The sequence below is a fragment of the Sporosarcina ureae DSM 2281 genome (genome assembly GCF_000425545.1).
GTDB classification, from domain to species: Bacteria; Bacillota; Bacilli; order Bacillales_A; family Planococcaceae; genus Sporosarcina; species Sporosarcina ureae.
The window spans coordinates 55,958-113,628 of record NZ_AUDQ01000004.1 but is presented as its reverse complement, the minus strand read 5'-3'; the positions used below and the strand labels follow the sequence as shown (position 1 = coordinate 113,628).

The following is a 57,671-nucleotide window of genomic DNA, read 5'->3' as shown; positions in this document are numbered from 1 at the left end:
GGATCGGCTCTAGGTCCGCATCCATTCCCACAAATTGTCCGTGATTTTCAGCGAGTGATCGGTGATGAAACACGTAAGCAAATCGTGGAACATGAAGGACGACTCCCTGATGCAGTCGTAGCTTGTATTGGTGGCGGTAGTAACGCGATTGGTATGTTCCACCCATTCGTCGATGATCAAGATGTAAAGTTGTACGGTGTAGAAGCGGCAGGTAGCGGCATTTCAACAGGCAAACATGCGGCAGCCATTGCGGGTAAACAAGAAGGCGTTTTGCACGGTGCGTACATGTACGTATTGCAAGACGATGATGGATTTATTCAAGAGGCGCACTCCATTTCCGCCGGTCTCGATTATCCTGCGGTAGGACCTGAGCATTGCCATTTAGCTGATATCAAGCGTGTACAGTATGACTCCGTTACGGATCAACAAGCGCTTGAAGCGGTGCAAGTACTTTCACGTGTAGAAGGGATTATTCCGGCTCTTGAAAGTGCGCACGCTGTTTATTATGCAGTGCAGTTAGCGAAAGAAATGAAAGAAGATGAGCTACTCGTGATCTGTTTATCGGGGCGCGGCGACAAAGACATGCAAACAGTACGTGATGCGCTGGGAGGTCAATCCGTATGACGAAAAAACTAGTGACACAAGCGATTATGCAGTGTAATGAACAGGGAAACAAAGCGTTTGTACCTTATATCATGGCGGGTGACGGCGGATTACAAACGTTGAAGAAGACGATACTATTCCTGCAAGAAGCGGGTGCAACCGCTATTGAAGTAGGTATACCATTTTCCGATCCGGTAGCGGACGGTGATGTAATCCAGCAAGCCGGTGAGCGAGCGTTAGCTGAAGGCATTACATTACGAAAGATTATGAAAGAACTTGCTTCATTCAGAGAAGAAGTCAAGATTCCCTTAGTAATCATGACGTACTTGAATCCTGTTCTTAGCTATGGCTTACAGTCAATAGCGGCAGATTGTGAAGCAAGTGGTGTCTACGGTTTAATCGTTCCAGATCTTCCGCTCGAGGAAAGCGGCTTACTCAAAGAAGCGCTGAAAAATAGCGATGTGGCATTAATTCAATTAGTTTCTCTAACCAGTCCAGCTGAGCGTATTGAAGCCATTGCGAAAGCAGCAGAAGGTTTCATTTACGCAGTGACAGTAAACGGCATCACGGGTGTCCGTTCATCATTTACAGAAGGACTAGAAGGTCACTTAGAGCGTCTAAAGGCTGCAAGTTCCGTTCCGGTTCTTGCGGGATTCGGTATTTCTACTCCTGAGCATGTACGCACACTTGGCGGACTTGCTGACGGCGTCATCGTAGGAAGTGCGATCGTAACGGCTCTTCATGAAGGAGATTACGAAAAGGTTCGGACGTTAATTAACGCATCCAAAAATCAACTAACCAATAGCTAATAATTTTGCGGATAACTGATATATTTCAGTTATCCGTTTTTTATTGTAAATAAAACTATCCACAATAGAGAAAGTGTGAATAACTTTTTCTGTTATTTAAGTAATTTAATATAAAGTATGCACAATATCTGGGGATTAGCTGTTCATAAAGGGGATAACTTAAAGATTACCCACAATCTACTTTAAATGTCTTAGAAATCTCGTGATGACGATGGAGTTTCATGAATATGATAAAGTAGGACGTAGAAAGGGTGATGAGTAGAATGATTCGTCCAGCACATTTAGTACAAGGTGATGTAATTGGGATTGTGGCACCTGCCAGCCCTGTAGAACGTGAAGTATTGGAGCGTTCATTTCAATTTTTGGAGCAATTGGGTCTGCGCTATAAAGTAGGCCAGTCCGTGTATAAGAAAAATGGTTATTTGGCAGGGACTGATGAGGAACGGCTTGCTGACTTGCATGAGATGTTTAAAGATCCCGAAGTGAAGGGAATTCTCTGTGCGGGTGGTGGTTACGGCTCGGCACGCTACGCAGAACAACTGGATCTCGATTTGATCCACGACCATCCGAAAGTGTTTTGGGGGTTCAGTGATATTACGTATCTACATACCGCGATTCGTCAGGGAGCAGGACTCGTTACATTCCACGGACCGATGCTTGCATCATGTGTCGCACAAGACGAGTTTCATGAAATGTCGGGCAAAATGTTTGGGCAATTATTTACGCCTGTAGAAGTTCATTATTCTGAAGCCATCTCGCCACTCGAAACTATTGTAGGCGGTGTTGCAGAAGGCGAAGTGGTCGGTGGTAACTTGACGCAACTAGTCAACAGTCTAGGCAGTGAATTTGAGATTAAGACGAATAATCGATTACTTGTACTTGAGGATGTGGGTGAAGAGCCTTATAAAGTGGATCGTCTACTTAATCAATTACGTCTCGCAGGTAAGCTTCGCGAAGCAGCAGGTATCGTGATTGGTGATTTCGCGAAAGCGACACCAACGAAGCCGAATGCTTCACTCGCATTGGATGACGTGTTTGAACATTATTTTGGCAAACTAAATCAGCCTGTCGTAAAGGGATTCCGTATCGGTCATTGCGAACCGAATATTGCGATTCCATTTGGTGTGAAAGGACGTTTGGATGCAAATAGTAAGACGCTGACTATCTTACCGGGAGTGGAGTAATTGCAAATTCGCACGGTGGAAACATTCCTCGTGTCATCCTCATTGCGTAAACCGTTTATCACGGCGCTGCGTACTGTTCATACTGTGCAATCAGTCATCATCAAACTAACAACTGACGACGGTCTGATTGGCTGGGGGGAAGCGGTGCCCACGCATGTCATAACAGGTGATTCCATCGGTGGCATTCGTTATGTCATCCATGATGTTCTTGCACCTATATTGATTGACGGAAATATCATACAGCGAGAAGTAATAATGGAAAGAATACAACGGGCAATTATGGGGAATACGAGTGCAAAAGCCGCAGTTGACATGGCAGTGAATGATTTGTTCGGACAGCTTTGCGGTTTACCTTTAGTCCAAGTGTTAGGCGGCTACCATCAAAGCTTGAAAACAGATTTGACAGTCAGTGTCGGGAAGCCTGCTGAAATGGCCAAGGAAGCGGCAGAACATATTGCCAAAGGCTTTGATACGCTCAAAGTGAAAGTAGGAACAGGTAGCTTTCAACTAGAAAGAGAAAGGATTCACGCTATTCGTCGAATCGTTGGACAAGATATCACGATTCGCCTCGACGCCAACCAAGGTTGGAAACCCAAAGAAGCCATTCGCCTAATTCGCCAGTTGGAAGATGACGGAGTTGATTTGGAATTAATAGAACAGCCAGTTGCCGCATATGATGTAGAAGGCTTGAGAGACGTGACAAGACAGACAAGCACGCTGATCATGGCAGATGAATCATTATTTTCAGCGAGAGATGCAAAAAGATTGCTGGAGATGCGCGCAGTGGATGTACTGAATATCAAATTGATGAAGTCGGGGGGGATCCGCGAAGCCTTGAAAATCAATGCATTGGCTGAAGTACATGGCATAGAGTGTATGGTCGGAAGTATGATGGAGACAGCAGTTGGGGTGACGGCAGCTGCCCATATAGCAGCAAGTCAACCGAATATAACGCGAGTAGATTTAGATGCACCACTATTATTAGCAGATGAATTATCTGCAGGGGGCGTACACTATTACGGATCGCGTATGGAATTAAGTAAGGAGTCAGGACTAGGATTTGATTCGAAACGGATGATGCAATGGGTGAAGGAGCATGCATGTGAATGAGAAATGGATGTGCGCGGTAAGCGTTGCGACAGTGTGGACGGATCCTGATTCTCCTCGTGTGGCTGATCTTCCTGCCTTGGATCATCCTGTGCAAATCAACAGATGGCTTTCCCAGTTATCCTATGAGGAACGTCTAGCGCTAAGTGAAAAAAATTACATTCAGACGCAATTATTATACGGTGAATCTGTGATTGTCGAAGAAGTGGTTGGCGACTGGGCGCGTATAATTGCGAACTCCCAGCCAACTCGCAAAGATCCGCGAGGCTATCCTGGCTGGGTGCCCCTTGTCCAACTTTCCATGAAGAAACGAATACAGACAGAAGAGTTTGTCAGAGTGACTTCTCCAAAGGCAGCTTTGTTTGATGAATCAGGTACATTTTTTTTACGTGTTTCTTTCAATACAATCTTTCCATCCGCAGAACGACGCGGCAAGAAGATACGTGTATGGACACCGCATGGCTGGAAACTGCTAAATGTATCTGATGTCGAGCGTGTGGGAGAAGAATCAATTCACCGTCCGCTAACAGTGGGAAGACGCTTCATTGGCTTGCCGTATTTATGGGGGGGCATGTCCGCCTGGGGCTTTGATTGCTCAGGATTCACCCGAGCTATATGGAAAGCGTGTGGAATTTGCTTGCCGCGTGATGCAGTGGATCAGGCAGAAGAGGGCAGATCCATCTCGCTCGACTCTGCAGATTGGCAAAAAGGTGATTTGATCTTTTTCAAGAATGAAGAGCAACGTATTCATCATGTGGCGATGTATGTGGGCAACGGAAAGATTCTTCACGCACCTTCAACTGGGAAATTAATTGAACAAATCGAGCTGAAGAAGTCTGCTTATGCTGAAAATGTCTGTAGTGTGCGAAGAATTATCTAATCGAATATGCAATACATCAAGAAAGAATTGGCGCTGACTCCCTTCTTTTATGTATACTTGAAAGAACGTACTAAAAAGGGAGTTGTCGTAATGTCTGAACAAAAGCCGATGAGTGAGTCGAGAACCATCCAAAGTAAGCTGGTCTTACCGCCGGACACGAACCATATTGAATCAATCTTTGGAGGAAAAGTTCTCTCCTATATCGATGAAATCGCAGCTATTTCAGCTATGAAGCACGCGGGTACTAGAGCAGCAATCACCGCTTCAATAGACTCTGTCGATTTCGTTTCTCCAGCCTTGCTGGGCGATGTCATTGAACTTGAAGCGGTAGTCACTTCCGTTGGTCGCACATCTATGGAAGTTTTTATTTCGGTTCATTCCAAAAACTTGGTGACAGGTGAAGTGAGGTTGACGACAGAATCATTCTGTACGATGGTTGCAGTAGATGACACAAATCGTCCGATCCCAGTGGCGGAAGTGTATCCTGAAACGGAATTAGAAAAACGTCTATTCGATACCGCACCTGCACGACGTGAACTTCGTAAGCAGCGGAGATTGATGAAGCATTAATAGTAGCGCAAGGAAGAGACGGATTTCTCGTTTCTACCTTGCGCTTTTTATTTAAAGTTATCACCTTGTCAATACTTTTTGCATAGTGTACTATATAACTAATACACTAGAATGGAGGGAGATGGCTTTATGAGGAATACGGTATTTGGTGGGTTATTGCATAAAGAGTGGATTGTGTTGAAATGGTTGCTGGCTTTGATCATACTGTTGGACGTAGTGGTGATTACCTTAGCACCTCTTTTGACTAAAAATTTTGCAGGGATTCCGGATACACTTTACGACACTACACATATCATTGTCGGCACTTGGTTTGCTCTGCATATATTTAGCGGTGTTTTTATGTTATTCGTCAGTTTAAAGAAAGAAATGAAGAATTTGGAGATGTGGTTGCACTCCCCGCATCCTATGGTTCAACTAGTCGGAGCTAAAGTAGTGTTTGCTATTTTGGCAGCACTTGCTAGCTTGTTCTTTAGTAGTCTTCTTGCAAGTATTGTTCTTTACGTCATAGGAGATTGGACAATGGAATTAGCTTGGAGTGGGGTATTGGCATTGATTAGCGTAGTACTAGCGATATCCATAAAATTAGTTTTTATGACGATGGTCGGTTGGTTCTTCTGGAGTGTGTATAAAGTAGTTAATTCAAGAACCCAATTCTTTTCTGTGCCGCTCATTTTTATATTCTTTATAATCACGTTCGTTTTTTGGGAACAGCTAAGAGTAAGTGGATTGTTTGATTGGCTTCGTACTATAGTGCCTGTGCGATTGACAAATGAGTCATTTTACAATGAACATACAAGCTACTTCTTCATGGGTTTTGTGCCAAATGGTATTGCTTTTTCATTAGGGAATTTAGTGTTTTATCTGATCATCAGTTTTGTATTATTAATGATAGGATCTGCGTTTTTTGAGAAGAAAGTGAGGGTGTAACGATGGGTATGGAGTTTCTTCCAGACAAACCAATTTACCAACAGCTCGTCGAACACATCATCGGCGACATCATAAGAGACACACTTGTAACAGGGGAGAAGTTACCATCTGTTCGTGACTATGCCATTTCAGTAGGTGTGAACGCCAACACGATGCAACGGGTCTATAAGGAACTGGAAAACCTAGGGATTACTGAAACAAGAAGGGGGCAGGGATCATTCGTGACGGAAAATCAGATGAGAATTCAAGAACTTCGTGAAGAAATGAAAGAACAACTCGTCCAGTCATTCATTCAAAATGTGGAAGCATTAGGCTTCACGACGAACGAAATGGTTCACTACTTACAGAGAAGGGGTGAACAGGATGATTGAATTACAGGGAGTCTCCAAATATTATAGATCTAAACGGGCACTCAACGGGGTATCACTAACGTTGCCTCGAGGAAAGGTCATAGGACTCGTCGGCGAAAACGGTAGTGGGAAAACAACGATGCTGAAAATGTTAGCGGGAATATTGATACCTACTACTGGCTTTGCGATTTTAGATAATAATAAGATTACGAGAAGAGTCGCTTCGTCAGTTGCTTATATGCCGGATACCGATTTATTTTATCCCTATTTTACGGTGAAACAATTATTTGAATTTTACGATTCGCAATATGAGGATTTTAACATGAAGAAAGCGCAAGAAATCGCCGAGTATCTTGTTATCTCACTGGATGCAAAAATCAGCACACTGTCAAAGGGCAACAGAGGTCGAGTGAAGATTGCTGCAACGCTTGGAAGAGATGCGGCCTATTATTTGCTAGATGAGCCATTTTCCGGATTGGATCCGATGGTACGTGAAGATATAGCGAGAGGTCTCATTCGTTTCACGGATACTGAGTGGCAAACCATTCTACTTTCCACTCACGAAATCAAGGAAGTAGAGCCGTTGTTGGATGAGTTAATTGTATTAAAAGAAGGTCAAGTTCTTGCTCATAAAGAAATAGATGAGATTCGAGATAAATATGGAATAGATGCGACAGCGTGGATGATTTCTCTGTTTCGTTAGTGATTGTCGTGTATATAAAAACAGCAGTGGATGAATAGGCCGTAGCCCGTTCATTCACTGCTGTTAAATTGTATTAGTTATTACTGCTGAACGTACGGACTAGTCCAAGTACTGTTCCACCGAGAATAAATGCAAACAATGCATACATGATATAGACGAACCACATGAATATCCACTCCTTTGATCAGTATCCTGCCTATAATTGTAACACCTTGACAGGCGCGTTGCAATGGACTTTGTAAGACAACTGTGGCGGCTGTACGACTGAAAGAGTGAGTGTTTGCTATTTTATCGTTCGCTTTTTAATAAATCACGAATTTCAGTAAGTAATTCCTCTTTTATATCCAATGGTTTTTCTTCAGGTTCTTCTTCAACTGCCTCTTCCGGCTTCATTTTCAACTTCATAAGTACTCGTAAGAAGACGAAGATCGAACCTGCGACAATTAGGAAGTCAATAATAGATTGAATGAATAGACCATATTTGATTACAGCATCACCAATTGTATAGCTCAATTCTGAAAAGTTCAGACCACCTAATAAAATGCCAATCAGTGGTGTCATAATGTTTTCGACTAAAGAAGAAACAATCGTTCCGAAAGCGGCACCAATTACAACACCGATTGCCAAATCAAAGATATTCCCTTTAAACGCAAACTCCTTAAAATCCTTCCACATAAAAATAACCTCCTTGTATATACTTCATCGTGTTTTACTTTGTTTGTAGATTACCTGATCTTTGTCGTTGGAATCGTTGATAGAATGCAATGGATGCGAACAACCAGACTGAACTAGCTAGCACCCCACCGACTATATCGCTTGGGAAATGAACACCCAAGTATATTCTACTGACTGCAATCATGACAATCATCATAGCTGCAAGAATGATAATCACAACTTGGCTTCCTGTATTCTTTACATTCCTCCATAGGATATAGGCAAGTATCGTATATAGGCTGAATGCCATCATCGTGTGTCCGCTAGGAAAGCTATACCCGCCAATGTCGATTAGACGATTAAAATCAGGACGTTCCCGTTTGAAGATGAATTTAAGTACTTGATTAAGAATGCCTGTCCCAGCTAGTACTATAGCGAATAGTACCGCTTGGGCACGATGTTTCTTCCATAAAAGCACTCCAAGTGTCAGTATGGCCAACAGAACAACCGATGTAGTAGAACCGATGGTAGTAAATAGTTTCATAATAGACGTCAGCCCTGGAGATTCTGCGCTTTGCACAAAGTCAATTATAGGTTCATCAAAACTAGAAATCGTTTGCAAATGAATCGATCTGGCAATGTAGGCGAAAAAGCCGGTAAACAAAATACAAATAATCCAAACGGCTAATAAACGAAGTGATAGTTTATGCATGGTATACATTCCTTTCTATAGTTGTATATTCTGAACGATTGTAAAATGAATGTACAGCGAAATGTAGAGGTTTGTACCGGTTAATGTCGAAGTTTTATGTGGTGTGTAGAAGGTGCCTTTGTTAGACGCGGTATAGGACATTTTCAGAACAGTAGTTTTCCTAAATGAGTGACGAGTGCCTGTCGGAGTACGGTACAGTTCATGGTAAGTAAGAAGCTGCTTGGGGTTGTGGTTCTTGCACGTGCTTTTTCTTTCCTGTTTGATCAGGAGGTTGTGGTTTAGCTGGCAGTGTAAGTGGCAAGTCCGTTGTCCCTACTACGGCGCTGGCGGATGGCTTTCGCGAGGAGCCATAGACAGGAAAGTGCGCCTGTCTATGGCTCAACGCTACGCCTACCACTGCAGTCGCCTTCGTTGCATCGGGTGTAGGGCAGTTCAGGTAGTTGTTTTTAATCGTCGAAGTGCTGTCGTATTCCGTTTCTATTTAGCATGCCTAATATGCGGCGTTGGGTTGTGGTTCTTGCACGTGCTTTTCTTTTCCCTGTTCGATTAGGAGGTTGTGGTTTAGCTGTCAATCTAAGTGGCAAATTCATTGTCCTCACTACGGCGCTGGTGGATGGCTTTCGCGAGGAGCCACAGACAGGAAAGTGCGCCTGTCTCTGTCTCCTCGCTACGCCTACCACAGCAGGCGCCTTCGTTGCATTGGGTGTAGGGCAGTTCGTCTAGTTGTTTTAATCGTTGAAGTGCTTTTGTATTCCGTTTCTATTTAGCATGCCTAATAAGCGGCATTCAGTTGTCGTTCTTGCACGTGCTTTTCTTTTCCCTGTTCAATTAGGAGGTTGTGGTTTAGCTGGCGATCTAAGTGGCAAGTTCATTGTCTCCACTTCGGCGCTGGTGGATGGCTTTCGCGAGGAGCCACAGACAGGAAAGTGCGCCTGTCTCTGTCTCCTCGCTACGCCTACCACAGCAGGCGCCTTCGTTGCATCGTGTGTAGGGCAGTTCGTATACTTCTTTTTCAAAAATAGAAGATCAGTATCACTACGTCATTGATTTTATTCTAGTTAGAACCACAATCAAAATAAATACTACACAGTAGCACAGGCACAACTGCGGGGTAGGCCGTGGCCAGGAGACAACTGGCGGCACTTTGCCAGCTGGCTCCTGGCTGGAGGCAATCCCCCACGTGCCTGTGCGGGTTCAGAAAGCAGAAACGCACTAACTTCAGTTCCCAACAACCAGTCGAGCAACGCCCCCCAACCAAATGTGACAAAGACCCGCAGTCGTATAGTCTTTCTGCCAAACACGTTTCCAATTTAGGTAACCTACACAATCCCTCACGTGCCAGCGCAGGTCCAGAAAGCAGACACGCACTAACTTCGGTCCACAACAACTAGTCGAGCGCCGACCTAATTCAACGTATCTCTTACAACGCATATTGTAATATGACTACTTGTCCCAAAACATATGACATTTGTCATCTCAAAGTCATGACATCTATGTCTACCCCTCCTACTGAATACAAGTTATTCTTAATGTACTAGCAAACCCAATAGGAGGGAAATTCAAACATGAGTAAAGAACAAACGAAGCAACTGCATAAAGACGTCGCGCCTTTCGCGAAGTCCGATTTGAAAAAGAGTATCGTTCAAATGATTAATACAATACCGCCAATATTTATCTTATGGTTCCTGGCTTACCAAAGCTTGAGTGTATCTGTCACATTAACGGTTGCGTTGTCAATCGTTGCGGCGTTCTTCGTAGTTCGCACATTCATCATCTTTCATGACTGTACGCACGGTTCATTCTTCCGCAATAAAAAAGCGAATAGCATTGTAGGAACAATTACTGGCGTCTTAACATTATTCCCATATGAAAAATGGAAAAGAGAGCACTCGATTCACCACGCAACTAGTTCAAACCTAGACAAACGCGGTGTTGGAGATATCTGGGTCATGACTGTGGAAGAGTACAAAAATGCCTCGAAGTTCGAGCGTTTCAGCTACCGTGTTTACCGTAACCCTATTGTGTTGTTTGGATTTGGACCATTATACTTGGTACTGATCTCAGGTCGTTTTAACCGTAAAGACGCGCGTAAGAAAGAGCGTATGAATACGTATTTAATTAACATTATTTTAGTTGCAGTATATACAGTATTAATCGTAGCGATTGGTTGGAAAGCCTTCTTGCTAATCCAAGGTACTATGATGTTCACAGCTGGTGCCCTTGGTATTTGGTTGTTCTACATCCAACATACATTCGAAGACTCTTACTTTGAAGAAGAATCTGATTGGGATTATGTTAAAGCAGCAGTTGAAGGAAGTTCATACTATCAGTTGCCACGTGTTTTACAATGGGCAACAGGTAATATTGGATTCCACCACGTACACCACTTGGCACCACGTGTACCAAACTATAACTTGGAAATGGCGCATGAATTGACTCCGCCATTGCAAAAAGCTACAACGATTACATTGAAAACTAGTTTTGAATCATTACGTTACCGCTTGTATGATCCAACTAATAAAAAATTCATCACATTCAAAGAAGCAAAACAATATTCATTTAAAGATAAGTTGTCAATTGATTTAAAACCAAAACGTACACGTTTATCTTAAATTGGCGAGAGAAGGAGCAATCCTTCTCCGCCTTTTTATTTTGTCCATATGTCTCTAAAGAGCTAGCAAAGAAAATGTTTGTTACAATAGAATGAAAAGGACGGCGATGAGAACTGATGTATAGTTGGTATAGTATTTTCCCTAAAAGCCCATGGCTCAGTATTTATGCTTGGGTTGTATTTTGTATCTTACCTTTCTTTTTTATTTTACGAAGTGCATCTCCATTTAATTTAGCAATAGGCATCATGTTATTAGTGTTATTTTTCCTCTCGTATTATTTTTCCGCCAAGTCCAAAAGCGGTCTCATGTATATGTGGATCAGTTTTGAAATTGTCATTACGGTCGTGATGACATTGTTATTTGGTTACGTTTATCTGTCACTGTTTATTGCGTTCTCTATTGGAAATATCAGAAGACCAGTAGGCTTTTTTATTATTTATGGATTACATATTGCGATCTTAATCGCAGCGATTGTTGCAGGGTTTTTTCTTGAGATTGAATTGTTTTTACCGCAAATCCACTTTGTTATTATCACGGTGATCGGTGTAGTATTATTGCCTTTTAATTTGTACAATCGTCAAAAACGGGACCTACTTCAAGATCAGTTGGAGATTGCAAGGGAACGGATATCTGAACTGATGATCATTCAAGAGCGTGAGCGTATTGCACGAGATCTCCATGATACGCTTGGGCAAAAGTTATCCATGATTGGCTTAAAGAGTGACTTGGCTTCTCGATTGATGGATCGGGATATCGAGTCGGCAAAAGCTGAGATTCAAGATATACGTCAAATCTCTACGACAGCATTAAAAGAAGTACGAGTTCTCGTCAGTGGTATGCGACGTGTGAAGCTTAAAGATGAGATGGTGCGCGTCCAACAAATGCTGAAGGCAGCTGAAATTGAAGTGGATATAGAAGGTAATCCGAACTTCCCCGACGTGTCTCCCATTGTAGAAAATGTGCTCGTCATGTGTTTGAAAGAAGCAATCAATAACGTAGTGAGGCACAGCTATGCAAAGCAGTGCTGTATCAAATTTGAACAAACAGAAAAAGCATTTGTAATTAGAATAAACGACAACGGAATTGGTATTGCGCAAAATGGCGTGAATTTACCAGGTAACGGGCTCGATGGTATGGAGGAACGATTGGAGTTCATCAACGGTAAACTGTCGATAAAAAGTGACAATGGGACTCATCTGAAAATCGTGGTACCTGCTGTTCTAAAGCAAATAAAGGAGGGGTAACGTTTATGATCCGCATTGTAATTGCAGAAGATCAAGGAATGCTGCTCGGTGCGCTAGGGTCGTTGTTGAACCTGGAAGAAGATATGGAAGTAGTAGGAATGGCCAAAAATGGTCAGGAGGCCGTGGATTTGGTCAAAAGTCTTCAGCCTGATATTTGTATAATGGATATTGAAATGCCGATTAAAACCGGTTTGGATGCAGCGGAAGAATTGCAAGATATGGAATGCCGAATTATTATTTTAACGACGTTTGCTAGAGCGGGTTATTTCGAACGAGCACGTAATGCAGGTGTTCGTGGATATTTGCTGAAAGATAATCCGATCGAAGAGCTGGTGAAATCGATTCATTCTATTATTGAAGGACGTCGAATTTATGCGCCAGAATTAATCGACATGGCATTTGATATGAAAGAAGAAGAGAAGAATCCATTGACTGAGCGGGAAGTCCAGGTACTTAAACTGGTATCGGAAGGGAAGACTACGAAACAGATTGCGGCTGAACTGTTTTTGTCACCAGGTACTGTCCGTAATTATGTCTCCACGATACTGGATAAACTTGGTGTGCGTAATCGTATTGAGGCTATTACGTTATTCAATGAAAAAGGCTGGTTCGAATGAAATCTACTCAGGCATACATTCATAACAGGGGAGTGATTGATTAGTGGATAAAATCACGCAAAGTGAGTGGCTTGTAAAGCTACCTTTATTACAAAGTGTGATCAAGAAAAAGGAAGTAATATGGTGTAACCCTCTCGTCGAACCGGTAGCAGCCGGCCTGTTGAAGACGAATCTATCAAAAGACGATATAGCAGACGCCAGCGATCGACTGGAGAGATTCGCTCCCTATTTGGCGAAAGTCTTTCCGGACACGGATAAAGGTATCATAGAATCCCCATTGACACCGATTCCAAAGATGAAGCAAGAACTTGAAACAGTGCATGCTGTCAATATTCCAGGCAGGCTTTTATTAAAACAAGATAATGCGTTGCCAATCTCCGGTTCAATCAAAGCGCGCGGAGGTATTTATGAAGTGTTGAAGCATGCAGAGACACTTGCGATAAATAGCCAGTTGCTAGATTACGCAAAAGACTACAGCCAATTCGATACACCGGCATTCCGTGAGTTGTTTGCGAAGCACAAAATCGCAGTAGGCTCGACGGGGAATCTGGGATTGAGTATTGGCATTATGAGTGCGAAACTTGGCTTCGACGTAACGGTGCATATGTCAGCTGACGCCAAACAATGGAAAAAGGATTTACTGCGCTCAAAAGGCGTACATGTAGTGGAGTATATCGATGATTACAGTAAGGCAGTAGAAGAAGGCCGGCGTCAGGCAGAGGCTGATCCGTCTTGTCATTTTGTGGACGATGAAAACTCTACGGATTTATTCATGGGGTATGCAGTGGCAGGGGAACGTGTTGCAGCGCAATTGAAAGAGCAGAATATTACTGTCGATCAAGCGCATCCATTATTCGTCTATTTACCTTGCGGCGTAGGCGGCGGACCAGGCGGCGTGGCATTCGGATTAAAACTGGCATTTGGCGATCATGTACATTGCCTCTTTGCTGAGCCGACACACTCACCGTGCATGATGATTGGAATGATGACAGGTATGCATGACCAAGTCTCGGTTGCAGACTTTGGCCTGGATAATAAAACTGCGGCTGATGGTTTAGCAGTCGGTACAGCTTCTGCATTTGTCGGAAAAACGATGGAACCTTTCCTGACAGGATGCTATACGGTAGAAGATCAGACATTATTCACGCTATTGAAAGAGCTGGCGGACAGTGAGGACATCTGGCTGGAACCTTCAGCACTTGCTGGTATGATAGGGCCTGTCCATGGGATTAAGTCTAAATTGCCGTTTGCTGACTTTAAAGACGCGACGCATCTCGTATGGGGAACGGGTGGAAATATGGTGCCTGAAGATGAAATGAAGGGCTATTATAATCATATGAGGAAATAATACACACTATTTCCCGGGAAATCGACAAAAGATCCGTAGAGAATAATCTCTGCGGATTTTACAATTTAGAGCGTATGATTTGGAAGTGGGAAGACATCATTGATTGACGATCCAGAGTGCAAATCTGACCTTAATACTGATGCCCACCACATCGTTATACATCATGGTCTTACTGTAAATCTTTAAAAATCTTCAATTTCAAAAGTCTTGGAGCCAACAATAGGCCGATAATTGTCCCACTCACTGTCGATACAAGAAAAGGGGGAAGGAAGAAGAAAGCGGTTACGGTCGTGCCCATCAAAATTTTTGCATAAGGCACTGCAAACAAAGGCGCTATCAAACCAGTACCGATTATCTCCCCAATGCCTGCACACCAATTTCTTTTGAAACGCTGATAGAATACGCCGGCCAAAAATGCACCGATCATCCCGCCTGGAAATGCGAGCAGTGAGCCGGTTCCTGTTAGCACACGTACGAGTCCTGTCATAAACGCTACTATGACGGCGGCGCCCGGACCCATTACAATCGCTACTATGACATTCACAGCATGCTGTATGGGGTATGCTCTGGCGATACCAGCAGGAAATGAAACGAACGCAGAGCCGGCAACTGCAATTGCGACAAACATTGTCATGAACATCATTTTACGTGTATTCATACGGACCTCTTTCATTCCAACAAGGAGTGAATGGTTTTTGATAAATCATTTGCCGCATACTGTGGATCTTTAGCCGATGCGATAGCGGAAACAACGGCTACACCGTCTGCCCCCGCTTGGATAATGGAGCCAGTAGTAGCCAGTGTAATACCACCTATAGCAACTATTGGCATATCAGGGAATGCAGTGTGAATTTCTTTTACCAGAGTAGTACCTACAACGGCTGAAGCATCCAGTTTGGTTGAAGTCGGATAGATAGGCCCCAGTCCTACATAATCCGCCCCAATGGACTGTGCGAGTTGTACTTCTTGTGCGTTGTGAGTCGAAACTCCGAGCCATTTATCCGGACCAATTCGCTGACGCACGCTGTCTGCCTGTTCGTCATCTTGTCCTACATGAACTCCGTCTGCATTAATTGCTAATGCCAGATCCACATCGTCATTGATGATGAAAGGAACGCGATACAGTCTGCAGAGCGCCTGACACTTTTTGGCGAATCCGAGCAAAGCGTCGCCTTCAAGTGCGTTCGATCCTTTCTCACGCAATTGAAAACATGTGATACCACCGCGAAGAGCTGCCTCTACTATTGCTAATGGATCCTGACTTCCTGAGTTTGGCGTGCCCATTACAAAATATAAGCGTAATGCTTTCTTTATTTCCATATTTCGCATCAGTGCATCTCCTTTTTCAGCTGACCATATGCCCAGTGATTTGTCGGCCCGTGTCCTGAACCGATCTTCAAGCCGTTTTCAATCGCAGCCTGTATAAATTGCTTTGCTTCGGCAACTGCATCCGGCAAAGAACAGCCTTTCGCTAGGAAACTTGTCAAAGCCGCCGCAAATGTGCATCCAGTTCCATGTGTGTCTTTAGTTTGGATCCAAGGTGCTGTCACGGTGAATGACTGACCTTCTGCATCGGCATAATAATCCTTTGCATCCAGTACATCGCTACGGTGACCACCTTTCATCACGACAGCTTTCGCTCCCATCTTAATAAAAGCAGTTGCAGCTTGCTGAATGTCTTCGTCTGTCTGTATTTTCATTCCGGTCAGCACTTCCGCTTCAGGAATATTTGGTGTCACAATCGTCGCCAGCGGTAGTAAGTGTTCCTTCAGTGCTTGAATCGCCTGTTGTTGCAATAAAGATTGTCCACCCTTTGCAATCATGACAGGGTCAATGACTAAAGGAATTGGGGGGTATTCTTTTAATAGCGCAGCTACTTCAGTAATAATATCAGCCGAAAACAGCATTCCGGTTTTACATGCTTTTACATCAAAATCATCAAGCACAGCCCGTATTTGTGTTATGACCCCGTCGGTCTGTATTGGATAAACACCGTGAACACCGTGCGTGTTCTGAGCAGTCACTGCAGTTAGTGCAGAAGTTCCGAATACGCCTAGCTCCTGAAACGTCTTTAAGTCAGCCTGAATTCCTGCACCTCCTCCGCTATCCGAACCAGCAATGGTCAATGCTACTTGTACTGTCAATTAAAAAACCTCCTGTCTATTATGCCAAAAATGTTTTTGATTCGCGATCCAATGTATGTAATGTATTTAAGAAGTTCACAGCAAAGTCTCCGGGGCCACTTGAAGTTTTTGCTGTTTGTTCACCAGCTCGTTTATAAAATGAAAGTGCGTCTGCCGCAGCTTCTAGCGGACGTTCCATTCCTACGGCAAGAAAAGCACCTGTAACAGAGCTGAGTAAACATCCCATACCTGTAATGGTAGTCATCATGGGGTGACCGCCTGTAATGGATAATGTGGAATGGCCGTCCGTGACGATATCGACTTCGCCTGAAACTGCGACGAGACAGTTGTACTTTCGTGCAGTCTTTTTTGCTATATCCTCGATGTCTGCTGAACCTTCTCCTGCATCGACACCCTTCGCGGCCCAGGGTATATCTGCAATCGCAGCTAGTTCGCCTGTATTACAGCGAATCAGTGTGATATCTACTTCGTCCAGTACTTTTAGGACGCTAGCTTTACGAAAAGGTGTGGCACCTGCACCAACAGGGTCTAGTACCACAGGTTTTCCTGTTGCGCGGGCACTGTTTCCCGCTAAAATCATTGCATCCACTGTCTGTTGTTTTAACGTACCGATATTTAAAATACTACAATCTGCAATTCTTGCTATATCTTCTGCTTCTTCTACTGCATCCGCCATAACGGGAGAAGCACCTAGTGCAAGTAAACCATTTGCTTGGAAATTCGCGACTACAAAATTTGTGATGCAATGAACGAGCGGTTGCCTTTGCCGAAGTTGTTGAATAAGTTGCATGTTTCTCTTCCTCCCATTAAAGGTATATATACAAAAAGCCCATGCATAGATGGGCGGTTGGGTATGAAAACTACCCACTTTCCTCCGCTAGTATGTACTAGATCAGGTTCAAAGGGTTTGCATAATTGCATCTCAGCCAAAAAGAAGGCACCCCTAGTGGTGGAATGTATCAGACGAGCTCATTATATCATATACATGAAAAAGGTTGAAATAATACTGGTATAACGAGGTGGGAGTAAGTGAAAATGAGTGATTGCGCATAGAAGAACAGGTATAACTATATGCTGAAGGTTACATAATTATCTGAAGGCGTATAACTGTTTCAGATGAAATAGATAAAAGGGAGCAGATCGCAAATGGAGAAATTATTCGAAATTCAACAGATGGACCATTCGTTGGGTGATATAACGTTTACATGGAGTGATATAGGTGGTTATTACCGTGTCTATAAAGATGATCGACAAGTATACGAAGGGACAGCCCCAAAGTTTACGGACGGGGAGCTGGATTCGTCACATCCCTTCCAATATACAGTGGAACGAGTGGAGGAAGGACGGGTTCAAAATGTAATCGTTATCCAAACATCAGCCCTGACAGAAGTACAGAAAGATGAACATCCTTTACAACGCTTAGTAATTACAACAATTGCTGCTTCATCGCAAATTGCCCTGTCATGGGAGTGGATTAAGGATGTGGAGAAGTTCGATATTTACCGTAACGGTCAATACCTTGAGACTATTACTGATAATCGTTTTATTGATCGCCAGACGGATTCTTCGGAGTCGGTGGTATACAGTGTTTCGGCGACGCGTCCGTTGATTGACAGCAATCAGAAAATGAATGTCAGTAAATCGATTGCATCTAAAGTGTATGAAGTGATTATGCCCCCAGATCCTGATAATAAACCAACAGAAGAAGTTTATACTTTTTCTGTTCGGGTTAAGCAACGGGATCGATTACTAAAACCGGTGGCTGACAGGGAAAGAATAAGTGAAGTAAAGCAATGGAAGTTCCGCTATACAACATTTTTAAAGGAAGATATCATAAAAAATCCGAATCTCTTTTCACCGATCCCATACTTTACAGGGGATGATCGGGACTTCAATCCAGAAGGAAAAAGCTTCCGCACCCGTGTCGATATAGAAGGAAAGTTTATTGGAGGAGACAGCGCACTGCAATTTACGAAAGCAACTGGACCCTCAATTGGATTGAATTATTTGAAACGGTATAAACGTCATGACCATGCTTCTGTAGACGGTATAGAAATCGAGAGGTTGGAAGGAAGCTCGACCGAAGTTCATTTTGCAATCAACCATGATGTGGGCAATCCGCTAACCGCTTCACCGCCTATTCATTATGAAGTGAAAGCCCATTTGGATCAGCAAGGGAATCTAGACCTAGTTGGCTATCATAATGATGCGCCTCACCATGAAATTTATTTAGCATTTGATGATGAGGATTGGCGCTCCGTGCATCGTACTGAAAGTGAAGGGTTGGCGTATTTGTCGGGTGTGCTCGGAGATAATTATTGGCGTTATATGACATGTAATTAACAATGAACGGCCGCAATCCATAGTAGATTGCAGCCGTTCATTTGACTATGCCATTCTATTTGATCGTTTCTTGAAAACTCTTTTCTATCAAATGTTTCCGTTCGGACTTTTGGTATATAGATAAAGAGAAATAAAGCAAGAAACGCAATTATTGACTGATATCCAACCATCTCTTCGAGCATCCTCCAGCAGTGAAGAAATAATTGTTACGCGATTTTTTAGTCCAATAACCGTCATTGATAAATGTATGACTTGCAGGACGCTGATAGAGCTCTTTTGATTCATAAAAACCCCTTTCCACTAAAGTACTTTCTCTTAGCATTACCTAAAATGTGCAGTTTAATAATCTTTATCATGAATTACAGTAGAACGGCAATATTGGACTCTATGAATCGATTGATTTATAATAGTATTTGGTTGAAAGCGCTTACTAATTAGTTTAGAATAAAAGGTAGCTTATGAAAGCGTACAAATCAGGAATAAAGTGAAACTACGTTTCGTATAATAGCTTTGCGTGCATAATGATTGCGCTGAAATACAAGCAAAATAATGAGAACAGGGAGTGTGACGCAGTATGGTACAAGCTTCAGAAAATCTAGTTTACGCAAATCCAAATACAGAAGGTTCCAAGGTTCAGTTCGAAGAACGCTATGATAACTTCATTGGTGGCAAGTGGACGGCCCCCGTAAAAGGCCAGTATTTCGATAATTCAACGCCAGTTACAGGTAAGGTATTTACCCAGGTGGCGAGATCTACGGAAGAAGACATAGAATTGGCTCTGGATGCAGCTCATGCAGCAAAAGATGCATGGGGAAAAACATCAGTCACTGAACGTTCAAATATTTTGCTGAAGATTGCCGATCGTATTGAAGAGAATTTAGAAATGCTAGCTGTAGCTGAAACATGGGATAATGGTAAAGCTGTCCGTGAAACATTGAACGCCGATCTTCCGCTTGCAGTAGATCATTTCAGATACTTTGCTTCTGCAATTCGTGCGCAAGAAGGTGGAGTTAGCCAAATCGATAACGACACAGTAGCCTACCACTTCCATGAACCATTAGGGGTTGTAGGTCAGATTATTCCTTGGAATTTCCCGATACTGATGGCAGTATGGAAACTTGCTCCGGCATTAGCCGCAGGGAACTGTATCGTATTAAAACCAGCTGAGCAAACACCTGCCTCTATTTTGGTATTGGTTGAATTGATCGAAGACTTATTGCCGGCAGGTGTTCTGAACGTAGTCAACGGTTTCGGACTGGAAGCAGGAAAACCACTAGCATCCAATCCGCGCATTAATAAGATTGCCTTCACAGGAGAGACGACAACAGGTCGTCTGATCATGCAGTATGCTTCTCAAAACTTGATTCCGGTTACATTGGAATTGGGCGGGAAATCCCCGAACATTTTCTTTGAAGATGTAATGGCGGAAGATGATGCATTCCTTGATAAAGCAGTTGAAGGTTTTGTTATGTTCGCATTAAACCAAGGAGAGGTCTGTACATGTCCTTCCCGTGCATTAATTCAGGAATCCATTTACGATAAGTTCATGGAACGCGCACTGGAGCGTGTTAAAGCGATCAAGACAGGGAATCCATTGGACCCAACGGTCATGATGGGTGCTCAGGCATCTACTGAGCAACTAGAGAAAATCCTTTCCTACTTGGACATCGGAAAACAAGAAGGTGCAGAATGTCTGACGGGTGGAGAGCAGAACAAACTCGAAGGCGATCTTGCGGAGGGCTATTACGTGAAGCCGACGGTATTTAAAGGACATAATAAAATGAGGATCTTCCAAGAAGAGATCTTTGGTCCTGTAGTAGCAGTTACGACATTTAAAGACAAAGAAGAAGCGCTAGAAATTGCGAACGACACATTATATGGGTTGGGTTCAGGTGTATGGACGCGTGATATGAATACGGCGTACCGCTTCGGTCGCGGAATTCAGGCAGGGCGTGTATGGACGAACTGCTATCATGCATATCCTGCACATTCTGCTTTCGGTGGCTACAAAGCTTCGGGTATCGGACGTGAAAACCACTTGCAAATGCTGGCACATTATCAGCAGACAAAGAACATGCTAGTTAGCTATGACGAAAGCAAACAAGGATTCTTTTGATCGAATCTGTCTGGAGGGTCCGAAGTGAATGGAGGAATTCCTATGCCAGATCGAGTAGTCGCAACAGAAGAAGCGTTGGCCCTTATAGAGTTGTTAAAAGATAAGCACGGTCTTTTGATGTTTCATCAGTCCGGCGGTTGCTGTGATGGATCTTCTCCGATGTGTTACGAAGATGGAGATCTAATTATTGGCAATCAAGATGTATTGCTTGGGCATATAGGCGGCATGCCGTTCTATATGATGAAAAGTCAGTTTGAGTATTGGAAGCACACGCAGTTAATCATTGACGTGGTAGATGGACGTGGTGGAATGTTTTCGCTCGAAGGAGTGGAAGGGAAACGTTTCTTAACCAGATCCCGTGCTTTCACTGACGAAGAATATAAGGAATTAACTTCATGAAAAAAGCCTTCCGTAAATAGGGAGGCTGGGACTGAGAGCAGCTCCAGAAACATCGGAGCTTGTTTTCAGTCTTTTTTTCATACTTGGATATATAGTTAAAATCTTTACGAGATAAAACGTTTACGTTCCTCAGGTGAAGGTAACATGCAGGATAACTCCTTTTTGCCAAACCATTTATATCGGTTCTTTGCAATATAGTCGTAGGCGATATCACGGATTGCTGGTGGGATGATTACGAATAGAAATGCCAAGTGCCATAAACCATCCAGTTTTTTTGCGATACGTAAAGCTGCGCCTGACTTTGTATAGGCTTTTTCATTTTCTATCAATACTAAGCTATCTACGTTATCGGGAATTTGATAGTCTTTACGAAATTTTCTACCCACATCATCTTGTAAGGAAGCGAATGAAAAGTGTTTGTACGGGTCACGTTTAATAATAAATTGCACGCTTGCGTCACAGAAATTACATTCGCCATCAAATAGTATAATTCTATTTCGTTCCATATTTATTCTCTCCTTCGAAAATAGGTGATATCGTACTATACCCACATAGCGTTAACTTCACTCATCCTCAATAAACAGAAGAATTTAATTGATTCAGTAATTCGCATAAAATAGAAGGTGATTAGGTGGTTCAGTCTTGTGTATTATATTAAGAAAAAAGGGTGAAAGAGGATGGAACGTCAATACATTCATCCAGCTGAGCTGGAGTTGCGTCGTGACTCTGACTTTTTACGCTCTGAGAATATGGTAGGCAAAGGTTCTCCGGTCCGCAACGCATTAACTGAGCGTGAAAGTATTGTAAGGAAGCTGGAATCGATTGAAAATAGTCTAGGGTATGAGAAACCTTCTATACCTAGACGTTGTGAATTCTAACTGGACTATCCTAAATACAGCAATGTCCTTTATCTAAGTGGATAAGGAACATTGCTTTTTATTTTTTACTATCCTATGTCGGTAGCCCGTAACAAATTGGTTATCTCGCATGTAATAGGGTATAAGGAGGTGGAGAAATGAATCAAGGATATTGTGGAATGTCAGGCGGACATCATCAGCAAGGGTGGGGACACCAACATCATCATCATGGAATGCATGGTCAGCAAGGTATGCCAGGCGGACAGCACCAAGGTTTCCAACCCGTATTTTGCCCGCCACAGTACCGCTTTAACGATTGCTTCACTAAACAGGAAATGCCATTTATTCATCCGATCGTGAATGTGAATCGACACCACGTAGTCGGTGTGCCACAGCACTACTATACAGAAACTACTGAAAACGTTATGGGTTCTACTATTATGCCAGGAAGAGGACCGGGAATGGGGCCAGGATTTGGACCAGGATTTGGACCAGGCCAGGGAGGCTGTCACCGTCGCAAAAGATGCCGTTAATCCGTTTTCATTATGAAAAATCCGCTATCTCTGAAATACTAGAGATAGCGGATTTTGTTTATTTCCTCCAACGCCTGTCGAGTCTACCCGGCGCTTTCAGCATTTGAGTCATGCGTTAAAGTATCGTGCGTCAGGATGCGCGAAGACGATGGCTGATACGGATGCTTCAGGTTCCATCATGAATTCTTCGGTTAGGACGACGCCGTGGTCTTCCGGTTTGATGAGTCGGAAAAGTTTAGCTTGGTCTTCTAGATTTGGACAAGCTGGGTAGCCGAATGAGAATCGCTGGCCTTGATATTTGGCGGCGAAACGTTCGAGCATTGTAAAGTCTGTTGGATCAGGGAATCCCCATTGGTCACGGATTTCTTGGTGAATCCGTTCAGCAAAGCCTTCTGCTAATTCCAAAGCAGTTGCTTGGAATGCGTGGCTTTCAAGGAATTTCCCTTCTTCCTTTAGTTTATTAGCATAATCCCGAACCCCTTTACCAGCGGTCACTTGCATGAATGCAACGTAGTCCATTTCACCACTTTGCACTGTTTTCAAGTAATCAGCCAAGCATAGGAACGGTTCTTTTTCTTGACGGGGGAACGTAAATCGTTCAATTTCCGTTGTTGAATCTTCCGGATCGTAAATGATTACGTCGTCGCCGTCTGCCTGAGCAGGGAAGAATTGATAAATACCGGAAGCTGTCATTTTATCGGACCTCAAGAACCCAGTTACCATCTCGTGAAGTTGTACTGCACGTTCTTCATTTCTTTCAAGCATTTTATCAACATTTCCTCGTAGACCTAAGTGGTGACCGATTAGAGTACGCATATTTACATAAGGATGTAGGTGGGCAACCGAGTAATCTTTCACGACTCGTCTACGTAAGTCAGTTGGAGTAAATACAGGCACATCGGTGCGTACCGTTTTCACAGGACGTGGCTTTACTGCGACTGCTGTAGAACCCCGACTTGCTTTAATCGCATCATTCGTTTCGCGTTTCTCAATACTATTCGCTAATTCTTCGAGTAACGCTCCTTTGTCAGTACTTTGAAGACGGTTTGCTAAATCAAGACCTTGCATCGCGTCTTTTGCAAAAATAACCGGGCCATCATACTCGGGTGCGATTTTCGTTTCAGTAAAGCGTCTCGTTAAAGCGGCACCGCCAACCATTACTGGCGTATCGATTCCTGCTGCTTTAAAGTCCTGTGCCGTCAACACCATCTGCTGTGCAGACTTTACGAGAAGACCTGATAGGCCAACAATGTCTGGTTTTTCTTTACGGATCACTTCAATTAATGAAGCTGGAGTAACTTTGATTCCGATGTCTATGACTTTAAATCCGTTATTACTTAAGATAATCTCTACGAGGTTTTTCCCGATATCGTGTACGTCACCTTTTACTGTCGCCAGGATAATCTTACCTTTCCCGCTATCGTCTTCATTCTTATCCATGAACTGCTCTAGGTAGGAAACAGAAGCTTTCATGACTTCAGCACTTTGAAGAACTTCCGCTACGATCAGCTGGTTGTCATTGAATAAACGTCCAACTTCAGCCATTCCTTTCATTAAAGGCCCATTGATGATATCAAGTGGTGCATCGTATGTTTTCAAAGCTGTTTCCAAGTCAGGAATTAAACCTTCTATTGTACCTTCTACTACATAGTACGCGAGACGATCAGGCACAGTTTTCGGAATATCATCTTCGGACTTCTCTTTTTTCTTACCACGATAGAAATCCGTGAAATCAGCTAGTGTTTCATCTGTTGTAGTAAACAGCAAGTCGTTCGCCAACTTGATTTCACTTTCTGGAATCGAAGCAAAGCGCTCAAGTTTTTCTGTATTGACAATCGCATAATCGAGACCTGCTTGTGTACAGTGATACAAGTACACAGCATTCAACACTTCACGGCCAACAGGCGGTAACCCGAAGGATACATTGCTGACACCGAGAGTCGTTAAGGTGCGTGGAAGTTTTTCTTTAATTAATCGAATTCCTTCAATTGTTTCTACAGCTGATCCGATGTATTGCGCATCACCTGTACCAACAGGGAAGACGAGTGGGTCAAAAATGATATCTTCGGGCGGAATCTCCCATTTGTTGACGAGTAAATCATAAGAACGCAACGCAACTTCCAGCTTACGTTCCCTCGTGACCGCCATTCCGATTTCATCAATCGTTCCGACAACGACAGCTGCTCCATATTTTTTTACTAAAGGAAGTACAGCGTCAAAGCGTTCTTCACCATCTTCTAAGTTAATAGAGTTGATAATTGCTTTACCTTGCGAGAATTTCAATGCTTCTGCAATGACATTTTCATCTGTAGAGTCAATGACGAGAGGAACTTTGACTTTTTTCACGACTTCTTTCATGAAGCGAGTCATATCGTACAATTCATCACGGTCAGGGTTCGCAAGACAAATATCCAATACGTGAGCACCACGTTTTACTTGTGCACGTGCGATTTCAGCAGCTTCTTCAAATTTTTCTTCTACAATTAATTGTTTGAATTTACGTGAACCGATAACATTTGTACGTTCACCGATTAATAACGGACGCAATGTATCGTCGTAAAGCAAAGGTTCAATCCCTGAAATGGCATGACCAAGAGGATTTTCTGGCATCTTGCGTGGAGCCTTGTCTTTTACTGCCTCACGAATTGCGCGAATGTGATCAGGCGTTGTACCGCAGCAACCGCCAACCATGTTCAACCAGCCTTTTTCAGCGAAGCCTTCCAGCTTTTTCGATAGAGATTCAGGAGACTCATGATAATGTCCTTCTTCATCTGGCAATCCCGCATTTGGATAACAAGTTACATAGCTTGTCGCTAAGTCAGATAATGAACGCAAATGGTCGGTCATGAATTCAGGACCTGTCGCACAGTTTAAGCCGACCGAAAGTGGGTGGACATGTTCAATGGAAATATAGAACGCTTCAATACTTTGTCCAGCAAGTGTTGTACCCATCGGCTCAATCGTCCCTGATATCATGATAGGGATTTCACGTCCAAGCTCTTCGAACGCTTTTTTAATACCAATCGTTCCGGCCTTCACGTTTAGCATATCCTGACTCGTTTCCATCAGTATCAAGTCACTGCCGGCTTCTACAAGAGCTTTTGCCTGCACATAGAAATCATTGGATAGTTCATCGAACGTAATGCCGCCTGTAACCGAAAGCGTCTTTGTTGTAGGTCCGATCGCACCTGCGACAAAACGTGGCCATTCTGGTGTAGAAAACTTCGCTGCACTCTTTTTCGCGATTTCCACAGATTTTGCATTAATTTCATCTGCACGATGACCAAGTGAAAATTCATTCAAGACAAGGGGAGTACCACCAAATGTATTTGTACAAATGATATCAGCACCAGCATCTAAATATTCATCGTGAATTTTCTCTAAAACATCGGGGCGTAACACACTTAGGTATTCGTTACATCCATCATATTCTTCTCCGCCGAAGTCTTCCGTTGAGAAATCTTCCGCTTGCAGCATCGTCCCCATCGCGCCATCAATGATCAGGATTCGTTTGTCTAGTTGCTCTTCAATAGGATGTCTCTGCATGTGTTAATTCCCTCTCCTTCTTCTTCTGGTCTATTTCCTTAATATACTCATACAACTCTAATGTCATATCGTAACGGAGGAATGGTGTGATGATATACAGCCCATTAAAATACTGCGCTGCTGTATCAATCAATTCTTTTGCGATTTCAAGACCCGTTTCAGTTGATTTTTCACGGTCATCTCCACATTCACGCATTCTTTCCAACACATCTTCTGAAAGCTTGATACCTGGTACTTCGTGATGCAGGAACTCTGCATTTCGTATATTTGTCAATGGCATGATGCCAATGAAGATCGGTGTATCCAAGTGTTTTGTGGCTTCGTATACATCGATAATCTTTTCTTTCGTGTATACCGGCTGCGTGATGAAATAGTCTGCACCCGCTTCAATTTTCTTCTCGAGTCGTTGTACAGCTCGATCAATTACGCGTACGTTCGGATTGAAAGCTGCTGAAATAGAGAAGTTTGCTTTCTTGCGCAATGGCTTACCGGAGAACGAAATCCCTTCATTCAATTTCTTAATTAACTGCAATAACTCCATGCTGGATACATCGTAGACGCTTGTTGCACCGGGGAAGTCGCCAACTTTTGTCGGATCGCCTGTTACAGCTAGGATATCGTGAATGCCTAATGCATCGAGTCCCATCAAATGTGATTGTAAGCCGATAAGATTGTGATCACGGCACGTTAAATGTACAAGCGGGCGGATATTATGTTTCATCTTAACGATTGAGCCCATCGCCATGTTGCTGATGCGAGGGGAAGCAAGTGAATTATCTGCCATTGTTATAGCATCAACTCCTGCGTCATATAACACATTTGCACCCTTGATATAATCTTCTGTTTCCAAGTGGCGCGGTGTATCTAGTTCTACAATTACCGTACGCTCTGTTTTCGCTTTTTCATGAAGAGGTTGATGTTTTGTAGGTACCGCTTCATGAATCACGATAGGCTTTTCCGGATGTACGACCTTTTCTGTAATAGGTGCAAGTCGCGCTAACTGTGTTTTTGCTGCTTTAATATGCTTAGGTGTTGTGCCGCAACATCCACCAATCAACCGAACGCCTTGATCACGAAGTAATACGGCAGCGCGTCCGAAGTATTCTGCTTCAGATTCATAGACAATACGTCCATCTTCCACATCTAATAGACTGGCGTTTGGATATGCGGATAAAAATGCTTTTTCCGGTAATGTAACATTATCGAATGCTTGAATCGTGTGGTAAGGGCCTAAGCGACAGTTGACACCTACGATATCTGCTCCAAGAGATTCAAGTTGATGAAGTGCATCATTTAATGAAAGCCCATTCTGTAATACGCCGGGATCATGCATAGAAACTTGTGCGATCAATGGAACATCCGTGATTTTCTTTAACGTTGTTACAACAGATGATAACTCTTCAAAGTCGTAATATGTTTCCAATAGAAGACCATCCGGATCGCCTGCCAATAATGCATTGGCTTGTTCTAGTACGACTTTTTCTATTTCATCCAATGTAGCATCGCTTTTACGTATGCCACGCAGGCCGCCAATTGTACCGAGTACAAATTGTCCCCCAGGTGCTGCTGCGCGTTTTGCAATTTGAATGGCCGCTTTATTGAATTCTGTTACATGACTTTCTAAGCCGTAGCGAGCTAATTTGTTCGCATTTGCACTGTAAGTGTTCGTCTGTATAATATCTGCGCCGGCTGCGATGTAGTCTTGGTGAATCTGCTCTATAATTTCAGGCTTTTCTACGTTTAGTTCTTCATAACAGTAATCAATTCCGTAAGAATATAAAATCGTCCCCATTGCACCATCTGCCGTTAAGACGTTTGTTTGTAGTTTATCTAGCAATGACATAATTCCATCTCCCCTTTGCTTTTTCTAATCAAAAAAAGCCTTCAAGTATATTAGAAGGCTTTGTAATCTCAATGACTAGTTCCCTCTCATCTTTTCAGAGTGTCAATTTGACAGACTGCTGGAAGTAGCACCTTGCCTATTTGGCTGGTTGCTGAAGCGTCGAAGGGCCAGTCCCTCAGCTTCTCTTGATAAGATATGTTTCTTATTCAACTATTTAGATTATTCTAACCACATCATAGCCGCTTTGTTGGATATCGTCAAGTGAATGTTTGGTGAAGTTCAACGCGCGGAGTTAGAGCATAGAGAAATTGCGATATATATGCTAAAATCAATGAAACAACTCGAAAAGGTGAGGAATTATGCGATTCTTTAAATACTCATTTCCAATCGCTGTTCTTGTAGGTACAATTGCTTGGATTATGATAGGTAGCAATTACGAAGAAGTTGCTTATGATATGCGTGTGTACATTACAATTGCGGCTGCTATATTCAGTGGTTTGATCTCAAGCGTTTTGTTTCGTAAAGAAAAAGAAGAACAGATTGATGAGAAGAAGTAGGCTGTCAGCATTTTGCTGCAGTCTTTTTTTATTTGTTTTTTATGGGTTAACTATAAAATAAAAGTTGTTGACATATTGTGTGTTAACTATTATTATTTTTATGATAACTAATATAAAAGAGGTGACATGATGGCAACAGCAACGGAGAGGCAACCGGTAAGTAGGTTTAGTGCATTAACCATTGTATACAGTGGGATGTTCGCGTCATTAATGATGATTGGAGCAAATATCACATCCTTTGTGCCGTTTTTAGTAGTTGGTGGAGTACCTATTACATTGCAAACGTTTTTCGCAATCTTATCAGGACTATTACTTGGCAGCCGTCTAGGTGCGTTATCTATGACGGTATATATGTTAATAGGATTAGCAGGTGCACCGGTCTTCGCTAAATTTTCAGGCGGCTTCGGTCAGATCTTGAGTCCGACGTTTGGCTTTATTCTTACTTTCATTTTAATAGCTTATGTAGCCGGGAAGATTGTCGAGCGAAGTCAGACCATGCCTGCTTATATAACCGCGGCACTGGTCGCTACGGCAATCAACTATATAGTAGGCACAAGCTGGATGTATTTTGCGTACAAGATGTGGGCTGCTGCACCAGACGTGTTTACCTACAAGATCGCATGGCTATGGATGATGCCTCCGTTGCCAAAAGATCTAATTCTGGCTGTACTGTCAGGCATATTCGCGTTTAGAATCTCAAAACACTTGAAAGTGAGGCGTACGCTATAATGAACTACCAAAGGCTGGCTACTCAAGTACTGGAAGGGCATGTATTAACTGACGAGGAATCACTCGCGATATTGAATAGCCCAGATGAAGATTTGCTATTATTACTGCACGCGACGTACTCGATTCGATCACATTACTTCGGAAATAAAGTAAAGCTGAATATGATCATCAATACGAAATCAGGATTATGTCCGGAGAACTGTGGTTATTGCGCACAATCCATCATTTCAAAAGCACCTGTCGAAAAGTATGCGATGATGAAATCGGAAGAGATACTAGAAGGTGCAGAACGTGCTGCCGCTAATAAAGCGGGCACCTATTGCATCGTAGCAAGTGGACGGGGACCGCGTGACAGTGAACTGGACATAGTCATTGATTCAGTTAAGCAGATAAAAGAAAAACACAAAGGAATGACGGTATGTGCTTGCCTAGGTATTTTGAAGCCAGGCCAAGCAACCCGTTTGAAAGAGGCAGGCGTAGATCGCTACAACCACAACTTGAACACATCCGCAGAGCATCACGAAAGTATAACTACATCGCATACATACGATGATCGTGTAAACACTGTAGGACTGGCCAAAGATGCAGGCATATCTCCATGTTCAGGCGTCATCGTTGGCATGCGGGAAACAAAGCAAGATATCATCTCCATGGCGCGTAGCCTACGCGAGCTGGACGCAGACTCAATACCTGTAAACTTCCTGCATGCAGTTGATGGAACACCATTAGAAGGGACATCAGAACTGGATCCACGCTACTGCATAAAAGTCCTGTGCCTATTCCGCTATATCAACCCTAGCAAAGAAATTCGTATTTCGGGTGGACGTGAAGTCAACTTGCGAAGCCTGCAGCCACTAGGCCTCTACGCTGCAAACTCTATCTTCATCGGTGACTATCTCACAACAGCCGGTCAGGAAAACGATCAAGATCAAAAAATGCTTGAAGACATGGGCTTCGTAGTCGATCTCGAACCGTTGCGCAAAGAACCTATCACTATATAAATAGAGAATGAGTAAATATACGTATACCTTGTGCTGAAGACAATCCGCTATGTGGATCTGTTCTTCAGTTTTTTCTATTCATTCAGAATTCTATTTAGGAGGATTGCAGTAATTGACCGTAAGTGAAAAGTATTCGTCCTGTTTTAATTCGGTGACTAATTGAATAATTAATAGCCTGTTGTGACAACCTAGCAACAAGTTTTCTTTTAACGTAATCATGTATACATACAAACAAATGAATTGCATCCCGCCTAATTTCTGCGATACAATCAAGTCAAAGATAGTCAAAGTCAACTAGATGAACGAGCGAAAAGAGGTGACGAGATGCGTAATATTTCTGACATTATAGAAGGATATTTGAAGTCGATTATAGAAGAGGAAGATAGCGCTTCTATTGAAATCAAACGAAATGAGATTGCTGAGAAATTCCAATGTGTACCATCACAGATTAATTACGTGATCAAAACCCGGTTTACCGTCGAGAGAGGTTACGCTGTTGAGTCTAAGCGAGGAGGCGGAGGCTACATCCGGATTTACAGGGTACGTACCAACTCCCGCAAGGACTTACTTGAACAAGCGTTAGAGATTTTAGAGAGTGAAGCGTCATCTACTATGGCGGAAGATGTCATTATCCGTTTAATTGAAGAAGAAGTCATTACAGAACGTGAAGCTAAACTGATGCTTGCTGCAGTTGGCCGTGCTACTCTGCGTTATATGTTGCCAGAGCGGGATGCGTTACGTTCACGTATTCTTCGCGCTATGTTAGTTACATTAATTTATGAAGAGATAGAATGAGGTGAATTTCAATGCTTTGTGAAAACTGTAAAGAACGTCCAGCTACTGTAGTGTTTAAACAGGAAACATCAAATGATGTAATAGAGCGTCATTTATGTGATAAATGTGCATTTTACTCACAAACATTTTCTTTCAGTCCGGATCAGGAACCGTTATCAATTCAACAATTTTTAGCACATTGGTTAGGTGGTTCAGAGTTATTCCCGGAACAAAAAGCCGATGAAAGATTACCGGATGGTCCGAAATGTCCGAATTGCGATTTGACCTTCCATCGTTTCCTCGATATCGGGAAGTTTGGTTGCGCTGTATGTTATGAAACATTCAGGGGGCAACTGCCAAGAGTGTTTGCCAAACTGCATAATGGGCATACCAAACACCGTGGAAAGATTCCCGTATCACTTAATGAACGTTTTGCTTTAAAGAAGAAGCTTGAAGATATCCGTATGAAAATGCGGGAAGCTGTAGAAAACGAACATTTTGAAGAAGCGGCAACTTTGCGTGATGAGGCGAACCAAGTGAAACAGCAACTGTCCGATGGAGGTGATGATCAACATGTCATTTAAAAAATTCATCAAACAGGAACTGACAGGTTGGATGGTGGCGGAAGGTGAGCATGCTGACATCGTCTTGTCCACAAGAATCAGGCTAGCTCGAAATTTACAAGATTATCCATTTCCGATAAGTGCCTCGCAGGAAGATGCGAACGACGTTAGCGAAGCATTGGATCAGGCAGTCGAGACGATGCAGAACCATCATTTTACAGGCATCACAATGGAAGATTTGTCTCCGCTTGAACGCCAGATTTTAGTCGAGAAGCATTTAGTCAGTCCACAGTTGATCAATCCTAAAAAACATGGATCCGTTTTACTGTCCGAAGACGAAACAATTAGTATTATGGTGAATGAAGAAGATCATATTCGCATTCAATGTATTTATCCAGGTTTTCAAATAGATCAGGCATATGAACACGCTGATCGAGTAGATAGCGAACTTGAAGTGAATTTGAACTATGCTTTCGATGAAACATTCGGCTATTTGACAAGTTGTCCATCTAACACCGGTACGGGAATGCGCGCCTCAGTCATGATGCATTTACCTGCATTAACCATCACTAAGCAAATCGAGCGAATTATACCCGCGATATCAAGGCTTGGAATGGTCGTACGTGGAAGTTATGGAGAGGGCAGTGAAGCACTCGGTAACATTTATCAGGTTTCCAATCAAATCACACTCGGCAAATCAGAAGAGGAAATCTTGAAAGACTTAGAGAGTATTTCAAAACGCTTGATTGCACATGAAAAGAAATCACGTGAATTATTATTGGCTAAGTCAGAAGTTCACTTGGAAAATAGATTATTCAGGGCGCTCGGGACACTGACTCATTCGCGAATCTTGCCGTCAGCAGAAGCGGCAAAATGTTTGTCTGACGTCCGTTTGGGTATAGATTTAGGTATCATTGAAAATATTGATATGACAATTTTGAATGAATTGATGATTTTCATGCAGCCCGGTTTTCTGCAGCAATACGCGAAGGCAGAATTAACATCTGATGAACGAGATATCCTTCGTGCACAATTATTCCGTGATCGGCTAGGAGTAGAGCGATCTGTTGCACAAGAAAAAGACAGTGATTCGTTGTGAGCAAAGTTTTTGCAAGAAAGTCTTATAGCATTTATAATTAATCAAAGATAGTCAAAGTCAATATGCGAATTAGGTTGTATCGCGAATTGACATGAATATATATAGTTATAGGAAACAAAGCATTGATGTGTTATTTTGCATAACATAGAATATAGTCCACTGATGAAGGAAGAGGGGAATGAATATGATGTTTAATCGATTTACACAACGTGCACAAAAAGTTTTACAACTGGCTCAAGAAGAGGCTATTCGTTTAAAACATGAATCTATTGGTACTGAGCGTATCCTGCTTGGATTGATTCGAGAAGGTGGCGGCATCGCAGCAAAAGCTCTTGAAGCAATTAGTGTGAATGCGGATACTATTGAACGAGAAGTAGAAATTCTAGTAGGTGTAGGCTCTAAAGATGTGGGTCCGATCGTTCATTATACTCCTCGCGCCAAACGAGTTATTGAATTATCCGTTGATGAGTCTCGTAAATTAGGACATTCTTATATCGGCACAGAGCACATTTTATTGGCTTTGATTCGAGAAGGAGAAGGCGTGGCTGCACGCGTTCTGAATAATGCAGGTGTTAGCTTGAACAAAGCTCGCCAGCAAGTACTTCAGTTGCTTGGCAATGATGAAAGTTCTGTTGGCAACCCAGCGAATTCTGCATCGGCAGCAACACCAACATTGGATGGCTTAGCACGTGATTTAACTGAAATCGCACGTGAGGGCACGCTGGATCCAGTAATTGGACGAAGCAAAGAAATTACACGTGTTATTGAAGTATTGGCACGACGTACGAAAAACAACCCAGTATTGATTGGGGAACCAGGTGTAGGTAAAACAGCGATTGCAGAAGGTTTGGCACAGCAAGTCGTAAGTAACGAAGTGCCTGAAATATTGCGTGATAAACGCGTTATGACATTAGATATGGGTACAGTCGTCGCGGGTACAAAATACCGCGGTGAGTTCGAAGATAGAATGAAGAAGGTAATGGAAGAAATTCGTCAAGCGGGTAACATTATCTTATTCATCGATGAATTGCACACGTTGATCGGGGCAGGTGGAGCAGAAGGTGCTATCGATGCATCCAATATCTTGAAGCCATCTCTTGCACGTGGTGAACTACAGTGTATCGGTGCTACTACACTTGACGAATACCGTAAATATATTGAAAAAGACGCAGCGCTTGAACGACGTTTCCAACCGATCCAGGTTGATGAGCCATCTGTAGAGGAAACGATTCAGATCATTAAAGGCTTGCGCGACCGTTACGAAGCGCATCACCGTGTGAAGATTACGGATGAAGCGGTTGAAGCGGCAGCGAAGATGTCTGATCGTTATATCTCGGACCGTTTCTTACCAGATAAAGCGATTGACTTAATTGACGAAGCTGGATCGAAAGTGCGCTTGCGTTCATATACAACTCCTCCTAACTTGAAGGAGCTCGAGGTGAAGCTTGAAGCAATTCGTTCTGAGAAGAACGCAGCTGTGCAAAGCCAAGAATTTGAGAAAGTTGCTTCATATCGTGATAAAGAGCAGAAGATGAAGGAAGAGTTGGAAACAACGAAAGCAGCTTGGAAAGAGAAACAAGGGCAGACTGAATCCGAAGTGACAGTGAATGATATCGCGTCAGTAGTGGCGATGTGGACAGGAATTCCTGTTGACAAAATTGCGGAGACAGAGTCGGCTAAATTGCTGAATATGGAAGAAATTTTGCATCAACGTGTCATTGGTCAAAAAGAAGCAGTGTTATCTATTTCGAAAGCCATCCGTCGAGCACGTGCAGGATTGAAAGATCCGAAACGTCCTATTGGTTCATTCATTTTCTTGGGCCCGACTGGTGTAGGTAAAACTGAACTAGGCCGTGCGTTGGCGGAAGTGATGTTCGGCGATGAAGATGCGATGATTCGTATCGATATGTCCGAATATATGGAGAAACATTCTACATCTCGTCTAGTCGGATCACCTCCAGGCTATGTAGGATATGATGAAGGAGGCCAGTTAACGGAGAAAGTTCGCCGTAAGCCGTACTCAGTTGTACTACTTGATGAGATTGAAAAAGCACATCCAGATGTTTTCAATATCTTATTGCAAGTATTAGAAGACGGACGTTTAACGGATTCTAAAGGACGTACAGTTGATTTCCGCAACACAGTAATTATCATGACTTCAAACGTTGGAGCAACGGAATTGAAGAAAAACCGTTACGTTGGCTTTAATATTCAAGACGGCGAATCCGACTACGATGACATGAAGGAAAAAATGCTTGCAGAATTGAAGAAAACATTCCGACCGGAGTTCTTGAACCGTGTAGATGACATGATTGTCTTCCATTCATTGGAGAAAGAACACTTGCGTGAAATTGTCAGCTTGATGAGTGATGAACTTTCTAAGCGCTTGGCTGAACAGGACATCGAATTGGTGTTGACGGATTCAGCTAAAGATAAAATCACGGAAGAGGGATATGATCCGGAATACGGAGCTCGTCCATTACGTCGTGCATTACAGAAACATGTAGAAGATCGTTTATCTGAAGAGTTACTTGAAGGTAAAGTTCTGATGGGTGAAAAAGTAATCATTGATGTAGAGGATGATCAGTTTATCGTACGCACGGAGAAACACACAGTAGCAGTAGAAAAATAATAATATGATCAACAGGATAGCTCGCTCGCTTAGTTTTTAAAAGCGTAGCGAGCTGTCCTTTTCGTATTTTTTCAAATAAGGAGAGAGTGTATGGCTAAGCGTAAGTCGAAGTTCATGTGCCGTTCTTGTGGATATGAGTCCGCTAAGTGGATGGGGCGTTGTCCTGGTTGTGGAGAATGGAACACGATGGATGAAGAAGTGGAGATTGTTCAAAAGGGACCGCGTGCTGCATTTCAGCATGGTGAAAGAGTGAAGCACAAAGCTTTGCCTATCAGTCAGGTGGAAATGGCTGAAGAGCCACGTGTTAAAACAGAATTAGAAGAATTAAACCGCGTACTCGGTGGTGGGATTGTACCGGGCTCGCTCATATTAATCGGCGGGGATCCAGGAATCGGGAAGTCTACATTGTTGCTACAAGTCTCATCGTTACTTGCGAATCAACAACAGCGTGTACTGTATATTTCAGGAGAAGAATCGATCAAGCAAACTAAGTTACGTGCAGAACGATTAGGCGTGAAGTCAGATGAGTTATATATTTATGCCGAAACCGATCTCGCAATGATCAATGAAACGGTGGATGAAGTGAAGCCGAAGTTTGTGGTTGTGGACTCGATTCAGACTGTTCATCATCCTGAAGTATCATCGGCACCAGGAAGTGTATCGCAAGTGCGTGAATGTACCGCAGAACTAATGCGTATAGCAAAGACGCAAAACATTGCCATATTCCTCGTAGGTCACGTAACAAAAGAAGGACAAATTGCTGGACCACGATTGCTTGAGCATATGGTGGATACGGTGCTGTATTTTGAAGGTGAACGTCACCACACGTACCGTATTTTACGAAGTGTTAAAAATCGTTTTGGTTCTACTAATGAAATTGCCATTTTTGAAATGTTGCAGGCTGGATTAAAGGAAGTCTTAAATCCTTCTGAAATGTTTTTGCGTGAGCGATCGCAAGGTGGAGCGGGCTCTACCATTGTCGCTTCTATGGAAGGCACACGGCCGATACTTGTTGAAATTCAGGCACTGATGACGGCATCAAGTTTCAATTATCCGAAGCGCATGGCGACTGGATTGGATCAAAACCGTGTGCAGCTATTAATGGCGGTATTGGAAAAACGTGCAGGGATGCTATTACAGACACAAGATGCGTATATTAAAGTTGCGGGCGGTGTTAAGTTGGATGAGCCGGCCATTGATTTAGCCGTCTTGCTAAGTATTGTTTCTAGCTATCGCGACACCGCTGTAGGGGCGCGCGATTGTTTTGTTGGTGAAGTAGGGTTAACAGGTGAGGTTAGAAGGGTATCTAGAATAGAACAACGCGTCACGGAAGCGGCGAAACTTGGTTTTGATCGCATTATCATTCCGTCGTCTAATTTGGGCGGTTGGGATATTCCGAATGGGATTGAAGTGGTAGGCGTTGAAACTATTACGGAAGCGTTAGGAATGGCATTCAGATAACGTCTATTTTATATGACGGGATGAGTAGAATAGCAAGAAACTTTCCTGCCGTTGAGATAGTCCTAGTAGGAGGAGTGAGGAATTTTCAGAAATTCCTCACTTAACCTAAGCAGCTAACCATGATTCGTTGTATACTATTAGGAAGGAAAAGGAGGTGGAAGAATATGTTGAAAAGAGTAGTCCAAGTTTCATTCTTATTAATCGGAGGAACTCTCGGTGTTTTATTTTTACCGTACTTATTCGCTATGTTTGAGTTTACATCACGCCCGATCATAGAAAACCCTTATGTGGAGGCAATTATAGGAGCAATCATTCTATTTTTATTAAGCTTATTTTTAACTGAACCGATTGTAAATTTCATTAAATGGATTGAAGAAAGACTTCTGAAAGCACCGATCATGGATTTATTATTCGGTACAATCGGATTAGTGGTAGGGTTAATCGTAGCTTTTTTATTCAGTTTCGGACTAAGTGCAATTGGTTTTCCGGTAGTGTCTTCTGTTGTGCCTGTCTTATTGTCTATTCTTCTCGGCTATTTAGGTTTCCAAGTAGGTTTTAAAAAGTGGGAAGAGTTTATTAATGCATTCTCTAATTTACGCATGACAACTGCAAAAAAGAAAGAATCGACAGAACCCATTGTCACTCCACCACAAAAAGATGTATATAAGTTACTAGATACAAGCGTCATTATCGATGGACGCATTGCGGATATAGTGGCGACAGGATTTTTACAGGGAATTTTAGTTGTACCTCAGTTTGTACTGACCGAACTACAGCATATAGCCGATTCATCTGATACGTTGAAGCGAACAAAAGGTAGACGTGGTCTCGATATTCTAAAGCGTTTACAAAATGATGACGGTCCTCAAGTGCTCATTACCGACGAAGATATTCCGAATGTAGCCGAAGTGGATTTAAAGTTAGTTAAACTGGCGAAGAAAATGGATGGATTAGTTGTAACAAATGATTTTAACTTAAATAAAGTCTCGGATTTGCATGGTGTGGCAGTATTGAATATAAATGATCTCGCTAATGCAGTAAAACCGGTAGTCATTCCAGGTGAAGAAATGCATGTAGTCGTAATCAAAGACGGTAAAGAGCATAATCAAGGTGTTGCATACTTGGATGATGGCACAATGATTGTCATTGAAGATGGTCGGTCTCATATCGGAGATGCCATTGACGTTGTAGTAACCAGTGTATTGCAAACTTCTGCAGGACGAATGATTTTTGCGAAACCCAAAGGTCGATAACCAGCATAGAAAGCAGAGTGACAAACGTGAAATATACAGTGATGATTCCTGCCGCGGGAAGCGGCAAACGAATGGGTGCTGGACAAAATAAGCTTTTCCTGAAAATTGGAGAGCATTCAATTTTGTATCATACAGTCAGTGTGTTTCAAGAAGACCCTAATTGTGAAGAAGTCATTATGGCTGTGAAGCCGGAAGAGCAAGTTGTAATTGAAGAGATTCTCAAACAGGATCAACACGTGAAACCTATTACATTTGTAAAGGGTGGTGGTGAGCGTCAAAACAGTGTTGCAGCTTGTATCTCTGCTTACAAAGGGAAAGGTATTGTTCTCGTCCATGACGCGGCTAGACCTTTCTTGAATTCGTCAATTATTACGGAACTGGTGCGTACTGCTAATGAAAAGGGTGCAGCTATAGCAGCAGTTAAGGCGAAGGATACAATTAAGTACGCGGAAGATGGTACTGTCAAAGAAACTTTGGCTCGTGAAAAGCTGTGGCTCGTACAAACGCCTCAGGCATTTCAATATGAATTGTTGAAAGAAGCATCGGACTCGGCTATTGCAGAAGGTTTCCTTGGCACGGATGAATCCATGTTAGTGGAACGACTTGGCCACGAAGTCCAAGTGGTGGAAAGTTCATATGATAATGTAAAAATGACGACTCAGGAAGATCTTGCTATAGGTGAAATCTTACTGGCTAGAAGAAAGTAGGAGGAATAATTACATGTTTCGAATTGGACAAGGTTTTGATGTACATGCATTTGAAGAAGGTAGACCACTCATTATTGGTGGTATCACCATTCCGCACTCAAAAGGGTTGATTGGTCACTCCGATGCGGATGTGCTACTACACACAGTAACAGATGCTGCACTAGGTGCGATTGGAAAAGTGGATATTGGTACACATTTCCCTGATACGGACGACGCGTTTAAAGACGCTGATTCTGCTATTTTATTGGAGAATGTATGGGCGATGGTAAAAGAAGAAGGCTACCGTTTAGGTAATATTGATTGTACGATTATTGCGCAACGTCCAAAAATGGCACCGTATATTGGAGACATCCGTGAACGCGTGGCGGAATTGCTCGAAGCAGATCTGTCGCAAGTGAATGTGAAAGCTACGACTACGGAACGTCTAGGCTTCCCTGGGCGTGAAGAAGGAATCGCAGCAATGGCAACGATTTTACTGATGAAAAACCAGTAACTTTCAAAACGTCCTTTAGAGTGCTAAAATAGATAGGAAATTATATAAGAACGTAATCAATTCGAAACGGAGAGGTAACTATTATGACACAAGAAGTACGTGTGCGTTATGCACCGAGTCCAACAGGCCAACTACATATTGGGGGCGCGCGGACCGCGTTATTCAACTATTTGTTTGCTCGTCACTATGACGGGAAATTTATTGTTCGTATTGAAGATACGGATACAGCGCGAAATATTGAGAGTGGCGAACTTTCACAACTTGAAAACCTGACGTGGCTCGGTATCCATCATGACGAATCCATTGATATTGGCGGAGAATACGGCCCATACCGTCAGATGGAACGTCTGGACTTGTATAAAAAGTATGCAGACGAAATGCTTGAAAATGGGCATGCCTACAAATGTTTCTGTACACCTGAAGAGCTAGAAGCAAAGCGTGACGCTCAGAAAGAAGCGGGAATCGCAGCGCCTATGTATGATGGTACTTGTCGTCATTTAACAGCAGAACAAGTAGCGGAAAATGAAGCTGCAGGGAAGTCATTCAATATTCGTATGCGCGTTCCTGAAAATACTACGTATGCGATCGATGACCTTGTGCGCGGTGAAGTAACATTCGAATCAAAAGACATCGGTGACTGGGTTATGGTTAAGACGAATGGTATTCCGACGTATAACTTTGCTGTAGTAGTCGACGATCACTTGATGAAAATCTCCCATGTTTTCCGTGGAGAAGAGCATTTGACGAATACACCAAAGCAACTAATGGTATTTGACGTATTCGGTTGGGACCACCCACGATTTGGTCATATGACGCTGATTGTCAATGAAGAACGCAAAAAGCTTTCAAAACGTGATGAATCAATCATTCAATTCATTGCGCAATATAAAGATTTAGGCTATTTGCCGGAAGCAATGTTTAATTTCTTCTCTTTGCTTGGTTGGTCGCCTGTCGGAGAAGAAGAGATTTTCTCTCATGACGAACTCGTAGAACAATTTGATGAGTCTCGTTTGTCGAAGTCACCTTCCATGTTCGATACGGATAAGCTAACGTGGATGAATAACCAATATATAAAAAAGCTGTCTTTAGAAGAAGTAATTGAATTAACATTGCCACATCTACAAGCAGCAGGATTGGTTTCAGAAAATATGTCTGCTGAAGAAAAATCATGGGTTCACGATTTGATCGCGCTGTACCACGGTCAATTGAGCTTTGGTGCTGAAATCGTCGAGTTATCCGCCCAGTTCTTCCATGACACATTGGAATATGATGAAACAGCATCTGAAATTTTGGCGAGTGAACAAGTGCCTGAAGTGATGACGTCACTTAAGAAGCAACTAGAAGAATTGGAAACATTCGATGCACCGTCTATTAAAGCGGCAATTAAGGCAGTACAAAAAGAAACAGGACATAAAGGTAAGAACTTATTCATGCCTGTGCGTGTCGTGGCAACTGGTCAGACATCAGGTCCTGAACTACCGGATGCTATTGCGCTAATTGGTAAAGAAAAGATTATTCAACGTGTTGAAAGATTTGCAAAATAAACAATATTGACATTTCGGTGAATTTCTGTAAAATGAACCTAATATACATTTGTCATATGAAAAGCGTCGAAAAGGAAAGTACGTAGTGGATGCTCTATAGAGAGGGTCATCTAGGCTGGAAATGACCTGAGTCGTTCACTATCGAAATGCACCTTTGAGCGATGAGCCGAAATTATTAGTAGGCCATACGTATAGTCTGCGTTAAAGACATTAAGCGGGGGACAATTACGTTCTCAAGCGGAGTGGAACCACGCATTAATTGCGTCTCTGTCATCATGAGTGACAGGGGCGCTTTTTTTATCTTGAGAAATTTTTCTATAGTGGAAATCGCCGTCATGTGAAAGAAGAAAAAGGGGGAAGTTCATTGTTCAAACGTATGAAAGAGGATATTCGATGTATTTTCGATCAAGACCCGGCAGCCCGCAGCACGGTTGAAGTAATTTTAACGTATTCGGGGTTGCATGCAATTTGGATGCACCGTATTGCGCATGTGTTTTATAAGCGTAATCTTCGGTTTTTGGCTCGTGTAGTGTCGCAAGTTAGCAGGTTTTTCACGGGTATTGAAATTCATCCAGGAGCCGTAATAGGCAGACGTCTTTTCATTGATCATGGTATGGGTGTAGTCATAGGGGAAACATGTGAAATTGGCGATGACGTAACACTGTATCAAGGAGTTACATTGGGTGGAACAGGAAAAGAAGGCGGTAAGCGACATCCGACGCTCTGTGATAATGTATTGGTTGCGTCGGGTGCCAAAGTACTTGGTTCCATTACGATTGGGGAGAACAGTAAAGTAGGAGCGGGTTCGGTCATCTTAAAAGAAGTGCCGCCAAACTCTACAGTAGTTGGTATACCAGGGAAAATCGTTATTTCAAATGGTATACGTGTAAAGAATAAACTAGATCATTCCACGCAAGATCCGATTGCGGATGAAATCAAACGATTAGAAAAGCAAATTCAGGAGTTAAAGCTGCGTACTGAGCAGTTGGAAACCGTGAATGGAAAAAAGGGAGATTTACATGAGCATTCAACTTTATAATACATTGACACGTAAGAAAGAAAAGTTTGTTCCAATAGAAGAAGGAAAGGTCAAAATGTATGTCTGTGGACCAACCGTTTATAACTATATTCATATCGGAAATGCTCGTCCTGTGATTGCATTTGATACGATTCGTCGCTACTTGGAATATCGCGGCTATGAAGTGAATTACGTCTCGAACTTTACGGACGTAGACGATAAAATCATTAAAGCAGCAAATGAATTAAACGAAGAGGTCGGAGATTTAACGGAACGTTTCATTGCGGCCTATCACGAAGATGTCAATGCTCTCGGCTGTGAAGTAGCGACAGCGCATCCTAGAGTAACTGAGCACATTGATGACATTGTGGAATTTATCCAGGTTCTCATTGACAAAGGATTTGCTTACGAATCTCGTGGGGATGTCTATTTCCGTACACGTAAATTCGAAGGCTACGGGAAACTTTCACATCAATCCATCGATGAGTTAAAAGTGGGTGCGCGGGTGGAAGAAAATGCAATCAAAACAGATCCTCTTGACTTTGCGCTTTGGAAATCAGCGAAAGAGGGGGAAGTCTCGTGGGATAGTCCTTGGGGCAAAGGTCGTCCTGGCTGGCATATCGAATGTTCGGTAATGGCCAAACAGCTTCTTGGGGACACGATCGATATTCATGCAGGTGGGCAAGACTTAACATTCCCGCATCATGAGAATGAAATCGCGCAGTCTGAAGCGGCTACCGGCAAAACTTTCGCCAACTACTGGATGCATAACGGTTATATCAATATTGATAACGAAAAAATGTCGAAATCCTTAGGGAATTTTATTTTGGTACATGATATACGTAAGCAAATAGACCCGAAGGTTCTGCGTTTCTTCATGCTTTCTGTACACTATCGTCATCCAGTCAACTTTGCACAGGATCTTGTAGAAAGCGCGTCGAATGGATTGGAACGTATTCAGACTGCGTACAGCAACTTGCAGCATCGTGTAACGATTTCAGCGAATCTAGCAGAAAATTCCGAGTTATGGTTAGATAAGATTAACGAACAAATTAACGCATTTGAAAAATCGATGGACGATGACTTCAACACGGCTAATGCGATTGCAGCCATTTTTGAACTATCCAAACATGCGAACGTATACTTGCTCGAGAAAAATACAGACCGTCACGTACTTCAGCAATTCATCGATGCGTTGGATCAATTAATGGGTGTACTTGGATTGCCATTTGATAATGCGGATGAATTAGTGGATGACGAAGTAGATGCTTTGATCCAGGAACGTCTTGATGCTCGGAAGAATCGTGATTTTGCACGGGCGGATGAAATTCGTGATGAACTAAAAGCACAGGGAATCATTTTAGAAGATACAGCGCAAGGCACTCGCTGGAAAAGAGGGTAACAGTGTGGAGAATTTACGTGAAATAGACGTTAAACAACTCAATGCACTTGCTCTTGCTTATATGGGCGATGCCGTATATGAAACGGCGATCAGAGAGCATTTACTACGCCACGGACGTGTGAAACCGCAAATCTTGCATAAGGAAGCTACGCGCTTTGTTTCTGCAAAGGCGCAGGCGCGAATCATCTTAACGATGAGAGATCGGCAAATTCTCACAGAAGAAGAATTAGCGGTGATGCGTCGTGGTCGCAATGCGAAAGCGGGATCCGTCCCTAAAAACACTGATGTTACTACGTATAATTATAGCTCTGCATTCGAAGCAGTTCTCGGGTATGTACATTTATTGGATCGGCAAGAACGTCTGGCTGAACTGATAGAAACGGCGATTCGACTAGTGGAGCATCCTGAGGAGGAGAAAGCATGACGGAGCTAGAGATTGAAATGATTGGTGGAAGAAACCCTGTTGTGGAAGCACTGCGTTCGGGCAGACAGTTGAATAAAATCTGGGTAGCAGAAGGCGTCAATAAGAAAAGTATCGGTGAAATAATGAAGCTTGCTAAAGAAGCAGGAGTAGTTGTGCAGACAGCACCGAAGCAGAAATTAGATGGTATGACGGATCTGAGTCACCAAGGAATTCTTGCTTCGGTTGCTGCTTATGATTACGCGGAGTTGGAAGACTTATTCACAATCGCTAAAGAGAGGCAGGAAGATCCGTTCTTCATCATTCTGGATGAGTTAGAAGATCCGCATAATTTGGGTTCTATCTTACGAACAGCGGATGCTTCGGGTGTTCATGGCATCATCATTCCAAAGAGACGCGCTGTTGGGTTGACAGGTGTGGTGGCGAAAGCGTCAACAGGTGCGATTGAACATATACCGGTTGTGCGAGTGAATAATTTATCTCAAACTGTGGACGAGCTCAAGAAGCAAGGGGTTTGGATTGCGGGAACAGATGCTTCCAACTCCACAGATTATCGCCATATGGATGCCACGTTGCCTTTAGCTGTCATTATTGGCAGTGAAGGAAAAGGAATGTCACGCATTTTACGAGAGAGATGCGATTTCCTTTATAGTTTGCCGATGGTTGGAAAAGTTACGTCTTTAAATGCTTCGGTAGCGGCGGCATTGTTGATGTATGAAGTTCTACGAAAGCGTCAATCCGCTCAGGCTACATCATGAAGAAAGATGTGCTGCTCGTTGATGGATACAACATCATCGGTGCGTGGCCTGAACTGCAACAACTGAAACAGGAAGATTTTGCGCAAGCGCGTGATCGACTTATTGAGAGGATGGCGGAATTCCAAGCTAACCGGGGATGGCGTGTCATCGTGATATTTGATGCCCACCTAGTACCGGGTATCGAAAAACGGAAAAAACAATACCGTGTGGAAGTTGTCTTTACACGAGAGAACGAAACGGCGGATGAACGGATTGAAAAATTGGTATCCCAATTATCCAATCGCTTGACGCAAATTCATGTAGCTACTTCCGATCTTGTGGAACAATGGGTAGTGTTTGCCCAAGGTGCACTTCGCATCTCTGCACGAGAGTTGGAAGTTGCCATGAAAGAAGTAGATCGTGTAATTGCGCAAAGGTTAAAAGATTCATTAGAACAAAGGCCTCTATCAAAGATTCCTCTGACGGATGAAGTGGCAGCGGAATTTGAAAAAATGAGACGTGGTGGAAAATGAGTAGTTGACGTGAAAAAATACCACGTCTATACTGACATATAAATCCAATTAGTACTCTGGGGTGGAGAGGTTGGTGCGGGACATGGAAAAAGTGAAGAGTAAAAATAGGTTTTCTAAACTATCTGATGAAGAAATGGTGGAGTTGATCCATCTGGGGAATTCGGATGTATTGGATTTTTTAATTACCAAATTTCAGCCTATTGTCCGGATGAAAGCAAGAACATATTTCATTATTGGTGGAGATCGTGAAGATATCATGCAAGAAGGAATGATCGGACTCTATAAAGCGATACGTGATTTCCGTCCTGATAGATTAAGCTCTTTTAAAGTCTTTGCTGAGCTGTGTATTACGCGACAAATTATTACAGCTATTAAAACTGCCACGCGTCAAAAACATATTCCGCTTAATACGTCTATTTCGTTGGACAAGCCAATGTATGATGAAGATCAAGAGCGAACGTTGCTCGATATCATAGCGGGCTCTACATTAGATGACCCTGAAGATTTGATAATTCATAAAGAAAACTTCACATTCATGGAAAAAGAGATGAATAAAGTGCTGAGTGGATTGGAAAGAGAAGTATTAACATTGTACTTAGAAGGTCAATCCTATCGCGAAATTTCTGAAGTGCTGAATCGTCAAGTGAAATCAATAGATAATGCTTTACAACGGATCAAACGCAAACTGGAACACTCGATGGCGATGGATCTGGTACGTTAAACAAATCGAATGTAAATTGACATGTCGTTGGTTAAATGGTACTCTTTAGCAAGACTATTGTCTTGAATTAGGTGAATTAAATGACGAAAAAAATAACTTTAAGCTGTGAGATATGTGGTTCGCGAAACTATTCTTTACCCGCTAGTAACAACGGTCGCGAGGGAAGAATGAGTATAAAGAAGTTTTGCAGTCATTGCAATGCGCATACATTGCATAAGCAAACCATTTGACCAGTTACATAGAGTTTGAGTCAGAACGCTATGTCATTCGGAAGGGTTGGAGAAGAATGGGCAAGATTACGGATTTTTTGAAAAAAGTCGTTTCGGAAATGCGGAAAGTTAGCTGGCCGAAACGTAAAGAATTAACGAAGTATACCGTAGTCGTTATTTCGACGGTTATTTTCATGGCGGTTTACTTCTTCGTAGTGGATCTAGGTATCTCCGGAGTAATGAAATGGTACACTAATCTGTAATAAATAAAGTATGAATAGCGTGAGAATATCCCGTTTTGATGAATGAACGGGTTTTTTCAGCTTTAATTTAAGGGAGGGACGGACGCATAGTCCTCAATGTCATGGAAATGGATAAAAATTGGTACGTTGTGCACACGTACTCAGGGTATGAGAACAAAGTAAAGGCTAATCTTGAAAAACGTGTCGAGACAATGGGCATGTCAGACAAAATATTCCGTGTCGTCATTCCAGAAGAAGAAGAGACGGATATTAAAGATGGTAAAAAGAAAACAGTTATGCGTAAAACGTTTCCAGGCTATGTCTTGGTGGAATTAATCATGACGGATGACTCTTGGTACGTTGTGCGCAATACGCCGGGTGTTACTGGATTTATTGGTTCTTCGGGTGGTGGAGCGAAACCTACTCCATTATTGCCGGAAGAAGTAGAATTCATCCTAAAACAAATGGGTGTAAAAGAACAGCGCGTAGATATCGATTTCGGAGTAGGCGAAAGTGTGACGGTGCTTGAAGGGCCGTTTGCTCACTTTGAAGGTAAAGTGGAAGAGATTGAAATGGACAAAGGTAAAGTTGTCGTAAGCGTCGACATGTTCGGACGCGAAACGAAGATGGAGCTTTCGTTCGACCAAGTAGAAAAAATGGATTGATGGATAATGGGGATTTTCCACTTGCCAAATCTGTGTAATGGTGGTATCATTTCAAAGGTCAGACTTAGTCTGTACGGATTAACCAATTCTACCGACATTGTCGGCAGGCACATATTTGAGTGGGAGGGGCAACCCAATGACCACATCACGGACTTAAGGAGGTGTGTCTCGTGGCTAAAAAAGTTACTAAAGTAGTGAAATTGCAAATTCCAGCTGGTAAAGCAAATCCAGCACCACCGGTAGGGCCGGCATTAGGTCAAGCAGGTGTTAACATTATGGGATTCTGTAAAGAATTTAACGCTCGTACAGCAGATCAAGCTGGTCTAATTATTCCAGTTGAAATCTCAGTATTCGAGGACCGTTCATTTACATTCATCACAAAAACTCCGCCAGCAGCAGTATTGCTGAAGGTTGCAGCAAACGTTCAAAAGGGTTCAGGTGAGCCTAATAAAAACAAAGTTGCTACAGTTAAGCGTGATAAAGTTAGAGAAATCGCAGAACAAAAGATGCCAGACTTAAACGCGGCGTCAGTTGAAGCGGCGATGGCAATGGTCGAAGGTACTGCTCGCAGTATGGGATTCAAAATCGAAGACTGATTTTGTTTTTTCATAATAAAGCAATTGTTTGAAGGTGAAGGCTGCGGTCGATTGAGATTCGCAGCCTTCATTAAGTGGGAGGTTTAATCCGTTAAAACCACAAATGAGGAGGAAAATTCTGATGGCTAAAAGAGGTAAAAAATTCGTAGATGCAGCGAAGCTTGTAGATCGCACAGCTACATACACTGCGCAAGAAGCAATTGAACTTGCTAAAAAGACAACTACTACTAATTTTGATGCAACAGTTGAAGTGGCTTTCCGTCTTGGTATTGATACACGTAAAAACGATCAGCAAATCCGTGGAGCAGTAGTGCTTCCGAACGGTACTGGTAAAACTCAACGCGTATTAGTATTCGCTAAAGGTGATAAAGTTAAAGAAGCAGAAGCTGCAGGCGCAGACTACGTAGGCGACGCAGAACTAATTGCTAAAATTCAACAAGGTTGGTTCGATTTCGACGTAATCGTTGCTACACCTGACATGATGGGTGAGGTTGGTAAGATTGGTCGCGTTCTTGGACCAAAAGGTCTTATGCCGAACCCGAAAACAGGCACAGTAACATTCGACGTAACGAAAGCTGTTGAAGAAATCAAAGCAGGTAAAGTTGAATACCGTGCGGACAAAGCTGGAATTATCCACGCGCCAATCGGGAAAGTATCTTTTGACAACGAGAAGTTGGAAGAAAACTTCTTGACTATCTTTGATACGATTCAAAAAGCTAAACCAGCATCATCAAAAGGAACATTCATGAAATCAGTAAACGTTACGACAACTATGGGTCCTGCTGTTAAAGTAGATCCGTCAAGCGTTACTGTTAAAAAATAATTGACAAGCGCAAAGTGATCTGTTAAGATTACGCTTGTTATGATGATAACCATTTGTACCGAAGACAGCAGGTGTGGCTTGCCACTTAATGCTCCTGCCGAGGACAAGACGCTCTTTTTTAAAGATGACGACTTTTCTGCCCTCATGTCTTAGACATTGAGGGCTTTTTATATCGGTATAAGTGACCCTAATTACCAGGAGGTGTCAACATGAGCAAAATTTTAGAAGCTAAACAAGCAGTAGTTTCAGAAGTCGCTGAGAAGTTACAAGGAGCAGCATCTGTAGTAGTTGTCGATTACCGTGGTCTTACGGTTGCACAAGTTACAGAATTGCGTAAACAACTTCGTGAAGCAGGCATCGAGTTCAAAGTTTATAAAAACTCTATGGTGCGTCGTGCGGCGGTAGTTGCAGGACTAGAAGGCTTGAACGAAAACCTTACAGGTCCAAACGCTATAGCTTTCTCTACAGAAGAAGTAATAGAGCCAGCTAAAATCTTAAACGAGTTTGCTAAAAAGAATGAAAAGCTTGAAATTAAAGCGGGTGTGATCGAAGGAAACGTTGCATCAGCTGAAGAAATGAAAGCATTGGCTACTCTACCATCTCGCGATGGTCTACTATCTATGCTACTCAGCGTTCTTCAAGCGCCAGTACGAAACTTTGCACTTGCTACAAAAGCAGTTGCAGAACAAAAAGAAGAGCAAGGTGCTTAATTTCGCATTTTGACAGTGACCGGAACAAATTGGCCGGTTAAATACAACATTCCAGGAGGAACTTAAAATGACTAATGCACAAATTTTAGACGCAATTAAAGAAATGACAATTCTTGAACTAAACGACCTTGTTAAAGCAATCGAAGAAGAATTCGGCGTAACAGCAGCAGCACCAGTTGCAGCAGCTGGAGCAGTTGCAGAAGCAGCTGAAGAGCAAACTGAATTCGACGTAATCCTTGCATCAGCTGGAGATCAAAAGATCAAAGTTATCAAAGCTGTTCGTGAAATCACTGGCCTAGGCTTGAAAGAAGCTAAAGCTCTTGTAGACGAAGCTCCTAAAGCTGTTAAAGAAGCAGCATCTAAAGAAGAAGCAGAAGAAATGAAAGCTAAACTTGAAGAAGTTGGCGCATCTATAGAAATTAAGTAATTTCTATTTCCCTGAGAAAAGCCCGTCTATTTGACGGGCTTTTTTCTTCATATACAGATATTGTAACTCTACGCAGGAGGTGTATGTATGGGAGAGCATTATTATTCAAAAAGTCCTCAAGCTTCAAGTGCCCCCAAGCAATGGAGAGCTGAGATTCGTAATAAAGTATTCTCTTTCACAACAGATGCTGGTGTATTCAGTAAAGGCAGCATAGATGAAGGATCAAAATTACTCGCCGAAACGTTTAAAGAGCCAACCATCGGGGGAGACTTGTTGGAAATAGGTTGCGGCTATGGGCCAATCGCGTTGTCTATTGCATCGGATTTCCCAGAACGGCTTGTCCATATGGTGGACGTTAATGAGCGAGCGTTGGCTCTTTCTAGAACAAATGCCCAACAAAACAAGATCACTAATGTACAAATTTATGAAAGTAGTGGAGTCAATCAAGTTCAATCAAATGATTTTGCTGCGATTATAACGAATCCTCCTATTAGAGCAGGTAAGCGTACGGTGTTTTCGTTCTACGACGGCGCTTATGCGAAATTGGCTTCAGGAGGGGAATTATGGGTTGTCATTCAAAAGAAGCAAGGAGCTCCGTCTACGGTGGATCACTTGAAGAAGTTGTTTGGTAATGTGGATACGGTTGCCAAGAAAAAAGGCTACTTTATTTTGGTGGCTAAAAAAGATTGACAGGAACTACATCGTGTAGTAGCATTATTAAATGCATAAATATTTATATTGCAGCTGTATGCCCTTTTGTGTGATGTGTTAGAGAAAAAGGCATATTGATGTTTGGATAAAGATTGTGAAATCGAAAATGAGCTCTTGTCGGAACTCGTTTTCTTTTTGTTTTTTCGAAGTCACAGCGGAATTTCTGATTTTGCAAAAAACTAATATTGTCTTAATGAGGGGTGAATGAGTTGACAGGTCATTTAGTTCAGTATGGTCAACATCGTCAGCGTAGAAGTTTCGCGCGAATCAAAGAAGTACTCGATCTGCCGAATTTGATTGAAATTCAAACGGCGTCTTACGAGTGGTTCTTAGAAGAAGGGTTACGTGAAATGTTCCGGGATATTTCGCCTATCCAGGATTTCACAGGTAACTTATCTTTGGAATTTATCGATTACAAACTGGGTGAACCAAAATATCCAGTAGACGAATCAAAAGAGCGCGATGTGACATATGCCGCACCACTTCGTGTAAAAGTACGTCTTCATAATCAAGAAACCGGCGATGTGAAGGAACAGGACGTTTTCATGGGAGACTTCCCGCTTATGACTGAAAACGGAACGTTCATTATTAACGGAGCGGAGCGTGTTATCGTTTCACAGCTCGTTCGTTCGCCAAGTGTTTACTATAATGATAAGACGGACAAAAACGGTAAGCGTGGATTTGGCGCTACTGTTATTCCGAACCGTGGAGCGTGGCTGGAGTATGAAACAGATGCAAAAGACGTAGTACATGTCCGTATCGACCGTACTCGTAAGTTGCCAATCACTGTTTTATTACGTGCATTAGGCTTCTCTACTGATCAAGAAATTATCGATTTAATCGGTGACAATGAATATTTACGGAATTCATTAGAAAAAGATAATACCGAGACTTCAGAAAAAGCGATGCTTGAAATCTATGAGCGACTTCGTCCAGGTGAGCCACCAACACTAGACAGCGCAAGAAGTCTTTTGTATTCACGATTCTTCGATCCGAAGCGCTATGATCTAGCGAATGTCGGTCGTTATAAAATGAATAAAAAGCTTCACTTGCAAAATCGACTGTTCAATCAAACAGCTGCTGAAACACTTGTCGACCCTGAAACAGGCGAGATTTTAGTGGAAAAAGATCAGCTAATCGACCGACGTACATTGGATAAATTACTACCGTTTTTATCTCAAGGTATCAATACTGAGTCGATCGAACATGTAGGGTCTATATTGGAAGAACCAATGGTGATCCAGACGCTAAAGATTTACGCACCGAAAAGTGAAGAGAAACAAGTGATTAATGTTATTTCCAACGCTGAAGTAGACGAGTCTATTAAGCATATTACCCCTTCAGATATCGTTGCATCTATCAGCTATTTCTTTAACCTCTTACATGGTGTAGGAAACACGGATGATATTGACCATCTTGGTAATCGTCGTTTGCGTTCTGTTGGTGAATTACTTCAAAACCAATTCCGTATCGGTCTTTCTCGTATGGAACGTGTGGTTAAAGAGAGAATGTCCATCAATGACACGCAATCTATAGTACCTCAACAATTGATCAATATCCGTCCTGTTATTGCATCAATTAAAGAGTTTTTCGGAAGTTCACAGCTTTCTCAGTTCATGGACCAAACAAATCCACTGGCTGAATTGACGCATAAGCGTCGTCTATCTGCACTGGGACCTGGTGGTTTGACTCGTGAACGAGCAGGAATGGAAGTTCGTGACGTTCACTACTCTCACTATGGTCGTATGTGTCCAATCGAAACGCCAGAGGGGCCGAACATTGGACTGATTAACTCGTTGTCTACATTTGCAAAAGTGAATAAATTTGGTTTCATTGAGACGCCATATCGTAAAGTAGATCCTGAAACGGGTCGCGTTACCTCGCAAATTGATTATCTAACAGCAGATATTGAAGATAACTATGTAGTGGCACAAGCAAACGCACTGCTTGAAGAAGACGGATCATTTACTAATGAAGGCGTGGTAGGACGTTTCCAAGGGGATAACACTGTATTCCGCCGCGAACAAATGGACTATATGGACGTCTCACCTAAGCAAGTTGTGTCAGCAGCTACTGCATGTATTCCATTCTTAGAAAATGATGACTCTAACCGTGCGTTGATGGGTGCGAACATGCAACGTCAAGCAGTTCCTTTATTAAATCCAGAAGCACCACTTGTTGGTACAGGTATGGAACATATTTCTGCACGTGATTCAGGAGCGGCTGTTGTTTCTAAATACCACGGTATCGTAGAACACGTAGAAGCGAAGGAAATTCGTATTCGCCGTATTGAAGAAGTGGGCGGAAAAGAAGTCAAAGGTGACCTTGTCGTTTGTCGTTTGTCCAAATTCATTCGTTCGAACCAGGGAACTTGCTATAACCAACGTCCGATTGTCAAAGTTGGCGATCGTGTAAAACCGCTTGATATTCTTGCGGACGGACCGTCGATGGAACAGGGAGAACTTGCGCTTGGCCGTAACGTTCTAACTGCATTCATGACATGGGATGGCTATAACTATGAAGATGCGATTATCATGAGTGAGCGTCTGGTAAAAGATGATGTATTCACATCTGTTCATATTGAAGAATATGAGTCGGAAGCACGTGATACCAAGCTTGGGCCAGAAGAAATCACGCGTGATATTCCAAACGTCGGAGAAGATGCATTGCGCAACTTGGACGACAGAGGAATTATCCGTATCGGTGCAGAAGTTCGCGATGGCGATATCTTGGTCGGTAAAGTAACGCCTAAGGGAGTTACAGAATTGACTGCTGAAGAACGTCTTCTACACGCAATCTTTGGGGAAAAAGCACGCGAAGTTCGCGATACATCATTACGTGTACCTCACGGGGCAGGCGGAATCGTTCTGGATGTTAAAGTCTTTAACCGTGAAGATGGCGATGAGTTATCACCAGGAGTTAACCAGTTGGTACGGGTATATATCGTACAGAAGCGTAAAATCTCTGTTGGAGATAAGATGGCAGGACGCCACGGTAACAAGGGTGTTATTTCCCGGATCTTACCTGAGTCAGAAATGCCGTTCCTTCCAGACGGTACACCAATCGACGTCATGTTGAATCCACTTGGTGTTCCATCACGTATGAATATCGGACAGGTCCTTGAAATGCACCTTGGCATGGCTGCACGTAGTCTGGGTATTCACACTGCTTCTCCTGTATTTGACGGTGCGAACGAGGAAGATGTTTGGGCTACAATGGAAGAAGCTGGTATGAACCGTGACGGTAAAACTATGCTATACGATGGCCGTTCAGGTGAACCATTTGATAACCGCGTATCAGTCGGAGTTATGTACTTAATCAAACTTGCCCACATGGTAGATGATAAATTGCACGCGCGTTCTACTGGACCATACTCACTCGTTACACAGCAGCCACTTGGCGGTAAAGCCCAGTTCGGTGGACAGCGTTTCGGGGAAATGGAAGTATGGGCACTAGAAGCTTATGGTGCCGCTTATACATTGCAAGAAATCTTAACAGTCAAATCTGATGACGTCGTAGGTCGTGTGAAAACATATGAAGCGATTGTCAAAGGAGATAGCGTACCTCAACCAGGGGTGCCGGAATCATTCAAAGTACTAATCAAAGAACTTCAGAGTTTAGGATTAGACGTGAAAATGTTGACGGAAGACTTTGAGGAAATTGAGCTTCGTGATCTAGATGATGAAGAAGACTTGCAACCAACTGACGCATTGAACTTGATGAAAGAAGATCAACCGATCGCCTAAACTAAAAGCGAAAAGCGCTGATCTGAAATACAAAAAAACAAACAAAAAATGAATAGAAGAGGGCTTCGAGCACCCTCTTCTATTCTATTCAGTAAGACGAACGTCTTACGTGAATGCACTACTACAAGTTAAGTTGACTGATAAGCCGTTATGGCGATTAGACTAAAGGGAGGTTGGCTCCTTGATAGATGTTAATAATTTTGAGTATATGAAAATTGGCCTTGCTTCACCTGACAAGATTCGTTCTTGGTCGTATGGAGAAGTGAAAAAACCTGAAACTATTAATTACCGTACACTAAAACCGGAGAAAGACGGATTGTTCTGCGAGAGAATATTCGGTCCAACGAAAGACTGGGAATGTCACTGTGGTAAATATAAGCGAGTTCGTTATAAGGGCGTCGTGTGTGATCGTTGTGGAGTAGAAGTAACGCGTCAAAAAGTACGTCGTGAACGAATGGGTCACATCGAGCTTGCAGCACCTGTCACGCATATTTGGTACTTCAAAGGAATTCCTAGCCGTATGGGCTTGATCCTGGACATGACACCACGTGCGTTGGAAGAGATTATCTACTTCGCGTCTTACGTAGTTGTCGAACCGGCAGATACGCCACTTGAGCGCAAGCAATTGCTTTCTGAAAAAGAATACCGCCTATACCGTGAAAAGTACGGCTCTAAATTCCAAGCTGCAATGGGAGCGGAAGCAATCGAGCAACTACTTCGTGCAATCGACTTGGATAAAGAAACAGATTCATTGAAAGAAGAGTTGAAAACAGTACAAGGTCAGCGTCGTACACGCGCAATCCGACGTCTGGAAGTTGTGGAATCGTTCCGTAACTCCGGAAACCGTCCGGAATGGATGGTATTGGAAGTGCTTCCTGTCATTCCTCCTGAATTGCGTCCAATGGTACAGCTAGATGGTGGACGTTTTGCAACATCTGATTTGAATGATCTTTATCGTAGGGTTATTAACCGGAACAACCGCCTAAAACGACTATTGGATCTAGGGGCGCCTGGCATCATCGTTCAGAACGAGAAGCGTATGCTTCAAGAGGCAGTAGATGCACTTGTAGACAATGGCCGTCGCGGAAGACCTGTAACGGGTCCGGGTAACCGTCCATTGAAATCCCTTTCTCATATGCTAAAAGGTAAGCAAGGGCGTTTCCGTCAGAACTTACTTGGTAAACGTGTAGACTATTCTGGTCGTTCGGTTATCGTAGTAGGCCCTAACTTAAAAATGTACCAATGTGGTCTGCCTAAGGAAATGGCGATCGAGCTATTTAAGCCGTTTGTTATGAAAGAATTAGTAGAACGCAACTTGGCACATAACATTAAGAGTGCGAAACGTAAGATCGAACGTCTTCATTCTGAAGTATGGGATGTACTAGAAGACGTCATCAAAGAACACCCAGTACTTCTTAACCGGGCACCGACACTTCACCGTCTGGGAATCCAGGCGTTCGAACCGATACTGGTTGAAGGACGCGCTATTACGTTGCACCCGCTCGTATGTACAGCTTATAACGCTGACTTCGATGGTGACCAAATGGCTGTTCACGTACCGCTATCTGCTGAAGCACAAGCTGAAGCGCGTCTATTGATGCTGGCTGCTCAAAATATTTTGAACCCGAAAGACGGGAAACCAGTTGTTACTCCTTCACAGGATATGGTACTTGGAAACTATTACTTAACAGTCGAGCGTAAAAACGCAGCTGGAGAAGGTTCTGTGTTCAGTGATCCGAATGAAGCGTTAATCGCCTATCAAACAGGACACGTTCACTTGCATTCCCGCATCGCGGTTCAGGCTGGCAGTATTAACAATCCAACGTTTACGGATAAGCAAAATAGTCAGCTGTTGTTAACGACGGTAGGTAAAATCATTTTCAACGAGATTTTACCGGAAACGTTCCCGTACATTAACGAACCGACGAATGAAAATTTACAAGTGGAAACGCCTGGGAAGTATTTCATAGACGGTACAGTTAATGTTAAGGAACACTTGCAAGAAGCGGAATTAATCACTCCATTCAAAAAAGCAATCCTTGGGGAAATTATCGCGGAAATCTTCCGTCGCTTCCACATTACAGAAACTTCTAGAATGTTGGATAGAATGAAAAACCTAGGATTTAAATATTCTACTCGCGCTGGAATCACGATCGGTATTTCCGATATTGTGGTCTTGCCGAATAAAGAAGAAATTCTTCATGAAGCGCAAGGAAAAGTTGATAAAGTCACGCAACAGTTCCGACGCGGTTTGATTACCGAAGAAGAGCGATATGATCGTGTCATCTCTTATTGGAGCCATGCGAAAGACGTCATCCAGAATAAGCTAATGGATTCATTGGATATTGAAAACCCAATCTTCATGATGAGTGACTCTGGAGCGCGTGGTAACGCATCAAACTTTACACAACTTGCTGGTATGCGTGGACTAATGGCCAACCCGGCTGGACGGATTATCGAGCTTCCAATTAAGTCTTCTTTCCGTGAAGGACTGACGGTACTCGAGTACTTTATCTCGACACACGGTGCGCGTAAAGGTCTTGCCGATACAGCACTGAAGACAGCTGACTCAGGTTACTTGACTCGTCGTCTCGTAGACGTAGCGCAAGACGTTATTGTTCGTGAAGAAGATTGCGGAACAGACCGCGGTCTAGCCATCACTGCATTAACCGAAGGAAATGAAATGATCGAAACATTGTTTGAGCGGATTGAAGGTCGTCATACGAAGAAGACGATTAAGCATCCGGAAACAGGTGAAGTCATTCTGGCGAAAAACGGTTTAATTACTGCGGACATAGCGAACTTAGTAATTCAAGCCGGTATCGAAGAAGTGACGATTCGCTCTGCGTTTACATGTAATACGAAACACGGCGTATGTAAAAAATGTTACGGCATCAACTTAGCTACTGGAGAAACGGTAGAAGTGGGAGAAGCAGTGGGAATCATTGCAGCACAATCTATCGGAGAACCAGGAACACAGTTAACGATGCGTACATTCCACACAGGTGGAGTAGCCGGAGATGATATTACACAAGGTCTTCCACGTATTCAGGAGATTTTCGAATCGCGGAACCCGAAAGGTGTAGCGGTTATTTCTGAAATTGCAGGTACTGTTATTGAAATTGATGAAATCCGTGAAGGCATGAAAGAGATTACTATTGAAGGTGAAGTCGAAACACGTAAATATCCTACGTTGTACAATGCGCGTTTAAGCGTAGAAGTAGGCGATATGGTTGAGCGTGGACAAACGATTACAGAAGGTTCTATTGACCCTAAACAATTAATCGTAATAAAAGACGTTTCCACTGTACAAGAGTATCTGTTGAAAGAAGTTCAAAAAGTTTATCGAATGCAAGGTGTAGAAATTGGTGATAAGCACGTTGAAGTAATGGTACGCCAAATGCTTCGTAAAGTCCGGGTGATTGAAGCGGGAGATACTGATCTTCTTCCAGGTTCATTACTGGATATCCACCAATTCTCTGAAGCGAACGCAAAAGTGTTGTTAGCAGGTAAAGTCCCGGCTACTTCACGTCCGGTAATTCTCGGAATTACGAAAGCTTCACTTGAAACTGAATCATTCTTGTCGGCCGCATCGTTCCAAGAAACAACTAGAGTTCTTACTGATGCAGCGATTAAAGGTAAAACAGATGAGTTGCTAGGACTGAAAGAAAACGTCATTATTGGTAAATTGGTCCCTGCAGGTACTGGAATGCAGAGATACCGCCAAATTACAATGCAACGTGATGAAGTAGAAGAGACTATTACAGCAGAATAAAAATAAACGGGACATCGTTCC

At 42.8% G+C, this 57,671-nt stretch carries 57 protein-coding genes, 2 riboswitches and 2 other annotated features (1 of these 61 cut by a window edge); of the genes, 46 read left to right on the top strand and 11 right to left on the bottom strand.

What is annotated here, in order from left to right; all coding sequences use genetic code 11:
* The 9 genes from trpB to H605_RS0105660 all read left to right on the top strand — a co-directional run.
* Nucleotides 1–624, top strand: the 3' portion of a protein-coding gene (trpB, locus tag H605_RS0105700) for a tryptophan synthase subunit beta (RefSeq protein ID WP_029053338.1). Its footprint begins 567 nt before the window's first position; only the last 624 of its 1,191 coding nucleotides appear in the window; the start codon falls outside the window, past its left edge; it ends in the stop codon at nucleotides 622–624.
* Nucleotides 621–1,412, top strand: coding sequence for a tryptophan synthase subunit alpha (gene trpA / locus H605_RS0105695; protein ID WP_029053337.1), 792 nt, complete (start codon nucleotides 621–623; stop codon nucleotides 1,410–1,412). Before trpB ends, trpA begins: the two co-directional genes overlap by 4 nt.
* 254 nt (nucleotides 1,413–1,666) lie before the next feature.
* Nucleotides 1,667–2,596, top strand: a complete 930-nt coding sequence (locus tag H605_RS0105690) for a S66 peptidase family protein (protein WP_029053336.1) — start codon at nucleotides 1,667–1,669, stop codon at nucleotides 2,594–2,596.
* A complete protein-coding gene (locus H605_RS0105685; RefSeq protein WP_029053335.1) occupies nucleotides 2,597–3,706 on the top strand; it encodes a mandelate racemase/muconate lactonizing enzyme family protein in 1,110 nt (369 codons plus the stop codon).
* Nucleotides 3,699–4,583, top strand: a complete 885-nt coding sequence (locus H605_RS0105680) for a C40 family peptidase (protein WP_162141891.1) — start codon at nucleotides 3,699–3,701, stop codon at nucleotides 4,581–4,583. The genes H605_RS0105685 and H605_RS0105680 overlap by 8 nt, the downstream gene beginning before the upstream one ends.
* A gap of 90 nt (nucleotides 4,584–4,673) precedes the next feature.
* The gene (locus H605_RS0105675; RefSeq protein ID WP_029053333.1) at nucleotides 4,674–5,153 is read left to right on the top strand and encodes an acyl-CoA thioesterase; all 480 of its coding nucleotides are present in this window, start codon (nucleotides 4,674–4,676) and stop codon (nucleotides 5,151–5,153) included.
* Nucleotides 5,154–5,282: 129 nt separating this feature from the next.
* Nucleotides 5,283–6,080 carry a hypothetical protein gene (locus tag H605_RS0105670; RefSeq protein WP_029053332.1) on the top strand — a complete coding sequence of 266 codons (798 nt, stop codon included), beginning with the start codon at nucleotides 5,283–5,285 and terminating at the stop codon, nucleotides 6,078–6,080.
* A gap of 2 nt (nucleotides 6,081–6,082) precedes the next feature.
* On the top strand, nucleotides 6,083–6,451 hold the full coding sequence (locus H605_RS0105665) for a GntR family transcriptional regulator (RefSeq protein WP_029053331.1): 369 nt from the start codon (nucleotides 6,083–6,085) through the stop codon (nucleotides 6,449–6,451).
* Nucleotides 6,444–7,133, top strand: a complete 690-nt coding sequence (locus H605_RS0105660) for an ABC transporter ATP-binding protein (RefSeq protein WP_029053330.1) — start codon at nucleotides 6,444–6,446, stop codon at nucleotides 7,131–7,133. The genes H605_RS0105665 and H605_RS0105660 overlap by 8 nt, the downstream gene beginning before the upstream one ends.
* Before the next feature lie 288 nt (nucleotides 7,134–7,421).
* On the opposite strand, the gene mscL is transcribed toward H605_RS0105660, so the two are convergent.
* The 3 genes from mscL to H605_RS0105640 form a co-directional block, all read right to left on the bottom strand.
* Nucleotides 7,422–7,808 (bottom strand): large conductance mechanosensitive channel protein MscL, encoded by a 387-nt coding sequence (mscL, locus tag H605_RS0105650; protein WP_029053329.1) that lies wholly within the window; start codon nucleotides 7,806–7,808, stop codon nucleotides 7,422–7,424.
* A gap of 34 nt (nucleotides 7,809–7,842) precedes the next feature.
* Entirely contained in the window at nucleotides 7,843–8,499 is a 657-nt protein-coding gene (locus tag H605_RS0105645) for a phosphatase PAP2 family protein (protein WP_029053328.1), read from the bottom strand.
* Between the two features lie 199 nt (nucleotides 8,500–8,698).
* Entirely contained in the window at nucleotides 8,699–8,881 is a 183-nt protein-coding gene (locus H605_RS0105640) for a hypothetical protein (protein WP_211225425.1), read from the bottom strand.
* A gap of 1,183 nt (nucleotides 8,882–10,064) precedes the next feature.
* Between H605_RS0105640 and desA the strand changes: the two genes are divergently transcribed.
* The 4 genes from desA to H605_RS0105620 all read left to right on the top strand — a co-directional run bounded on the left by desA (nucleotide 10,065) and on the right by H605_RS0105620 (nucleotide 14,320).
* Nucleotides 10,065–11,111, top strand: a complete 1,047-nt coding sequence (desA, locus tag H605_RS0105635) for a Delta(5) desaturase DesA (RefSeq protein WP_029053326.1) — start codon at nucleotides 10,065–10,067, stop codon at nucleotides 11,109–11,111.
* A 116-nt stretch (nucleotides 11,112–11,227) separates the two neighbouring features.
* Nucleotides 11,228–12,355 carry a sensor histidine kinase gene (locus H605_RS0105630; RefSeq protein WP_029053325.1) on the top strand — a complete coding sequence of 376 codons (1,128 nt, stop codon included), beginning with the start codon at nucleotides 11,228–11,230 and terminating at the stop codon, nucleotides 12,353–12,355.
* A 5-nt stretch (nucleotides 12,356–12,360) separates the two neighbouring features.
* Nucleotides 12,361–12,972 (top strand): response regulator transcription factor, encoded by a 612-nt coding sequence (locus tag H605_RS0105625; RefSeq protein WP_029053324.1) that lies wholly within the window; start codon nucleotides 12,361–12,363, stop codon nucleotides 12,970–12,972.
* A gap of 43 nt (nucleotides 12,973–13,015) precedes the next feature.
* Complete coding sequence (locus tag H605_RS0105620) at nucleotides 13,016–14,320, top strand: D-serine ammonia-lyase (RefSeq protein ID WP_155979474.1); 1,305 nt, start codon at nucleotides 13,016–13,018, stop codon at nucleotides 14,318–14,320.
* Nucleotides 14,321–14,489: 169 nt separating this feature from the next.
* On the opposite strand, the gene thiW is transcribed toward H605_RS0105620, so the two are convergent.
* From thiW to thiM, 4 genes are read right to left on the bottom strand one after another with little or no spacing between them, the layout of a single operon-like run.
* Nucleotides 14,490–14,978: an energy coupling factor transporter S component ThiW gene (gene thiW, locus H605_RS0105615; protein ID WP_029053322.1), complete on the bottom strand. Its 489-nt coding sequence runs from the start codon at nucleotides 14,976–14,978 to the stop codon at nucleotides 14,490–14,492.
* Nucleotides 14,979–14,989: 11 nt separating this feature from the next.
* Nucleotides 14,990–15,649, bottom strand: coding sequence for a thiamine phosphate synthase (gene thiE, locus H605_RS0105610; RefSeq protein ID WP_029053321.1), 660 nt, complete (start codon nucleotides 15,647–15,649; stop codon nucleotides 14,990–14,992).
* Complete coding sequence (thiD, locus tag H605_RS0105605) at nucleotides 15,649–16,464, bottom strand: bifunctional hydroxymethylpyrimidine kinase/phosphomethylpyrimidine kinase (protein WP_029053320.1); 816 nt, start codon at nucleotides 16,462–16,464, stop codon at nucleotides 15,649–15,651. The genes thiE and thiD overlap by 1 nt, the downstream gene beginning before the upstream one ends.
* A 19-nt stretch (nucleotides 16,465–16,483) precedes the next feature.
* A complete protein-coding gene (gene thiM / locus H605_RS0105600; protein WP_029053319.1) occupies nucleotides 16,484–17,254 on the bottom strand; it encodes a hydroxyethylthiazole kinase in 771 nt (256 codons plus the stop codon).
* Nucleotides 17,255–17,316: 62 nt separating this feature from the next.
* Nucleotides 17,317–17,419: riboswitch (TPP riboswitch) on the bottom strand.
* A 191-nt stretch (nucleotides 17,420–17,610) separates the two neighbouring features.
* On the opposite strand from thiM, the gene H605_RS0105595 reads away from it, so the two are divergent.
* Nucleotides 17,611–18,807: a DUF3238 domain-containing protein gene (locus tag H605_RS0105595; protein WP_029053318.1), complete on the top strand. Its 1,197-nt coding sequence runs from the start codon at nucleotides 17,611–17,613 to the stop codon at nucleotides 18,805–18,807.
* Here the strand turns inward: H605_RS0105595 and H605_RS0105590 are convergent.
* Complete coding sequence (locus H605_RS0105590; protein WP_029053317.1) at nucleotides 18,804–18,989, bottom strand: hypothetical protein; 186 nt, start codon at nucleotides 18,987–18,989, stop codon at nucleotides 18,804–18,806. The genes H605_RS0105595 and H605_RS0105590 overlap by 4 nt on opposite strands.
* A 392-nt stretch (nucleotides 18,990–19,381) precedes the next feature.
* Here H605_RS0105590 and adh point away from each other — a divergent pair, with 392 nt between their 5' ends.
* Nucleotides 19,382–20,923 (top strand): aldehyde dehydrogenase, encoded by a 1,542-nt coding sequence (gene adh, locus H605_RS0105585; RefSeq protein WP_029053316.1) that lies wholly within the window; start codon nucleotides 19,382–19,384, stop codon nucleotides 20,921–20,923.
* A 42-nt stretch (nucleotides 20,924–20,965) separates the two neighbouring features.
* Complete coding sequence (locus tag H605_RS0105580; protein WP_029053315.1) at nucleotides 20,966–21,322, top strand: DUF779 domain-containing protein; 357 nt, start codon at nucleotides 20,966–20,968, stop codon at nucleotides 21,320–21,322.
* 104 nt (nucleotides 21,323–21,426) lie between these two features.
* Here H605_RS0105580 and H605_RS0105575 read toward each other — a convergent pair whose 3' ends face one another.
* Complete coding sequence (locus H605_RS0105575; protein ID WP_029053314.1) at nucleotides 21,427–21,828, bottom strand: thiol-disulfide oxidoreductase DCC family protein; 402 nt, start codon at nucleotides 21,826–21,828, stop codon at nucleotides 21,427–21,429.
* Between the two features lie 171 nt (nucleotides 21,829–21,999).
* Here H605_RS0105575 and H605_RS0105570 point away from each other — a divergent pair, with 171 nt between their 5' ends.
* Complete coding sequence (locus H605_RS0105570; protein WP_029053313.1) at nucleotides 22,000–22,200, top strand: hypothetical protein; 201 nt, start codon at nucleotides 22,000–22,002, stop codon at nucleotides 22,198–22,200.
* 137 nt (nucleotides 22,201–22,337) lie between these two features.
* On the top strand, nucleotides 22,338–22,712 hold the full coding sequence (locus H605_RS0105565) for a hypothetical protein (RefSeq protein WP_051210472.1): 375 nt from the start codon (nucleotides 22,338–22,340) through the stop codon (nucleotides 22,710–22,712).
* A 108-nt stretch (nucleotides 22,713–22,820) separates the two neighbouring features.
* On the opposite strand, the gene metH is transcribed toward H605_RS0105565, so the two are convergent.
* Nucleotides 22,821–26,258 (bottom strand): methionine synthase, encoded by a 3,438-nt coding sequence (gene metH / locus H605_RS0105560; RefSeq protein ID WP_029053311.1) that lies wholly within the window; start codon nucleotides 26,256–26,258, stop codon nucleotides 22,821–22,823.
* A complete protein-coding gene (locus H605_RS0105555; RefSeq protein WP_029053310.1) occupies nucleotides 26,239–28,101 on the bottom strand; it encodes a bifunctional homocysteine S-methyltransferase/methylenetetrahydrofolate reductase in 1,863 nt (620 codons plus the stop codon). The genes metH and H605_RS0105555 overlap by 20 nt, the downstream gene beginning before the upstream one ends.
* 83 nt (nucleotides 28,102–28,184) lie before the next feature.
* Nucleotides 28,185–28,296, bottom strand: a riboswitch (SAM riboswitch).
* A 164-nt stretch (nucleotides 28,297–28,460) separates the two neighbouring features.
* On the opposite strand from H605_RS0105555, the gene H605_RS0105550 reads away from it, so the two are divergent.
* From H605_RS0105550 to rpoC, 28 genes are all read left to right on the top strand, one after another.
* Nucleotides 28,461–28,658 carry a hypothetical protein gene (locus H605_RS0105550; RefSeq protein ID WP_029053309.1) on the top strand — a complete coding sequence of 66 codons (198 nt, stop codon included), beginning with the start codon at nucleotides 28,461–28,463 and terminating at the stop codon, nucleotides 28,656–28,658.
* Between the two features lie 129 nt (nucleotides 28,659–28,787).
* A complete protein-coding gene (locus tag H605_RS0105545; protein WP_029053308.1) occupies nucleotides 28,788–29,387 on the top strand; it encodes a biotin transporter BioY in 600 nt (199 codons plus the stop codon).
* Complete coding sequence (bioB, locus tag H605_RS0105540; protein ID WP_037561631.1) at nucleotides 29,387–30,388, top strand: biotin synthase BioB; 1,002 nt, start codon at nucleotides 29,387–29,389, stop codon at nucleotides 30,386–30,388. Before H605_RS0105545 ends, bioB begins: the two co-directional genes overlap by 1 nt.
* 324 nt (nucleotides 30,389–30,712) lie before the next feature.
* A complete protein-coding gene (locus H605_RS0105535) occupies nucleotides 30,713–31,183 on the top strand; it encodes a CtsR family transcriptional regulator (RefSeq protein ID WP_029053306.1) in 471 nt (156 codons plus the stop codon).
* An 11-nt stretch (nucleotides 31,184–31,194) separates the two neighbouring features.
* A complete protein-coding gene (locus H605_RS0105530) occupies nucleotides 31,195–31,746 on the top strand; it encodes a UvrB/UvrC motif-containing protein (protein WP_029053305.1) in 552 nt (183 codons plus the stop codon).
* Nucleotides 31,736–32,824 carry a protein-arginine kinase McsB gene (locus H605_RS0105525; protein WP_029053304.1) on the top strand — a complete coding sequence of 363 codons (1,089 nt, stop codon included), beginning with the start codon at nucleotides 31,736–31,738 and terminating at the stop codon, nucleotides 32,822–32,824. The genes H605_RS0105530 and H605_RS0105525 overlap by 11 nt, the downstream gene beginning before the upstream one ends.
* A 184-nt stretch (nucleotides 32,825–33,008) precedes the next feature.
* Nucleotides 33,009–35,456, top strand: a complete 2,448-nt coding sequence (locus H605_RS0105520; protein ID WP_029053303.1) for an ATP-dependent Clp protease ATP-binding subunit — start codon at nucleotides 33,009–33,011, stop codon at nucleotides 35,454–35,456.
* Nucleotides 35,457–35,546: 90 nt separating this feature from the next.
* Nucleotides 35,547–36,917: a DNA repair protein RadA gene (gene radA, locus H605_RS0105515; RefSeq protein WP_029053302.1), complete on the top strand. Its 1,371-nt coding sequence runs from the start codon at nucleotides 35,547–35,549 to the stop codon at nucleotides 36,915–36,917.
* 164 nt (nucleotides 36,918–37,081) lie between these two features.
* Nucleotides 37,082–38,170: a PIN/TRAM domain-containing protein gene (locus tag H605_RS0105510; protein WP_029053301.1), complete on the top strand. Its 1,089-nt coding sequence runs from the start codon at nucleotides 37,082–37,084 to the stop codon at nucleotides 38,168–38,170.
* Nucleotides 38,171–38,196: 26 nt separating this feature from the next.
* A complete protein-coding gene (gene ispD, locus H605_RS0105505) occupies nucleotides 38,197–38,877 on the top strand; it encodes a 2-C-methyl-D-erythritol 4-phosphate cytidylyltransferase (RefSeq protein WP_029053300.1) in 681 nt (226 codons plus the stop codon).
* Nucleotides 38,878–38,890: 13 nt separating this feature from the next.
* Nucleotides 38,891–39,370, top strand: coding sequence for a 2-C-methyl-D-erythritol 2,4-cyclodiphosphate synthase (gene ispF / locus H605_RS0105500; protein WP_029053299.1), 480 nt, complete (start codon nucleotides 38,891–38,893; stop codon nucleotides 39,368–39,370).
* 83 nt (nucleotides 39,371–39,453) lie between these two features.
* Nucleotides 39,454–40,914 carry a glutamate--tRNA ligase gene (gene gltX, locus H605_RS0105495; protein ID WP_029053298.1) on the top strand — a complete coding sequence of 487 codons (1,461 nt, stop codon included), beginning with the start codon at nucleotides 39,454–39,456 and terminating at the stop codon, nucleotides 40,912–40,914.
* A gap of 57 nt (nucleotides 40,915–40,971) precedes the next feature.
* Nucleotides 40,972–41,186, top strand: a binding site (T-box leader).
* 92 nt (nucleotides 41,187–41,278) lie between these two features.
* On the top strand, nucleotides 41,279–41,953 hold the full coding sequence (gene cysE, locus H605_RS0105490; RefSeq protein ID WP_029053297.1) for a serine O-acetyltransferase: 675 nt from the start codon (nucleotides 41,279–41,281) through the stop codon (nucleotides 41,951–41,953).
* Entirely contained in the window at nucleotides 41,934–43,334 is a 1,401-nt protein-coding gene (gene cysS / locus H605_RS0105485; RefSeq protein ID WP_029053296.1) for a cysteine--tRNA ligase, read from the top strand. Before cysE ends, cysS begins: the two co-directional genes overlap by 20 nt.
* A 4-nt stretch (nucleotides 43,335–43,338) precedes the next feature.
* Entirely contained in the window at nucleotides 43,339–43,758 is a 420-nt protein-coding gene (locus H605_RS0105480; protein WP_029053295.1) for a Mini-ribonuclease 3, read from the top strand.
* Nucleotides 43,755–44,513 carry a 23S rRNA (guanosine(2251)-2'-O)-methyltransferase RlmB gene (gene rlmB / locus H605_RS0105475; protein ID WP_029053294.1) on the top strand — a complete coding sequence of 253 codons (759 nt, stop codon included), beginning with the start codon at nucleotides 43,755–43,757 and terminating at the stop codon, nucleotides 44,511–44,513. Before H605_RS0105480 ends, rlmB begins: the two co-directional genes overlap by 4 nt.
* Entirely contained in the window at nucleotides 44,510–45,025 is a 516-nt protein-coding gene (locus H605_RS0105470; protein ID WP_029053293.1) for an NYN domain-containing protein, read from the top strand. The genes rlmB and H605_RS0105470 overlap by 4 nt, the downstream gene beginning before the upstream one ends.
* 82 nt (nucleotides 45,026–45,107) lie before the next feature.
* Nucleotides 45,108–45,746, top strand: a complete 639-nt coding sequence (sigH, locus tag H605_RS0105465; RefSeq protein WP_037561629.1) for an RNA polymerase sporulation sigma factor SigH — start codon at nucleotides 45,108–45,110, stop codon at nucleotides 45,744–45,746.
* Nucleotides 45,747–45,826: 80 nt separating this feature from the next.
* Nucleotides 45,827–45,976, top strand: a complete 150-nt coding sequence (gene rpmG / locus H605_RS18585) for a 50S ribosomal protein L33 (protein ID WP_081657859.1) — start codon at nucleotides 45,827–45,829, stop codon at nucleotides 45,974–45,976.
* A 56-nt stretch (nucleotides 45,977–46,032) separates the two neighbouring features.
* The gene (gene secE, locus H605_RS0105460; protein ID WP_029053291.1) at nucleotides 46,033–46,218 is read left to right on the top strand and encodes a preprotein translocase subunit SecE; all 186 of its coding nucleotides are present in this window, start codon (nucleotides 46,033–46,035) and stop codon (nucleotides 46,216–46,218) included.
* Between the two features lie 107 nt (nucleotides 46,219–46,325).
* Complete coding sequence (gene nusG / locus H605_RS0105455) at nucleotides 46,326–46,862, top strand: transcription termination/antitermination protein NusG (RefSeq protein WP_029053290.1); 537 nt, start codon at nucleotides 46,326–46,328, stop codon at nucleotides 46,860–46,862.
* A 170-nt stretch (nucleotides 46,863–47,032) separates the two neighbouring features.
* Entirely contained in the window at nucleotides 47,033–47,458 is a 426-nt protein-coding gene (rplK, locus tag H605_RS0105450) for a 50S ribosomal protein L11 (protein ID WP_029053289.1), read from the top strand.
* Nucleotides 47,459–47,579: 121 nt separating this feature from the next.
* Nucleotides 47,580–48,281 carry a 50S ribosomal protein L1 gene (gene rplA / locus H605_RS0105445; RefSeq protein WP_029053288.1) on the top strand — a complete coding sequence of 234 codons (702 nt, stop codon included), beginning with the start codon at nucleotides 47,580–47,582 and terminating at the stop codon, nucleotides 48,279–48,281.
* 40 nt (nucleotides 48,282–48,321) lie between these two features.
* Nucleotides 48,322–48,460: a sequence feature (ribosomal protein L10 leader region), on the top strand.
* Nucleotides 48,461–48,490: 30 nt separating this feature from the next.
* A complete protein-coding gene (gene rplJ / locus H605_RS0105440) occupies nucleotides 48,491–48,991 on the top strand; it encodes a 50S ribosomal protein L10 (protein WP_029053287.1) in 501 nt (166 codons plus the stop codon).
* 67 nt (nucleotides 48,992–49,058) lie between these two features.
* Nucleotides 49,059–49,418 carry a 50S ribosomal protein L7/L12 gene (rplL, locus tag H605_RS0105435; protein ID WP_029053286.1) on the top strand — a complete coding sequence of 120 codons (360 nt, stop codon included), beginning with the start codon at nucleotides 49,059–49,061 and terminating at the stop codon, nucleotides 49,416–49,418.
* 87 nt (nucleotides 49,419–49,505) lie between these two features.
* Nucleotides 49,506–50,108: a class I SAM-dependent methyltransferase gene (locus H605_RS0105430; RefSeq protein WP_029053285.1), complete on the top strand. Its 603-nt coding sequence runs from the start codon at nucleotides 49,506–49,508 to the stop codon at nucleotides 50,106–50,108.
* A gap of 221 nt (nucleotides 50,109–50,329) precedes the next feature.
* A complete protein-coding gene (gene rpoB, locus H605_RS0105425) occupies nucleotides 50,330–53,875 on the top strand; it encodes a DNA-directed RNA polymerase subunit beta (protein WP_198040307.1) in 3,546 nt (1,181 codons plus the stop codon).
* 181 nt (nucleotides 53,876–54,056) lie between these two features.
* Nucleotides 54,057–57,650, top strand: a complete 3,594-nt coding sequence (rpoC, locus tag H605_RS0105420) for a DNA-directed RNA polymerase subunit beta' (protein WP_029053283.1) — start codon at nucleotides 54,057–54,059, stop codon at nucleotides 57,648–57,650.
* The last annotated feature ends 21 nt before the right edge of the window (nucleotides 57,651–57,671 follow it).

Coding starts and splice junctions, on each gene's coding strand:
- H605_RS0105510 (WP_029053301.1), top strand. CDS start 37,082: ATGTTGAAAAGAGTAGTCCAAGTTTCATTCTTATTAATCGGAGGAACT.
- trpA (WP_029053337.1), top strand. CDS start 621: ATGACGAAAAAACTAGTGACACAAGCGATTATGCAGTGTAATGAACAG.
- H605_RS0105675 (WP_029053333.1), top strand. CDS start 4,674: ATGTCTGAACAAAAGCCGATGAGTGAGTCGAGAACCATCCAAAGTAAG.
- H605_RS0105525 (WP_029053304.1), top strand. CDS start 31,736: ATGTCATTTAAAAAATTCATCAAACAGGAACTGACAGGTTGGATGGTG.
- H605_RS0105565 (WP_051210472.1), top strand. CDS start 22,338: ATGAATCAAGGATATTGTGGAATGTCAGGCGGACATCATCAGCAAGGG.
- H605_RS0105630 (WP_029053325.1), top strand. CDS start 11,228: ATGTATAGTTGGTATAGTATTTTCCCTAAAAGCCCATGGCTCAGTATT.
- H605_RS0105590 (WP_029053317.1), bottom strand. CDS start 18,989: ATGCTCGAAGAGATGGTTGGATATCAGTCAATAATTGCGTTTCTTGCT.
- H605_RS0105535 (WP_029053306.1), top strand. CDS start 30,713: ATGCGTAATATTTCTGACATTATAGAAGGATATTTGAAGTCGATTATA.
- H605_RS0105430 (WP_029053285.1), top strand. CDS start 49,506: ATGGGAGAGCATTATTATTCAAAAAGTCCTCAAGCTTCAAGTGCCCCC.
- H605_RS0105520 (WP_029053303.1), top strand. CDS start 33,009: ATGATGTTTAATCGATTTACACAACGTGCACAAAAAGTTTTACAACTG.
- H605_RS0105660 (WP_029053330.1), top strand. CDS start 6,444: ATGATTGAATTACAGGGAGTCTCCAAATATTATAGATCTAAACGGGCA.
- H605_RS0105670 (WP_029053332.1), top strand. CDS start 5,283: ATGAGGAATACGGTATTTGGTGGGTTATTGCATAAAGAGTGGATTGTG.
- mscL (WP_029053329.1), bottom strand. CDS start 7,808: ATGTGGAAGGATTTTAAGGAGTTTGCGTTTAAAGGGAATATCTTTGAT.
- H605_RS0105575 (WP_029053314.1), bottom strand. CDS start 21,828: ATGGAACGAAATAGAATTATACTATTTGATGGCGAATGTAATTTCTGT.
- sigH (WP_037561629.1), top strand. CDS start 45,108: ATGGAAAAAGTGAAGAGTAAAAATAGGTTTTCTAAACTATCTGATGAA.
- H605_RS0105665 (WP_029053331.1), top strand. CDS start 6,083: ATGGGTATGGAGTTTCTTCCAGACAAACCAATTTACCAACAGCTCGTC.
- radA (WP_029053302.1), top strand. CDS start 35,547: ATGGCTAAGCGTAAGTCGAAGTTCATGTGCCGTTCTTGTGGATATGAG.
- cysS (WP_029053296.1), top strand. CDS start 41,934: ATGAGCATTCAACTTTATAATACATTGACACGTAAGAAAGAAAAGTTT.
- ispF (WP_029053299.1), top strand. CDS start 38,891: ATGTTTCGAATTGGACAAGGTTTTGATGTACATGCATTTGAAGAAGGT.
- rpmG (WP_081657859.1), top strand. CDS start 45,827: ATGACGAAAAAAATAACTTTAAGCTGTGAGATATGTGGTTCGCGAAAC.
- thiW (WP_029053322.1), bottom strand. CDS start 14,978: ATGAATACACGTAAAATGATGTTCATGACAATGTTTGTCGCAATTGCA.
- H605_RS0105470 (WP_029053293.1), top strand. CDS start 44,510: ATGAAGAAAGATGTGCTGCTCGTTGATGGATACAACATCATCGGTGCG.
- H605_RS0105545 (WP_029053308.1), top strand. CDS start 28,788: ATGGCAACAGCAACGGAGAGGCAACCGGTAAGTAGGTTTAGTGCATTA.
- secE (WP_029053291.1), top strand. CDS start 46,033: ATGGGCAAGATTACGGATTTTTTGAAAAAAGTCGTTTCGGAAATGCGG.
- H605_RS0105625 (WP_029053324.1), top strand. CDS start 12,361: ATGATCCGCATTGTAATTGCAGAAGATCAAGGAATGCTGCTCGGTGCG.
- H605_RS0105595 (WP_029053318.1), top strand. CDS start 17,611: ATGGAGAAATTATTCGAAATTCAACAGATGGACCATTCGTTGGGTGAT.
- rlmB (WP_029053294.1), top strand. CDS start 43,755: ATGACGGAGCTAGAGATTGAAATGATTGGTGGAAGAAACCCTGTTGTG.
- H605_RS0105690 (WP_029053336.1), top strand. CDS start 1,667: ATGAGTAGAATGATTCGTCCAGCACATTTAGTACAAGGTGATGTAATT.
- rplA (WP_029053288.1), top strand. CDS start 47,580: ATGGCTAAAAGAGGTAAAAAATTCGTAGATGCAGCGAAGCTTGTAGAT.
- H605_RS0105580 (WP_029053315.1), top strand. CDS start 20,966: ATGCCAGATCGAGTAGTCGCAACAGAAGAAGCGTTGGCCCTTATAGAG.
- H605_RS0105645 (WP_029053328.1), bottom strand. CDS start 8,499: ATGCATAAACTATCACTTCGTTTATTAGCCGTTTGGATTATTTGTATT.
- H605_RS0105555 (WP_029053310.1), bottom strand. CDS start 28,101: ATGTCATTGCTAGATAAACTACAAACAAACGTCTTAACGGCAGATGGT.
- H605_RS0105570 (WP_029053313.1), top strand. CDS start 22,000: ATGGAACGTCAATACATTCATCCAGCTGAGCTGGAGTTGCGTCGTGAC.
- H605_RS0105530 (WP_029053305.1), top strand. CDS start 31,195: ATGCTTTGTGAAAACTGTAAAGAACGTCCAGCTACTGTAGTGTTTAAA.
- metH (WP_029053311.1), bottom strand. CDS start 26,258: ATGCAGAGACATCCTATTGAAGAGCAACTAGACAAACGAATCCTGATC.
- bioB (WP_037561631.1), top strand. CDS start 29,387: ATGAACTACCAAAGGCTGGCTACTCAAGTACTGGAAGGGCATGTATTA.
- rplJ (WP_029053287.1), top strand. CDS start 48,491: ATGAGCAAAATTTTAGAAGCTAAACAAGCAGTAGTTTCAGAAGTCGCT.
- thiE (WP_029053321.1), bottom strand. CDS start 15,649: ATGCGAAATATGGAAATAAAGAAAGCATTACGCTTATATTTTGTAATG.
- adh (WP_029053316.1), top strand. CDS start 19,382: ATGGTACAAGCTTCAGAAAATCTAGTTTACGCAAATCCAAATACAGAA.
- rplL (WP_029053286.1), top strand. CDS start 49,059: ATGACTAATGCACAAATTTTAGACGCAATTAAAGAAATGACAATTCTT.
- gltX (WP_029053298.1), top strand. CDS start 39,454: ATGACACAAGAAGTACGTGTGCGTTATGCACCGAGTCCAACAGGCCAA.
- thiM (WP_029053319.1), bottom strand. CDS start 17,254: ATGCAACTTATTCAACAACTTCGGCAAAGGCAACCGCTCGTTCATTGC.
- nusG (WP_029053290.1), top strand. CDS start 46,326: ATGGATAAAAATTGGTACGTTGTGCACACGTACTCAGGGTATGAGAAC.
- desA (WP_029053326.1), top strand. CDS start 10,065: ATGAGTAAAGAACAAACGAAGCAACTGCATAAAGACGTCGCGCCTTTC.
- H605_RS0105550 (WP_029053309.1), top strand. CDS start 28,461: ATGCGATTCTTTAAATACTCATTTCCAATCGCTGTTCTTGTAGGTACA.